The following is a 55,470-nucleotide window of genomic DNA, read 5'->3' on the forward strand; positions in this document are numbered from 1 at the left end:
TGAGATTTTTGGTCAGCGTCTCCAGCTACCTCCGATACGCAGGGTTGTGAAGAACGGTGCAATGGAACTGTTCAGCTGGGAAGACGGGCAGGGAGTCGTTCGAATACATCACCGGCCCGGTATTTCAGTTTTTAGTCATTATATAACAGACAATAGCTGACTTTCTGATTCCACGATCATAGGGGGTGATCAGCTGGGTGGCGGAGGGGGTCGAGCTGGGAACATGCATAGCCGACGAGGCATCGAGTACTAAGCCTTGTTCTTTTCGCATATACACGGGCAGCAAAGCTGCTCGGCAAACCAAATGTTGATTTCGGCATCCCTGCTAGGCGCGCAAAACTCAAGGGTGGGCCAGTAATTATGATCTACTTTATAATCCAGATTTTAGCTGGATGCTGCCACTCCTTGTAAATAATGCTCAAAGCAATGTACATCCGTTATTTCCAATCGAACGTCGACAGCATATGCGTGGGTGAGCACGCAGGAAAATCCAAATTCAGGAGGAGTGCACTGTAGGGCTCGACTACTACCGGAGTAAATTTCGGGTCGTATTCATTTGCCGCGTTAAGCTCATCATATAGCTAGAGTACGCTAATAAAGTGCTTTCCTGTTTAAAAAGAGTTGAGGTGCTGAGTGCCTTTTGTAGATCAAATTACTTTGAAGCTGATTTTTAGGTGGGGCATAGAAGTTCTCTTTTTATTTATGATAATTATGAGGGTGTCAATCACCTCACCTGTCTGACCTATGTTTGTTCTACATCAGCGGATGCGGTAGGCGTGTGTTGTCTTGCATTTGATTGAGGCGTTGCATAGCTTTTGAGTAAAGCCTTTGGGGGAAAACTGGAGTACTCGTTGCGTATCGCCCAATCTACCGATCCTGAGCCGCAGCAATCCAGTGTTGCATTTCGATCCACTCGTCGGAGGAACGAGCGCTCCAGGCGGTGTTTGAGGCAGAAGGAATGGGGCGTAGATATCAGGAGAACGTTAAGATCCACGGGGTGGACGCGACCCCTATCGTTTGCGCCTTGAGCAGCCTGCCTGTCTGCGAGCCTGTAGGAATCGTTGCACGAGCAATGAAATATTCACTTGAGACCGTCCGGTTCTATTCATGCTTTGCGACCCTTGAAGGAGATCGAGTCGAGCGGATCTCAAGCCCATTGAGACAATCGCTTACTCAGACTTGGGCGGAGAATTCGCACTGGAAAGAGCGATGGGATATTTGGTGGAACTTGGATTGTGTGTTGATTGCTCAACAAGAACTCCAGATTTTCTGGCGCTGGCTCGGGACATATCCCTACCTCGTACAATATTCAACCAACGCGACACCCTCACCGTCGACGATGCTCTCACGCCTCACGGTATTCTCCCGCTTTATAGGTTGGTGGTGGCGGTCAATTGCCAAGGCTGTTGGCTTAGTCTTGGGGATGCGCTGGCTCGTCGTTGCGCAATTTTGGTTGGCAATCTGGTCAGGCCTGTTTGTGATTGCTGCGGATGATTGTTTGAGCTGGCGTTGGTCTCGGCGTTCGAAGAAGCACGGGAGGAAAGATGGCTGAGAAATGGATTTATGATCGTTTTTTGGGATTAATCCCACGCGACACATCAATCGTCTTTGGGGCATCAACGCGTCGGATGAGGATCTAGCTATAAATATTTTGCTAAAAAGCGAATTTTCTTTCACTCAAAATAGTATGTTTTTTTGAGTATGGTTACTATCATGAGATGCCCGGTTTAAAAGGGCTGTATGGAAGATAGTATGGGGAGTGCGGTGCTTGCTTGTACTCGGCGTTCTCCGAGCGATCGCCCTGAGCCGCCGCCTCGCTGACCGATTGCGTCACTTGCGGGCGGCGCACATGCCACAACTCATGGAATTCGGCACGCATCCGCGCTTCACCTTCGGGGGTGATCAGCGCGGTGCCGGCAGTGCGGGGAGGGCGATAACGGCTCATGGCAACTTCTTGTGATTAAGACCGCTTGAGTCTATCAACCCTCACGCAACACTGTCAGTGGACTTGCATTGAGTGCCCGGCGCGTTCCGAACACGCCGGCTCCCCCAATCAACGCCGCGCCAATCAACGGCAGCACCAGCAACCATGGATGCGGGTGCCACGGTAGATCGAACGCGTAGCGATACAAAACCAGACTCACCACTTCCGAACCGATCGCTGCGAGCAAACCGCTGACCGCACCGAGCAAACCGAACTCGATACGCCGCGCCTTGATCAGCAACTGCCGCTCCGCACCCAACGCACGCAACAGCGCACCTTGGCGAATACGTTCATCGAGCGTCGCCTGCAAGCCGGAAAACAGCACGGCCATTCCCGCTGCCAAAACAAACAACAATACATATTCCACGGCCAGGGTGACTTGGGCGAGGATGCTGCGCAGTTGTTCCAGCAGCGCTTCGACCTGAAGAATGGTCACAGCGGGAAAGGTTCGCGACAGTTCGACGATCTGCTGATCATGACCGGGGGCCAGATAGAAGCTGGTCAGGTAAGTCGCCGGCAAGTCCTTCAATGTGCCGGGCTGGAAGATCATGAAGAAGTTCGGCTGGAAGTTGTCCCAGTTGATTTCGCGCAGGCTGGTGACCTTCGCCTCGCGATTGACCCCGCCGACACTGAACACCATGTGGTCGCCGAGTTTGAGCTGGAGGCTTTCGGCGACTTTGCCTTCCACCGATACGCCGGGAACATCGTCGGTCGGCTGATCTTTCCACCACTCACCGGCAGTGAGCTTGTTGCCCGCCGGTAAATCAGCGGCCCAGGTCAGACTCAAATCTCTTTGAACCGCGCGGTCGCCCGCCGAATCCTTGCTGACGATTTGCTGCACGGCTTCGCCGTTGATGCTGATCAATCGTCCCGGTACCACCGGATACAGTGGCGCCGCTTGCGCGGACACCTTGATCAGGTGATCGGTGAAGGCCTGTTTGTCTGCCGGCAGAATGTTCAGGGCAAAGTAGTTCGGCGCGTTTTTCGGCAACTGGTTTTGCCAGGTGTCGAGCAGTTCGCCACGTAATAGAGCGATCAAGGCCATCGACAGCAGAATCAGACCGAATGCCAGCGATTGACCGGCCGCTGCCAAGGGATGGCGCAGCAACTGGCCCAGGCCCAAGCGCCATGGCAGCGAAGCTCGGGCGAGCATCCGCCGCAGGCTTTGCAGCAACAACAGCAGCAAACCACCCAAGACCAACGCGGCGACCACGCCACCGCCGAGCAGGGCGAATGTCAGCAGCAGATCGAGGCTCAGGCGCCACATGATCAAACCGAGCGCACCCAACGCGGCGCCATAAACCATCCACGTGCTCGACGGGATCGGCAGCATGTCGCGGCGCAGCACCCGCAGCGGCGGCACGCGACCCAATGCGGCCAGCGGCGGCAAGGCGAAACCGGCCAACGCCACCAGCCCGGTGCCGATCCCGGCGATGGCTGGAAACAGCCCGCCCGGGGGTACATCGCTTGGCAACAAATCATGCAGCAGCGCGAACAAACCCAGTTGCGCCAACCAGCCGAGCAATGCACCACTCAGTGCGGCGAGCAGCCCGAGCACGGTCAACTGCAAACTGAACAGCACCATGGTTTCCCGGCGCGAAAGACCAAGGCAACGCAACAACGCACTGGCATCGAAACGGCGACTGGCAAAACGGTTGGCCGATAACGCCACCGCGACACCGGCCAACAGCACGGCGACCAGACTGGCCATGTTCAGATAACGTTCGGCCTTGCCCAGTGCACCGCCAATCTGCCGGTTGCCATCGCGGGCATCCTGAATCCGCTGATTCGCAGCGAGCCCGGGTTTGATCAGTTGCCGATAGGTTTCCAGCGCCTGCGGTTCGCCGCGCCACAGTTCGCGGTAACTCACGCGGCTGCCGGGTTGCACGACACCGGTGGCGGCGAGGTCATCGAGGTTGATCATCACTCGCGGCGTGAGGCTGTAGAAGTTGCCGGCGCGATCCGGTTCGTAGGTCAGCACACGGGTCATTTTCAATGTCTTCATGCCGACATCGATGCTGTCGCCGATCTTCAGATCCAGTGCGGTCAGCAGGCGTGCTTCCACCCAGGCTTCGCCGGGTTGCGGTTCACCGCCGGGTTCTTCGGTGGCGAAGGGCGCTGGCGCACTCTTCAGTTCGCCGCGCAACGGATAGGCGCGGTCGACGGCTTTGATGCTCGACAGCTGAATGCCGTTGTCGGTGGCGATGACGCTGGAGAATTCCACCACTTGCGCATGCTTCAGACGCAGCTCGGTGCCGCTTCTGATCTGTTCTTCGCGTGCTGGCGAACTTCCCTCAAGCACCAGGTCGGCGCCGAGGAACTCGGTCGCGCGCAGCATCATCGCGCCATTCAGTCGGGCACCGAAATAGCCGATGGCGGTACTCGCCGCTACTGCAACGACCAACGCGAAGAACAACACGCGCAATTCGCCGGCGCGGGCATCGCGCAGGAGTTGGCGTATAGCGAGACTGAACAGACGCAACAGCGGCAAACGTGCCATCAAGGCTCCAGAGGGGCGACCAACAGCCCGGCTTCAAGACGGATCAGGCGCCGGCAGCGATGGGCCAGGCGTTCGTCGTGGGTCACCAGCACCAGGGTGGTGCCGCGTTCCTTGTTCAATTCGAAAAGCAGATCGCTGATGCGCTCACCGGTGTGGCTGTCGAGGTTGCCGGTCGGTTCGTCGGCAAACAGCACATCGGGCTCGGCGGCAAACGCACGGGCGATCGCAACACGTTGTTGCTCACCACCGGAGAGCTGGCGCGGCGAGTGCGTGAGGCGCTGGCCGAGTCCGACGCGCTGGAGCAATTCGATCGCGCGTTCACGGGCGTCTTTGCGGCCATCGAGTTCCAGCGGCAGCATGACGTTTTCCAGTGCGTTGAGGCTGTCGAGCAGTTGAAACGATTGAAAGACGAAACCCACGTGCTCGGCACGAATACGTGCGCGCTGGTCTTCATCGAGATTGCTCAGGCCCTGGCCGGCGAGAATGACTTCGCCACTGCTTGGCAGGTCGAGGCCGGCGAGCAGGCCGAGGAGGGTGGATTTGCCTGAACCGGATGCGCCGACGATGGCGAGGCTGTCGCCCTTGTTCAGTTCCAGGCTGAGTTCGTGCAGGATAGTCAGTTCACCTTCCGCGCTGGGAACCACTTTGCTGAGGTTCTTCGCGGTGAGAATGCTTGCGCCCATGGAGAATCCGATGCGTGTGTGGTTTTTGAGTGCTGGCCTGGCCTTGATGTGCATGGCCCAGAACGCAGCGGCGGGTACTGTCCTGATCGTTGGCGATAGTATCAGCGCCGGTTTCGGACTGGATACCCGCTTGGGGTGGGTGTCGTTGCTCGAACAACGGCTCAAACAGGAGGGTTTCGACGACAAAGTGGTCAATGCCTCGATCAGTGGCGACACCAGTGCCGGAGGCCAGGCACGGCTGCCGGCGCTGCTTGCAGAGCATAAGCCGGAACTGGTGATCCTCGAACTGGGTGGCAACGATGGCTTGCGCGGAATGCCGCCAAATCAATTGCAACAAAATCTTGCCTCGATGATCGACAGCTCGCGTCAGAGCGGGGCCAAGGTGCTGTTGCTCGGCATGCAACTGCCGCCCAATTACGGCAAGCGCTACACCGATGCTTTTGCCGAGGTCTACGGCAAACTCGCCGACGATAAAAAGATCCCTCTGGTGCCGTTTTTCCTCGACGGCGTGGGCGGTCATCCAGACCTGATGCAGGCCGATGGTCTGCACCCGGCGGCCGGGGCTCAGGGCAAGTTGCTGGAAAATGTCTGGCCGACGCTAAAACCGCTGTTATGAGGCTTTTCTAAGGGCAGGCTTTCGGCTAATGTGGCGCCCCCTTATTTGGAGCCCCCGATGTCGCGTTCTGCCTGGTCCCTGTTTGCCTACCAACTGATCGAGCCTGACGAGCAGCTGGATCTGTTCGCCTGCCAGGAAGTGCGGGTGCATCTGGTGACCCGGCAACTCGAACTCGGTGGTTCGGCCGATCGCACCCTGTGCGGCAGTCTGCTGCCGGCGCAGCCGCGCTGGTCGAGCGTGGATCGCCGGGTGTTTCAGGATCAGCGCCTGTGCTCGCTGTGCCGGGCGATTCTGGAGTCGCAGAAGCGCGGCACTTCACCAATCTGGCCGGAATTGCGGTTCGAGCTCTAAAGTCAAAAGATCGCAGCCTGCGGCAGCTCCTACATGGGTTCGCGTAATCCTGTAGGAGCTGCCGCAGGCTGCGATCTTTTCGCATTCAGCACGGTCCATCGGCGTGGCTCCCCGAATATTCAAAGTGCGGTGTACAATCGCGCTCTTATACCCTTGTTGATCATGCGAAGGATTTTCCGGATGTTGCCGCGCTTTCCTGCCGTCACCCGCTGCCTGTCACTTGCCGCCCTGTGTGTGGCCGGTCCCGTTGCTGCATTGGAGTTTCCCCTGCCACCACCCGGTGAAGACATCATCGGTCAGGTGCAGGTGATCAAAGCCAAGTACGAAGACACCTTCGCCGATCTGGGCACGAAGTACGATCTGGGTTACTCGGAAATGGTCGCGGCCAACCCGGGCGTCGATGCCTGGTTGCCGGGCGCCGGCACCGAAATCGTTCTGCCGACCCGTTTCATTCTGCCGCCGGGCCCGCGCGAAGGCATCGTCATCAACCTCGCCGAATACCGCCTCTACTACTTCCCGAAAGGCAAGAACGTGGTGTACACGTTCCCGCTGGGTATTGGTCGTGAGGGCTGGGGTTCGCCGATCGCGCACACCTCGATCACCGCCAAGACGCCCAACCCGACCTGGACGCCTCCAGCGTCGATCAAGGCTGAACACGCCGCTGACGGCGACCCGCTGCCGAACGTAGTGCCGGCCGGCCCGGACAATCCGCTGGGTCCGTTCAAGTTCACCCTGGGCACGCCGGGCTACCTGATCCACGGTTCGAACAAGAAATTCGGTATCGGCATGCGCACCAGCCACGGCTGCTTCCGCATGTTCAACAACAACGTGCTGGAAATGGCCAGCATGGTCCCGGTCGGTACCTCGGTGCGCATCCTCAACGATGCCTACAAGTTCGGCAGCAGTGGCGGCAAGGTCTATCTGGAAGCGCATACACCAATCGACGACAAGGGCAACCCGTCGGTGGTCGACAAGCACACTGCCGTGATCAATGCGATGCTCAAGCGCGAAGATGTCACCAGTAACCTGCGCGTGAACTGGGATGTGGTGCGTGATGTGGTCGCGGCTGAAGATGGTCTGCCAACTGAAATCGGCACGCCGAATACCTCGGCGCCGATAGTCTCGAACACACCGATCGACTTGCAGCAGTAAGTCGAGATCAAAAACCCGCCGATGCGTGTAGCGTCGGCGGGTTTTTTATTGCCCGGGGAAAAGCATCGGGCACAAAAAAGCCGACCCGAAAAATCGGGTCGGCTTGATAACAATCCCGAGGGATTATTACTTGCGGCTAGCTTTGTCCAGCATGCGCAGAGCACGCTCGTTAGCTTCGTCAGCAGTCTGTTGTGCTTTTTGAGCAGCAGCCAGAGCTTCATCAGCTTTACGGTAAGCTTCGTCTGCACGAGCCTGGGAGCGAGCAGCTGCGTCTTCAGTAGCGGTCAGACGTGCTTCGGTTTCTTTCGATGCGCTGCTGCAACCGGTAGCCAGAACTGCGGCCAGAGCCAGAGCAGAGAATTTCAGAACGTTGTTCATCGTGTTCCCCTTCAAGGACTTTCAAATTAAGTGGCTGTCTCCTCACGATTGAGGAAATAGCCGGCGTACATACTACCCATTACTTGTAGTAAGTAAACTGACGTAAGGCAAGAAGCAAAAAAAATTGTAGGCGTTGATTCTTTTTCGAGCAACTTTTAACTGCACTGCTTAAAAAATACCCAGCTGCAAGCCCCGAGCTGAGCGAGTTAATGAGAAAAAGTTCCCGTTGCCACGTGCTGTTTTTGCAGTCTTGGCTAAAGTCTGTCTAGATGAATTCGTCCACACTTTTGTTCCGATTTTGCGCGCTGCTTCGCTTATCTTTGTCCATGTTGAGGTGACTTTAAAAAAGGCTGCACGTCTTAAGTCTCAACATCCGGCAATGTTCAGGTGAGTGGCCCGGGAAGATCTTCTCCCCAATCACCTCTGCGTCCATCGGAGCAACCCCCGTCAACCCGCTTGATGACGAGCGTACCTTGAGCATTTTTGCCAATGGTGCCTACTATTTATCAGGTGCCAGGTTGCGCGAGATCGGTGTGGCTCTTCTCGGTGTCCATCAGGCACGGGGTGGCGTAGATGTTCCTTCGCCGGAAAAACATCGGTAAGGTAGGGGTCAGAATTCAAGACCCGCGAGGAGTAGTGATGAGCGAGGCGTTGTCCATCCACCATGACCAGGCTGGTCATCAGTTCGAGACCAATGTGGACGGTCATCGTGCCTACCTGACCTATATGGATCTGGGGAAACAGACCCTGGATATCTATCGCACCTTCGTGCCCAACGCCCTGCGTGGCCGTGGCATTGCCGCAGCGCTGACCGAAAGCGCGCTGCAGTACGCCGAAGAAATGGGCTACACGGTGATCCCGTCATGTTCCTACGTCGAGCGCTACATGGAACGTCATCAGCGCCGCGCCGCCAAAATCTGAATCGCACACACAAAAACGCCGGGCATTGCCCGGCGTTTTTTTATGCCTGTAAAACGCGTATCAGCTGCGCTGGCGTTTCGGCAGAACATCCTTGAGCTTGGCGTGCATGCTGCGCAGGGTGTTCTCGGTGGCGGACCAGTCGATGCACGCATCGGTGATCGACACGCCGTATTGCAGGTCGGCGAGGTCTTTTGGAATTGCCTGGCAACCCCAGTTCAGGTGACTCTCGACCATCAGGCCGATGATCGATTGATTGCCTTCGAGGATCTGGTTGGCGACGTTTTCCATCACCAGCGGTTGCAGAGCCGGGTCCTTGTTGGAGTTAGCGTGGCTGCAATCGACCATGATGTTCGGCTTGATCTTCGCCTTGTTCAGCGCCTGCTCGCACAGGGCCACGCTGACCGAATCATAGTTCGGCTTGCCGTTGCCGCCGCGCAGCACCACGTGACCGTAGGCGTTGCCTTTGGTGGTGACGATCGACACGCCACCTTCCTGGTTGATGCCAAGGAAACGGTGCGGGCTGGACACCGACTGCAAGGCGTTGATCGCCACAGTCAGACCGCCGTCAGTGCCGTTCTTGAAGCCGACTGCCGAGGACAGGCCGGAAGCCATTTCGCGGTGAGTCTGCGATTCGGTGGTACGCGCGCCGATGGCCGACCAGCTGATCAGGTCCTGCAGATACTGCGGGGAGATCGGGTCGAGGGCTTCGGTCGCGGTTGGCAGGCCTTTTTCGGCCAGATCCAGCAGCAACTGACGACCGATGTGCAGACCGTCCTGAATCTTGAACGAGTCATCCAGGTACGGATCGTTGATCAGGCCTTTCCAGCCGACGGTGGTGCGTGGCTTCTCGAAATACACGCGCATGACCAGATACAGGGTGTCGGAAACTTCCGCAGCCAGCACCTTGAGGCGATCGGCGTATTCGTGGGCAGCCTTGATATCGTGGATCGAGCACGGGCCGATCACTACGAACAGACGGTGGTCGGTGCCATCAAGAATGTTGCGAATGACTTCGCGACCCTTGGTGACGGTGCGCAGGGCAGCATCGCTCAGAGGGATATCACGCTTGAGCTGATCGGGAGTGATCAGGGTCTCGTTAGAGGCGACGTTTAGGTCGTTGATCGGTAAATCAGCCATCGTTTACTCGTCAGGTCACGGGTGCCGGCCGCCAGCGATCCCCGCGCGGCGGAGCACAGCAGATTTAAGCGCGTCGGGGAGCGGAACCTTAGCGCGTAAAGCGCCTGCTAGACAATGGGCAAAAGGTGCTTTAGTCCAGCGCTGGCTGCGCAAAAGCCTTGCGCACGCTGTCGTGGGAGAACTCGTCGGCGTGTTGCTCGACCCATTGCAGGGCCACTGCCTGAATTTCTTGCAGGTCATCGTGGGTGTCGTGCATGCGGCAATAGCGCTCGATCTGACACACTTGCTCACCCATTCGCGCACTGAACAGTGTCTGCTCATCGGTGAACGCGATGCCCACCAGATAGCCTTTTTTGCGTCGCAGGCACCACGCCACATAGCCCGGATAACAGATGTCGGCATTGAGTGTCGGCATGCGTACTTGCAGGGCGGTGCCATGGCGCCAGGCACGGTGGTAATTGCAAGCGATGCCGCCGAGGCTGATAGTGTGCAGCTGTTGCCTGGAAATACACTCAGGCTTGAGCAAGGTTAATTCAACCGGCACCTCGTCCGGATGAGGAATGAAACGTCCCATGAGCACAGACTCCCTGTGTCGGCCATTTGACATTGTTTCCCCCAGTATAGTGGTCGAATCCGAACTGACCGATTTCGACGCCGACCAACGGCTATTGGCGATGAGCGGCGTTTCGCTGGTGATTTTCACCAGCGTCGGCTGCGCCAGTTGCCGTTATGCCCGCGAGGTGTTACCGGATCTGGCGTTGGGGATTGATCGCCTGTGCTGGATCGATGCCGGCGACAACGGCGGGTTGGTGGAGCGCTATCAGGTCTTTCATTTGCCGGCGCTGTTTGTGGTGCGCGCCGGCGAGTTCTTTGGGGCATTGCACACGCGCCTGACGGCCGATGCGCTGAACGCGGCGCTGGCGCAGGCACTGGGTCGAATTGCAGAGGAGTTGCCATGATGGGGGCAGTGAATAACCCGGTCATAGGGATTATCGGTACCGGTGCAATCGGGGGGTTTTACGGTGTGATGCTGGCGCGCGCCGGTTTCGATGTGCACTTCCTGTTGCGCAGTGAGTTTTCAACGGTGGCCGAGCGCGGCTTGCACATCAACAGCGCGGTGCATGGCCCGCTGACGTTGCATCCGGCGCAGGCCTATTCGTCGGCCGAAGACATGCCCAAATGCGACTGGCTGTTGGTGGGAGCGAAAACCACCAGCAACGCCGGCCTCGCGCCTTCAATCATTCAAGCGGCCAAACCCGATGCGAAAGTGCTGGTCCTGCAAAACGGTCTCGACGTCGAGGACAGCCTGCGTGAACTGCTTCCCGATTCTCTCCACCTGCTGGGCGGTTTGTGCCTGATCTGCGTGCATCGTGAGGGACCTGGACAAGTCACCCATCAAGCCTTGGGCGCGGTGAACGTCGGTTATCACAGCGGTCCGGCCAGTGATGACGTCGCACCTATGGCGATCGTCGAGGAGGGGGCCGGGTTGTTCCGCGCTGCCGGAATCGATTCCCAGGCGATGCCCAATCTGCAACAGGCGCGCTGGCAGAAACTGGTGTGGAATATTCCTTATAACGGACTTTCGGTTCTGCTCGGCGCCAGCACCACACCGCTGATGGCCGATGCCGACAGTCGCGCGTTGATTCAGGCGTTGATGGCCGAAGTGGTGCAGGGCGCCAAGGCCTGCGGCCATGACGTGCCGCCGGGATACGCCGACTATCTGTTCATGATGACCGAGAAAATGCCCGACTACTGGCCGAGCATGTACCACGACTTTTCACACAAACGCCCGCTGGAGCTGCAAGCGATCTACGCTCGGCCATTGGCAGCGGCGAAAGCGGCGGGCTGTGAGCTGCCGCGCATCGAAGCGTTGTATCGCAATTTAAGTTTTATCGACCGGCGCAACGTTTAAGCCGGTCGCTCTGGGGGAAGGCATGGCCAAGAACATCGATGACAAACTGGTGCTGGCGATTTCGTCGCGCGCCTTGTTCGACCTGAGCGAGAGCCACAAGGTCTATCTGTCGAGCGGGGTCGAAGCCTATCGGCAATATCAGATCGAGCACGAAGACGAAATTCTTGCGCCCGGCGACGCCTTCCCGCTGGTGGAAAAACTCCTGAGCCTGAACAGTCGCCTCGGCCGAGCACGGGTCGAGGTGATTCTGGTCTCGCGCAACAGCGCCGACACCGGACTGCGCGTGTTCAACTCGATTCACCATTACGGTCTGGCGATTTCCCGCGCGGCGTTCGTCGGCGGGCGCAGTCCGTATCCGTATTTGAAAGCGTTCGGTTGCGACCTGTTTCTGTCGACTCATGCCGAAGATGTGCGCGCCGCGCTGGATGCCGGATTCGCTGCTGCAACCATTCTGTCCGGTGGCGCCAGCCGCGCGGCCAGCGACGAATTGCGCATCGCCTTCGACGGCGACGCGGTGATCTTTTCCGATGAGTCGGAGCGCGTCTATCAATCCGGCGGATTGGAAGCGTTTCAGGCCAAGGAGCGTGAAGCCGCCCGCGAGCCTTTGCGCGGCGGGCCGTTCAAAGGCTTTCTGGCAGCGCTCAATCTGTTGCAGCGCGAGTTTCCCGATGACGATTGCCCGATCCGCACGGCGCTGGTCACCGCGCGTTCGGCGCCGGCCCATGAGCGGGTGATCCGCACCTTGCGCGAGTGGGACATCCGCCTCGACGAATCCCTGTTCCTCGGCGGCCTGACCAAGTCGGCGTTCCTTGAAGCGTTTGCTGCCGACGTGTTTTTCGACGATCAGGCCGGCCACTGCGAACTCGCCCGCGAAGTCGTTGCCACCGGCCACGTACCGCACGGCATCAGTAACGAACCGTCGGTCTAAAGCCTACGTGCTTCAAGACGTTGCGTCGCACGTCGTACTCGCCAAGGCACTGCTAAGCTGAATCAAATCTCCGCCATGTTGGCACGCGAGGAGGTCATATGATTCGTTCGATGCTGTATGCCACTGACCTCGGTCTGTACGCACCGTTAGTGATGCAGCATGCCTTGGCGCTGGCGCGAACATTCAATGCCGATTTGTACGTGGTGCACGCGGTGGAGCCGATGGGGCTGTTTGCCGAATCGGTGTTGCAGAGCTATCTCGACGAGCAGGCATTGAACGAATTTCACAGCCAGGGTCTGAAAACTGTCATCGCCAATATCGAGCAGCGGGTGCTGGAAAGTTTTCGCGAAGAACTGGGAGATGAAGGCGAGCAGGATCTGCAGCGCATTCGCGCGGTGCGCGTGCTGCAGGGCGATCCGTCGCAAGTGATTCTCGACCAGGTGCAGAAACTCTCTGTCGATCTGCTGATCGTCGGCAGTCACAGCCACGGGGTGGGCGCGGAAACGCCGTTGGGGCGCACGGCGGCGCGGGTCCTGCAATTGGCCAAGGTGCCGGTTTATCTGGTGCCGTTGGTGGAGCGTCGGCGGCGGGAGGATCGCTGAGGCAGGAATAATGGCGCTTTGATAAAAAAGTTCTAGATTTATTATTCAAACCATTAATATAGTTATATACCGTCGCTGATGCCCGTGGCGTCTACCTGCTTTGAGGGATTCATATGAAGCTTCAACAATTGCGCTACATCTGGGAAGTGGCGCACCACGACCTCAACGTTTCCGCTACAGCCCAAAGCCTTTACACCTCGCAACCGGGCATCAGTAAACAAATCCGCCTGCTGGAAGACGAACTTGGCGTCGAAGTGTTTGCCCGCAGCGGCAAGCACCTGACCCGCGTGACCCCGGCCGGCGAGCGCATCATCACCACCGCCGGTGAGATTCTGCGCAAGGTCGAAAGCATCAAGCAGATCGCTCAGGAATTCTCCAACGAGAAAAAAGGCACCCTGTCGATCGCCACCACCCACACCCAGGCACGTTACGCACTGCCGCCGGTGATCAGTAATTTCATCAAGCAATACCCCGACGTGGCGCTGCACATGCACCAGGGGTCGCCGATGCAGATCGCCGAAATGGCCGCTGACGGCACTGTGGATTTTGCCATCGCCACCGAAGCGCTGGAGCTGTTCGGCGACCTGGTGATGATGCCTTGCTACCGCTGGAACCGCTGCGTGGTCGTGCCGCAGGGCCACCCGCTGACCAAGCTGCCGAAGCTGACCCTCGAAGCCTTGGCCGAATACCCGATCGTGACTTACGTGTTCGGTTTCACCGGCCGGTCGAAACTCGACGAAGCTTTCAGCCATCGTGGCCTGACGCCGAAAGTGGTGTTCACGGCTGCCGACGCCGACGTGATCAAAACTTACGTGCGCCTGGGCCTGGGCGTGGGCATCGTGGCGAAAATGGCCGTCGACACCAAGCTCGATAATGATCTGGTGGTGCTGGATGCCAGCGAACTGTTCGAATCCAGCATCACCAAGATCGGTTTCCGTCGCGGCACCTTCCTGCGTGGTTTCATGTGCGACTTCATCGAGAAGTTTGCCCCGCACCTGACCCGCGAAGTGATGGCCAAAGCCATTCAGTGCCACAACAAGCAGGAACTGGAAGAACTGTTCGACGGCGTCGAACTGCCGGTTCACTGATCCGTTGAATCAGAGCACCTCGGTGACAGCAAACTGTTGCCGGGTGCCCGCCACCAGTATCTCCACCTCATCACCTTCTAGCTTGCCCAGCAGACTTTTGCCCAGCGGCGAGCGCGGGGTGATGACGGTAATCGGCTGACCGACCACGTCGACTTTCAGACCTGCCGCATCCGGTGCCAGAAACAGCCATTGCTCGCGACCCTTTTCGTCTTCCAGACCGAGCAGGGCGCCGACCTCGATGCCACGATTTTCATCGTAGGCACGCAGAGTCAGGTTCTGGCACAGCGCCAATGAATGGCGAATTTCTTCGACACGTTTCGCCTGTCCGGCCGCCAGATACGACGCCTCGAGACCCAGCGTGTCGTACTTGTTTTCGGCGATGTTTTCTTCGTGGGTTGCGGTTTCGTAAGCGGTTTGTGCGGCGCGTTCGGCGATGTCGAGGTCAACGCGCAGCTTGTCGAGAATCAGTTGGTGGACGCTGTGTTTGTTCATGATCAATCGCAGAATTGCAAAACGTTGGCGCGGCTTTTCTCGCTTGGAGCCGTCTGATCCTGCTGCAGCCAGAACTGGCATTTCGGGTTCGACTGATTTCGCGAGCTGCTGCGCGCTTGATCGAGTCGAGCCTGCTGTTCATTCTTGCGCAGGTTTTCTTCGTACTGGTCGAACAGCGGGCTCTGCGGCGGAATGTCCGGCTGCACCTGCACGGCGGGCGGATTGGCCAGTTGCTGCACCGCTTGAGCCACCGGTACCAATTGCTCTTTGAAGACAAAATGCGACAGCAGCCAACAGGTCAGCGCAATGGCGAGAAAGCCCAGCCACATGCCCAAGGCAATGCTGCCGGTCAAATGCAGCGTACTTAGCTGAACAGGCAACGGGCGACGCGGATTGGGGCGATAGGGCATGGCAGCCTCCTGGCGGATGATGACGGGCAAGTGGCGATTGTCGCACGAAGATTAATCGCCGTCGGCTCTTCTGCGCGAGGTCATTTATGCGGACAATCGCTGCTTTTGCCAACGGGAGTCTTGAATGCCGGAATTAAAACCCCGCTGGGATATTTTCTGCACCGTGGTCGACAACTTTGGCGACATCGGCGTGACCTGGCGTCTGGCCAGGCAATTGGTGGCTGAGCATGGTTTGCCGGTGCGTTTATGGGTCGATGATCTGCGTGCGTTTGAACGTATCTGCCCCGAGATCGATATCGACCAGGCACAGCAATGGCAGCATGGCGTCGAAGTGCGACACTGGCCGGCCGAGTGGTCGCACGCTGACGCCGCCGATGTCGTTATCGCCGCATTTGCCTGTCAGTTGCCCACTGACTACATGGACGCGATGGCTGCGCGCGAGCAGCCGCCACTGTGGATGAACCTCGATTATCTCAGCGCCGAAGACTGGGTGATCGGTTGCCATGGATTGCCGTCGGTCAAATACAAAACGGTGCAGAAATTCTTCTTCTTTCCGGGATTCCAGCCGGGCACTGGCGGATTGTTGCGAGAGCGAGGATTGCTCAATCAGCGTCGGCAATTTCAGCAGGATGCCGAGGCTCAGCGCCAATTCCTGCAAAGTCTTGGCATCGATCCTGCGCCTGGCGTTCAGCTGATTTCGCTGTTTGCCTACGAGAATGCCGGGTTGGCCAGCTGGCTGGACGTTTTGGCGGCGGACGCTGCACCGACTCATCTGCTGGTGCCGGAAGGGCGGATTCTTGGCGATGTGGCGCGCTGGCTCGAGGTGGAAAACCTTGCGGTTGGTGCGATTCATGTGCGTCAGTCGCTCACCGTGCAGGTGCTGCCGTTCGTCCGACAGGATCAATATGATCACTTGCTCTGGTGCTGCGATTTCAACGCGGTGCGTGGTGAGGACTCGTTCGTGCGGGCGCAATGGGCGGCGCGGCCGATGCTCTGGCATATCTATCAGCAGGACGAAGACATCCATCTGGACAAGCTCGATGCCTTCCTTGCGCTCTACACAAAAGGCTTGTCGCCGGGCGCCGCTGAGGCGATGAACGGTCTGTGGCGGGCGTGGAGTGCCAGTCAACCGATCGGTGAACATTGGCTTGCGACCCGCAAACACTGGCCGGAACTGCAGGAAAATGCTGAAAAATGGTGTCTGGAACAAGGCTTGCAGGCCGATCTTGCCGCAGCGCTGGTACAGTTTTACCTAAATTGGATATGATACGCGGCCTAGATTTTTGTAAATCCCATCCAAATTCGGATATTCGCAATGAAAACTGGTAAAGAACTGAAACCCGGTACCGTGATCCGTCTCGAGAACGATCCTTGGCTGGTTCAGAAAGCTGAATTCACCAAATCGGGCCGTAACAGCGCGATCATGAAAACCAAGCTGAAAAACCTGCTGACCGGTTACAAGACCGAGATCGTTTACAGCGCTGACGACAAACTGGACGACGTAATCCTCGACCGCAAAGAAGCGACCCTGTCCTTCATCAGCGGCGACACCTACACGTTCATGGACACCACTGACTACACCATGTACGAGCTGAACGCTGAAGACATCGAAGCTGTTCTGCCTTTCGTTGAAGAAGGCATGACCGATGTTTGCGAAGCGATCTTCTTCGAAGAGCGTCTGGTTTCCGTAGAGCTGCCGACCACTATCGTGCGCGTAGTTGACTACACCGAAGGTTCGGCTCGTGGCGACACTTCCGGCAAAGTCATGAAGCCAGCCAAGCTGGCCAACGGTACTGAGCTGCAAGTTGCTGACTTCATCGAAATCGGTGACAAGATCGAAATCGACACCCGCGAAGGCGGTTCCTACAAAGGCCGTGCTAAATAAGCATCGGTTTTTGCGGAAAGAAAAAGCCCGACCATTGAGTCGGGCTTTTTTGTGCCTGCGATATGTGTCACGCCGCAGGATCCCCTGTAGGAGTGAGCCTGCTCGCGATAGCGTCATTCCAGTCGACATCTACATTGATTGACTCAACCGCTATCGCGAGCAGGCTCACTCCTACATTGGAATTTGCGTATGGCTTCAAACGGTGACGTGCAGACGCACATCGACGTTGCCACGGGTGGCGTTGGAGTACGGGCAGACCTGGTGAGCAGCGTCGACCAGCGCTTGTGCGTCGGCTTGTTCCAGGCCCGGCAGGCTTATGTGCAGGTCGATGTCCAGACCGAAGCCGCCAGGAATCTGGCCGATACCGACGTGGGCGGTGATCGAGGCGTCGTCAGGGATTTTGCGTTTGGTCTGACTGGCAACGAATTTCAGCGCACCGATAAAGCAGGCCGAATAGCCGGCTGCGAACAGTTGCTCTGGGTTGGTCGCTGCGCCACCGGCACCGCCGAGTTCTTTCGGGGTAGCGAGTTTGACGTCGAGAATGTTGTCGCTGGAGATCGCACGACCATCACGGCCGCCAGTGGAGGTTGCGATTGCGGTGTAGAGAGTTTGCATGGTGTGAGCCTCGTTGAGTGCGATGTGTTGCGCTAATTGTTTGCGCGCTAAGTAAGTGCGAAGTGAATGTATCGCGCGAATATTTAGTGCGCAAGATAAATTTTTGAGAAATCTGCGTTTCGACGAAGAAATGGTTTTTGGAGGCGGGCTGTAAGGCTTGATTTAGAGCGGATTGCGCGGGAGGCGGGTATTGGAAAATATTTTGCTGGCTAGGAAATCAATGTGGGAGCGAGCCTGCTCGCGAATAGGATCTCTCATGCAACAAATCAGTCGGCTGATAGACCGCATTCGCGAGCAGGCTCGCTCCCACAGGGGGACAGTATTGGCTTTAGTTCAGGCTGTTCTGTAGATGGCTACGCAGCGCCTGCAACTCCGCTTGCAGGTTTTGCAGGCGTTCCAGGGTGAAGCCGCTGGCGCCGAGAATGCATTGTGGAACGGTCTGGGCTTTTTCTTGCAACGCTCGGCCTTGCTCGGTCAGTTCGACGATCACTACGCGCTCATCTTCTCGACTGCGCGTGCGGCTGAGCAAACCTTCGCCTTCCAGGCGCTTGAGCAGTGGCGTCAGCGAGCCCGGATCGGTCAGCAACCGAGTGCTGATTTCTCCGACGGTCAAACCATCCTTCTCCCACAACACCATCATCGCCAGGTACTGCGGATAGGTCAGGCCAAGCGCTTGCAGCAGCGGCTTGTAGACCTTGGTCATCGTCAACGAGGTGGAATGCAGGGCGAAGCAGGCCTGGTTATCCAGCAGCAGGTCATCACAGGTGTCGCGTTCGGAAGTCATGTCAAAGCCTTGATCGGTGATGGACATGAATCTAGCGCTCGAATCTTTAATGCGCCAGATAATTCTCCAGTGCTAGTGTCGACCCAGATCCCGCTGTAACGCCAGATCCCATGGAGGCACCGGACTGAAACGGGTCTTGAGATATTCCAGAAGCAGGCGGCTGCGCGAGTTGGTTTGTTGTTCCATGCGCAGCGCGTAGATGCCGGTGGACTCCGGCATCGGCAGACCGTTTTCGCAGAACAACGGCAGCAGTTCGCCGCGCAACAGGTATTCGCTGGCCAGCCACGTCGGCAGATGGGCGATGCCCAAGCCAGCCAAAGCGCCGCAGACCAGGGCTTCGGCATTGTTGGCGCTCATGCGGATACGGCCCGGGCGATGCAATTGCATTTGCCCGTCGTGTTCGAAGCGCCAGGCGAAGGGCGGAGCGAGCCCCTCCCAGTCGAGACCATCGTGTTCATGCAACTGCGCAGGAACGCTTGGCACCCCACGACGCTGGAGATACTCGGCGCTGGCGCAGGCAATGCGCACCATGCTCGCCAGTGGCGTGGCCACCAGTCGCGTATCGGCCATTTGCCCGGCGCGCAGCACCAGATCGACTTTGCCCAGGTTCGAGCCGCCCATGTCGACGAAACTGTCGATCAGGTGCAATTGCACATCCAGTCCGGGGTAGAGCACGAGAAAGTCAGCGATCACTGGCGCCAGATGCCGGCGTCCAAACGCGGCGGGGGCGTCAATGCGGATCAGACCTTCCGGCGCGCTGCTCAGGGACACGGCTTCGGCCCGGGCCAGTTGCAACTCGGCGACAATTCGCCGGGCGCGTTCGGCAAACGCCAGGCCGGCGGGTGTTGCTCGTACGGCGTGGGTGCTTCGAATAAACAACTGGCTGCCGACGGCGCTTTCCAGGCTGTCGATCCGTCGCGCGACGGCCGACGGTGTCAGCGGATGACGACGTGAAGCGGCGGAAAAACTGCCACTTTCCAGCACGTCGAGAAACAGCCCGAGTTGATCGGTCAATTGATTAGGGTTCATATCGGCTAAACGCTTGTGCGAAATCGGCATAGCCATTGTGCGTTGCTATGCGTTTCCCCGCCAGCCGCGACTGCGTAGGATGAGTCACCTGACGTAAGAGGAATTGGCTGTGATGGAGTTTGTGTTGTACCTGTTGTTCGGCGCCGCCCTTGGCACACTTGGCGGTATCTTCGGCATCGGCGGCGGCTTGATCGCTATCCCGTTGCTCGGCGTCTGGTTTGGTCTCGATCAGCAGATCGCCCAAGGCACGGCGCTGGTCATGGTAGTGCCGAACGTGATGCTGGCGCTGTGGCGTTATCACCAGCGCAATCGCATCGAACTGCGACATGCGCTGCCTTTGGCGGTGATGGGCTTTTGCTTTGCCTGGATCGGTTCGATCTGGGCAGTGGGCATTGATGCGCAAACCATGCGCATCGGCTTTGTCGCGTTCCTGGTGGTGCTCTCGATCTACAACTTGTTGAAGATGTTCGGCAAGCCACCTGCTGCGACGTCCGAAATGCGCTATTCCTGGCCGTGGCTTGGCGTGCTTGGCGCGGCGTCCGGGACCATGGGCGGTTTATTCGGTGTCGGCGGTGCGGTGGTGGCAACGCCGGTGCTGACCAGCCTGTTCGGCACCACGCAAGTGGTTGCTCAAGGCTTGTCGCTGGCGCTGGCCTTGCCAAGCACCGGCGTGACCCTGGTGACTTACGCGGTCCACCACGAAGTTGACTGGATGATCGGCCTGCCGCTGGCCATCGGTGGTCTGGCCAGCATCAGTTGGGGCGTGAAAGTCGCCCACGCCATGCCGGAAAAACTCCTGCGCGGGCTGTTCTGCGGTTTCCTGGTGCTGTGTGCGGTGATGCTCGCGTTTAAAGTTTGAAGCCTTCGACGATGTGCTCGGCCAGGCACTCGGTGATCGGCGACGGATTGTTCAGGTTGCGGATCAGCATGATGCTGGCCTCGGGCAGCAGTGGCAGATCCTCGGCGGCGCCAAGAATGCGCATGTCCGGGGTAATCAGGCTTTCCAGTTGCGCGGTGATCGCCAGACCCGCGCTGACCACGGCCATCAGCGCCGACAGACTGGTGCTGTTGTAAGCGATGCGGTATTCGCGGCCCATCGCATCCAGTGCATTACACGCCCACAAACGGCAGAAACAATCGCTGTTGAACATCGCCAAGGGCAGCGGCGTCTGTTCGTGGGCGCTGAAATTCTGCGCCTCGGCCCAGACGAAACGCTCCTTGCGCAGCAACTGGCCGATCTCGTTGCCCGGTTCGCGGGTGACGATCGACAGGTCCAGATCAGTGCGTTGCAGCAGCTGCTTGGTCGATTCGCAGTGCACTTCGATCTGAATCAGCGGATAGAACTGCGCGAACCGCGAGAGAATCCCCGGCAGAAATCGCATCACATAATCGTCCGGCGTACCGATGCGCACCGTGCCGACCATATGTGGCTCACGCAATGTGTTGAACACCTCACTGTGCAACTTGAGGATGCGCCGCGCGTAACCGAGCAGCACCTGGCCCTCGGCGGTCAGGCGCACCTGGCGTCCATCGCGCTCGAACAACTGTCGCTGCAATACGTCTTCTTCCAGACGCTTCATCTGCATGCTCACCGCCGACTGTGTGCGGTTGACCATTTCGCCGGCGCGGGTGAAACCGCCCTGATCAGCGATGGCGACAAAGGTGCGCAGGACATCGGTATCGATACTGGGGTAGGCCGACAATTGATGAATCTCCGTGATGCATGCCATCAGAAACATTCGTTGGATTGATCTTAGCGCTGGCGCGAGACTTGAGCCATCCACATGGAGGGCAACACGATGAAAGGTCAAAGAGAGTATGTAGACGAATCAAAATTTTCCGGCCACGGCCATATCGTTTCCGACCTGCTGCACAAGTTTAGCCGCTGGTACGAACTGCACCGTGAACGCGAGTTGCTCGCCAGTCTGAGTGACGAAGCGTTGAAGGACATCGGGGTGAGTCGTGCCGACGTTGAACACGAAGCCGTGCGGCCGTTCTGGGATGATCCGATGCATAAATGACCCGCTGCATAAATGATGAGCAGAGCGCTACACAAACCAGCTTCAAGTGGGGTAGGTTGCGAGCAGACAAGGAGATGCTCATGCCCGCAACAGTATCCTTTTCCCTCAAACAGGCGCGACGACTGGCGCTGGCTGCCCAAGGATTCAACGGGCGCCAGCCGCCGACTGTCAAAGCCGCTCACGTTCACCGGCTGATCGAACGGCTGGGCGTGCTGCAAATCGACTCCGTCAATGCTGTGGTGCGCTCGCACTACCTGCCGCTGTTCTCCCGTCTCGGTCCCTATTCTTCCGATTTGCTCGACCAGGCTGCCTGGAGTTTCGGGCGTCGTCGTTCGTTGTTCGAATACTGGGGGCACGAAGCCTCATTGTTGCCGCTGTCGATGTATCCGTTGCTGGGCTGGCGCATGCAGCGGGCCAGGCGTGGCGAGGATATCTATCAGCAACTGGCCAGATTCGGTCGCGAGCAGCAGGACGTTGTTCGTCGGGTGTTGAGTTCCGTTGAAGAGCAGGGCGCCTTAGGCGCCGGCAGCCTTTCAACCCGGGAAGACAAGGCCGGGCCGTGGTGGGACTGGAGCGCAGAAAAACATGCGCTGGAATGGTTGTTTGCTGCCGGTGAAGTGACAGTGGCGGGCCGCCGCGGTTTTGAGCGTTTGTATGATTTACCGGAGCGCGTCATTCCTTCTTCGATCCTCCAGCAAGCCTTACCTGGCGAGGCGGAGGCGCAACGGGGATTGCTGCTGCACGCGGCACAGGCCTTGGGCGTCGGCAGCGAAAAAGACTTGCGCGATTACTTTCGGCTGAACCCGGCGGATGCCCGTCCACGTCTGGCGGAACTGGTCGAGGCCGGGCAACTGCAGATGTGCGAAGTCGCCGGTTGGCGGCAGGTCGCCTATTGCCTGCCGGAGCCGAAAGTCCCGCGCAAGGTTGTGGCCAGCGCGCTATTGTCGCCTTTTGATTCGTTGATCTGGGAGCGCAGCCGCACTGAGCGCTTGTTCGATTTCCGTTATCGACTGGAGATTTATACGCCGCAGGACAAGCGGGTTTACGGATATTACGTGTTGCCGTTTTTGCACAACGAGAGGATTGCTGCGCGGGTGGATTTACGCGCCGAGCGGGCGGCGGGGCAGTTGGCGGTGCATGCGGTGCACGAGGAAGAGCCGGGGCTGGATGAGGAGGGGATGCTGGCGCTGGCGGTGAACTTGCGGCAGATGGCGGATTGGTTGGGGCTGGAACGGGTGCAGCTCAATTGTCAGCGTGAGAGTGCGGCGCGGTTGCGGGTGGCATTGGCACAGATTGGGTGCGACTGACCTTACGCCATCGCTGGCAAGCCAGACTCCCACAGTGTCCGCGTCGTACATATATTTTGTGAACGACGCGATCACTGTGGGAGCCTGGCTTGCCAGCGATGAGGCCAGTTAAAGCGATAAAGATGTCGAATCTTAGCGGCGAACCTGCTTCAGCGTCTCGGCAATCAAAAACGCCAACTCCAGCGACTGATCAGCATTCATCCGCGGATCACAATGGGTGTGATAGCGGTCCGACAATCCGTCTTCAGTGATCGGCCGCGCGCCACCAATGCACTCAGTGACATTCTGCCCGGTCATCTCGATGTGAATGCCGCCGGCATAACTGCCTTCCGCTTCGTGCACCTGGAAGAACTGTTTGACTTCACCGAGGATCTGCGCAAAGTCGCGGGTCTTGTAGCCGCTGCTGGCCTTGATGGTGTTGCCGTGCATCGGATCGGAACTCCACAGCACCTGCTTGCCTTCACGCTGCACCGCGCGGATCAGCGCCGGCAGGTGATCGCCAACCTTGTTCGCACCCATCCGTGCGATCAGGTTCAGACGACCTGGATCGTTATCCGGGTTGAGCACGTCGATCAGACGGATCAGATCATCCGGGTTCATGCTCGGGCCGACCTTCACGCCGATCGGGTTGTTCACGCCACGGAGGAATTCGACGTGAGCGCCGTCGAGTTGGCGGGTGCGGTCGCCGATCCACAGCATGTGCGCCGAGCAATCGTAGTAATCGTTGGTCAGGCTGTCGCGACGCACGAAGGCTTCTTCGTAGTTCAGCAGCAGCGCTTCGTGGGCGGTGAAGAAACTGGTTTCGCGCAGTTGCGGCGAGCTGTCCATGCCGCAGGCGCGCATGAATGCCAGGGTTTCATCGATGCGGTCGGCCAAATGGCTGTACTTCTCGGCCAGCGCCGAGTTGGCGATGAAATCGAGATTCCACTTGTGCACCTGATGCAGGTCGGCAAAACCGCCCTGCGCGAACGCGCGCAGCAGGTTCAGCGTCGCGGTGGACTGGTGATAAGACTGCAGCAGACGTTCCGGATCCGGTACGCGGCTTTTCTCGTCGAAACCGATGCCGTTGACGATGTCGCCGCGATAAGCCGGCAGGGTCACACCGTCGATGGTCTCGTCGTTGGCCGAGCGCGGCTTGGCGAACTGACCGGCCATGCGCCCGACCTTGACCACTGGGCAACCGGCGGCGAAGGTCATGACGATCGCCATTTGCAGCAACACTTTAAAGGTGTCGCGAATCTTCGCCGCGGAGAACTCGGCAAAGCTTTCCGCACAATCGCCGCCCTGCAACAGGAAGGCCCGGCCCTGGGTGACTTCGGCAAACTGCCGGCGCAGTTCGCGCGCTTCACCGGCAAACACCAGCGGCGGATAACTGGCCAGGGTTTGCTCGACCTGGCGCAAGTGCGCGGCGTCGGGGTATTGCGGTTGTTGCTGGATCGGCAGGGCGCGCCAGCTGTCAGGGCTCCACGGTTGGCTCATCACGGTCTCTAATTGGTTCTACGCACGGGAAGCCCATGGTAGCAGCAATTAGTGCGTGACCTGCTCCCGCCCCATCGCCGACAATCGCCGCTTTGCCACGGCCCCACAGCGGTGCCATCGCGTCACCGCGCCCGGTGACCATCAGGAGACGAAATGACTGAGGAGCGCGTCGAGCATCTGCTCGCCGAAGTACAGGATGAGTTCGGCGTGATTCGCGTGCTGGAAGTGGCCGATTACCGCTTTCTCGAGTTCGGCGATGCGATCGAGCAGAGCTGCGTGTTCACCGCAGACCCGAGCTGGCTGGAATACGATTACACCCGCGCGATGCTGATCGGCGCGTTGTGCCATGAGCAGCCGGAGAGTGCGCTGTTTCTCGGGCTCGGTGCCGGGACGCTGACCCAGGCCTGCCTCAAGTTTCTGCCGCTGGAAGATGTCGAAGCCATCGAGTTGCGCCCGGATGTGCCGCGTCTGGCGATCGAATACCTTGGGCTGGATGATGATCCACGTTTGTATATCCGCGTTGGCGATGCGCTGGAACTGCTGCCGACCGCCGAGCCTGCGGATCTGGTTTTCGTCGACCTGTACACCGATGTCGGGCCGGGCGTCGGGCATCTGGCCTGGAGTTTTCTTGGCGACTGTCAGAAGCGTTTGAATCCGGGCGGCTGGCTGGTGATCAATCAGTGGGCCACCGATGACGGCAAGCCGCTGGGCGCGGCGTTGTTGCGTGGGCTCTATCACCGGCATTACTGGGAGCTGCCGGTGAAGGAAGGCAATGTGATTCTGATTGTGCCGGCGGATCTCGATCAGGAGCTGGACCTGCAGGCGCTGACTGCGCGGGCTGCAGCCCTGGCGCCGAAGTTGGGGTATTCGTTGCAGTCGTTGATCAACAGTATTCGCCCGGCCACCTGAGGCGTCAGTGCTGGCCCCATCGCTGGCAAGTCAGCTCCCACAGGGTTCTCGCCGTACGCAAAATGTGTGAACGACTCGGTCACTGTGGGAGCTGGCTTGCCAGCGATGGCGCCCTGACAGGCGACATAATTCTCAGATCCCCTTGAACATGCCAGGTCGCCGCTCCACCAATGAGCGCACCCCCTCCCTGGCATCCTCACTGGCCAGCAACTTCTTCACCAGCGCCGGCAACCCTTGCGCTGCCGCCGTCTCACCCTCATACCGCGCCTGGCGCGCCGACAGCAACGTCGCCTGCACCCCCAACGGCGCCTGTCGGGCAATCCGCTCAGCCAACTCAATCGCCCGCGGCAACAGGTCTTCACTGGCCATCACTTCCTGCACCAACCCCAAATGCAACGCATCGTGCGCATCGAACTCATCCCCGGTCAGCAACCAGCGCATCGCATTCCCCCAGCCGGCCATCTGGGGAAAACGTAAAGTCGCGCCACCAAAAGGAAAAATCCCACGCTGCACTTCCATTTGCGCGAAACGGGTATTGCTCGCGCACAGGTTAATGTCGGCGGCCAGCATCAACTCGATTCCAATGGTCAGGCAATAGCCTTGCGCGGCGACAATCACCGGTTTGCTCACCCGAGGCCCGACGAAAACACCCCACGGATCGCAACCGCCGGTCGGAACCTGCCAACCTTCGGCCAAAGCCGAGCTGGCATTCACCAGATCCAGACCAGCGGTAAAGTGTTCGCCATGTCCAAACACCACCGCTACCCGCGCCTCGCTGTCGGCCTCGAACTCGCCATAGGCCAGGCTCAGGTCATTGAGCAGGTCGAGGTCGAAAGCATTGCGCTTGGCCGCTCGATCAAGGCCGATCAGGTGGACGTGACCACGGCGTTCACGGCTGACGCGGCCGGGGCAGGGCTGATTCATGGCGAAATCCTCGGGCGGGAAGGGGGGTTGCAGCGACGGTATGCCGCACATCGATGAATCGTTTAAGCGTCATCGCCAGCAGGGCCGGGCCTTTGAAAAATAGACCTTGGTGCGATTATCCGCAAAACCCCGTTACACAGCGGTGACACAGGTATTTTGACGATAAAAAAAGCTCCCTTTTTGGGCAAAATCCGGTATAGTGCGCGCCGGCCTTTAACCGGGCCGCGTTTAGGTAGCGCAATTTCCCGAAGTCAGCTTCGGCTGCACGTCCGCATTGCGGGCTCTTCCCGGACGATTCTTTTTTTCATTCATTCGTTTTCGCAAATCCCCGCCGACAAAGCTGCCAGGGCGACTCTTGAGTCTCAACACGGCATGCGCAGCTTTGGAGCATGGGTCTTTGCGGATGCACTTAGAGGCAGACCCATGACCCAGGAAACCGGCGGATTCGCCGCTTTTAATCTTAACCCGAATATTCTTGCAGCCGTCGCAGCGACTGGCTACGAAGAGCCTTCGGCGATTCAGCAGCAATCGATCCCGATCATCATGGCCGGCCAGGACATGATTGGCCAGGCGCAAACCGGTACCGGTAAAACCGCCGCGTTCGCACTGCCTATCCTGCACCGCATCGATCCTGCCAAGCGCGAACCGCAAGCCCTGATCCTGGCGCCAACTCGTGAGTTGGCGCTGCAAGTAGCAACCGCTTTCGAAACTTACGCCAAGCAAATGCCGGGCGTTACTGTTGTGGCCGTTTACGGCGGCGCGCCGATGGGCCCGCAACTGAAAGCAATCCGTAATGGTGCACAGATCGTTGTCGCCACTCCGGGCCGTCTGTGCGACCACCTGCGTCGCGACGAAAAAGTGCTGTCGACCGTGAACCACCTGGTTCTCGACGAAGCTGACGAAATGTTGAAACTGGGCTTCATGGATGACCTGGAAGTCATCTTCAAGGCTCTGCCACCTACCCGTCAGACCGTATTGTTCTCGGCTACCCTGCCGCAGTCGATCCGCGCCATTGCCGAACGCCATCTGCGCGATCCGCAACACGTGAAGATCCAGACCAAGACCCAGACCGTTACCGCGATCGAACAGGCTCACCTGTTGGTTCACGCTGACCAGAAGACTTCGGCCGTTCTCAGCTTGCTGGAAGTGGAAGACTTCGACGCACTGATCATGTTCGTGCGCACCAAGCAAGCGACCCTGGATCTGGCCAGCGCCCTCGACGCCAAAGGCTACAAAGCCGCGGCGCTGAACGGTGACATCGCCCAGAACCAGCGTGAGCGCGTCATCGACTCGCTGAAAGATGGCCGTCTGGACATCGTTGTTGCGACCGACGTTGCTGCTCGTGGTCTGGACGTTCCGCGCATCACTCACGTGTTCAACGTTGACATGCCGTACGACCCAGAGTCCTACGTTCACCGTATCGGCCGTACCGGCCGTGCCGGTCGCGAAGGTCGTGCACTGCTGCTGGTGACTCCACGTGAGCGCCGCATGCTGCAAGTGATCGAGCGTGTAACCGGTCAGAAAGTTGCCGAAGTTCGCCTGCCGGACGCTCAAGCTGTTCTCGATGCACGCATCAAGAAACTGACCAACAGCCTGTCGCCGCTGGTCGCTGATGCCGAATCGACTCACGGTGATCTGCTCGATCGTCTGACTGCAGACATCGGCTGCACTCCGCGTGCTCTGGCTGCTGCGCTGCTGCGCAAAGCCACCAACGGTCAAGCGCTGAACCTGGCTGCGATCGAGAAGGAACGTCCACTGGTGCCGAACAACGCACCGCGTGGCGACCGTCCTGAGCGCACCGGTGATCGTCCTGATCGTGGTGACCGCGAGCGTCGCGCGCCAATGCCTTTGGGCGAAGGCCGTGCTCGTTGCCGTACCGCGCTGGGTGCGCGTGATGGTATCGCTGCGAAAAACCTGCTGGGCGCCATCCTCAACGAAGGCGGTCTGGCCCGTGAAGCGATCGGTCGCATCCAGGTGCGTGACAGCTTCAGCCTCGTCGAGTTGCCGGAAGATGGTCTGGACAAACTCCTGACCAAACTGAAGGACACTCGCGTTGCCGGTAAGCAGCTGAAACTGCGTCGCTACCGCGAAGATTGATCCGCCCTTGGGCTGATTGATCGAACATAAAAAATCCCCGACTGGTTCGGGGATTTTTTTGTCTGCCTGAAAGATCAAAAGATCGCAGCCTTCGGCAGCTCCTACAGAGGGAACGCATTCCAAATGCAGGAGCTGCCGAAGGCTGCGATCTTTTGCTTTTAACCAAAGCGATAGATGTCCATCCCTAACGCACCCATCGTGAAGCCCTTGTGCGCCACACTGAACTCACCGCCCGCACCCCGGGCAAAATACAGCGGCAACAAATGCTCATCACTCGGATGGCTACGCACTGCATTCGGCGCCTGCTGGCGGTAATCATGCAGCGCCGCCTCATCGTCCGCCGCCAACTTCTCGATCACCCAGTCACGGAAATCCCGCGCCCACGGCTCGACACTTTCCGGGCCAGCGTGCCAGTCCAGTTCGCGCAGGTTGTGGGTGATGCTGCCGGAGCCGATCAGCAGAATGCCCTGATCACGCAGACTCGCCAGCGCTCGGCCGACCCGGGTTTGCAGCGCCGGGCCCGCGCGACTCGGCAGCGAAACCTGCACCACTGGAATATCCGCCTGCGGGTACATCAGCGACAACGGCACCCAAACACCATGATCGAATGGACGTTGTGGGTCGAGGCGGGCAGTCAGGTTGTTGGCTGTCAGCAAATCAGCCACTTCGGCAGCCAGTTGCGGATTGCCCGGCGCCGGGTACTGCACTTCAAACAATGCACGCGGAAAGCCGCCGAAGTCGTGCCAGGTTTCCGGTTGCGCGTTACTGCTGACCAGCAACTCGTGGCTTTCCCAATGCGCAGAAACAATCACGATGGCTTTGGGTTTCGGTAATTCGGCTGCGAGACGCGCCAGCGCCGGGCCACTGGCGCCGGGTTCCAGCGCGAGCATGGGTGAACCGTGGGAAATAAACAGGCTGGGAAACATGATGGGTTCCTGAGCGTTAAGATGGCCACATCTTCAGTCAGATCATTGATCTAAATCTAATATAAGTTTTGATGCTTTTTAATCGAATTATTGGGAGTGACGCATGCAGCCTGAGTTTTGGCACAAGAAGTGGGCTTCGGGCCAGATCGGTTTCCATCTGCCCGAGGTGAACCCGTATCTGCAGCGGCACTGGGCGGCACCTGAAACGGCGCGAGTGCTCGTGCCTTTGTGTGGGAAAAGTCTGGATCTGGCGTGGCTGGCAGGGCGCGGTCATCAGGTGCTCGGGATCGAATTGTCGGAAAAGGCTATCGAGGACTTTTTCAGTGAACATCAGGTGCAGCCGCAGATCAGCGAGAAGGGCGCGTTCAAGGTCTATCGGGGTGACGCCATCGAGTTGTGGTGCGGGGACTTTTTTGCGCTGACAGCGAGTGATGTGGCCGATTGCGCGGCGATATACGACCGTGCCGCGCTGATTGCCTTGCCCGCGCCGATGCGTGAGCGTTATGCGGCGCATCTTCAGCGGATTCTCCCGCAAGGTGTACAAGGGTTGCTGATCACGCTGGATTACGATCAGGCGCAGATGCCGGGGCCGCCGTTTGCGGTGGGGGATGATGAGGTGCAGCGGTTGCTGGGGGATGCCTGGCAGGTGCAAGTGCTCGAGGAGCAGGATGTGCTGGGCGAGAGCTGGAAGTTCCTGCAGGCGGGCGTGACGCGACTTGAGGAGCGGGTTTACCGCGTTTCTGGCCTATAGCTCTTTAGGGGTAGTACTGGCCTCATCGCTGGCAAGCCAGCTCCCACAGGGTTCAATCGTGTTCTCTCTATCTTCAAAACGCCACAGCCCACTGTGGGAGCTGGCTTGCCAGCGATAGGGCCATCAGCAACCGCGAACTAATCATGGCAACAAAAAAGGCCCGCATCACTGCGGGCCTTTTCATTGTTACCGGTCAGATCAACCGCGACGACGCAGCGCGTCAATACGCTCTTCCAGCGGCGGGTGGCTCATGAACATGCGGGCAAAGCCCTGTTTGATGCCACCGTTGATGCCAAAGGCGTTCAGGGTGTCCGGCATGTGCACCGGCAGGCCCTGTTCGGCGCGCAGGCGTTGCAGTGCGCCGATCATTGCGCTGGTGCCGGCCAGACGTGCGCCGGCCTCGTCGGCACGGAATTCGCGCTTGCGCGAGAACCACATGACGATCGCACTGGCGAGAATGCCCAGTACCAGTTCGGCGAAGATGGTCGCCACGTAGTAGGCGATGCCCTGGCCTTCTTCGTTCTTGAAGATCACCTTGTCGACGAAATTGCCGATGATCCGCGCAAAGAACATCACGAAGGTGTTCACCACGCCCTGGATCAGCGCCAGCGTGACCATGTCGCCGTTTGCCACGTGACCGATTTCGTGGGCCAGTACGGCTTTCACTTCATCGGGTGAGAAGCGCTCGAGCAAGCCCTGGCTGACCGCGACCAGCGCGTCGTTCTTGTTCCAGCCAGTGGCGAAGGCGTTTGCTTCGTAGGCCGGGAAAATACCGACTTCGGGCATCTTGATCCCGGCTTCGCGGGACAGTTGCTCAACGGTTTGCAGCAGCCATTGCTCATGCCGGGTACGTGGCTGGCTGATGATCTGGGTACCGGTGCTCATCTTCGCCATCCACTTGGAGATGAACAGCGAGAACAGCGAGCCGGCGAAACCAAAGACTGCACAGAAAACCAGCAGCTGACTAAGGTCGAGATCAACCCCGTTGGCCGCCATGAACCCGTTGAAGCCGAACAGGCTCAGGGTGATGCTGGCTATCAGCACGACCGCCAGGTTAGTGGCCAAAAACAGCAGGATGCGCATCATGGTTGTAGAAATCTCCTCAAGCTAAAGATGTAGCGTACTGCGGGGTATATAAGGTGCTGCACCGGGCTATTCAACTGAGTGACTATTTCAAACTGTGTCCTACAGCAGATTCTTCGGTGCTCGGCACATTTCCCACGACAGAAACTGATAGGGATGACGGCCAGCCGCGACCCGTCGCCATTACGCCGGACGCAGGTAAACGGTATGAATCGCAAGTGTAGAAGGCGTGCGCGGAGGTGGAACGCAGAAGTGTTGCTGAATCAGACAGTGCGCAACGTTTGGCCGTTGCGCACTGCTGGCCAGTTACTGGCGGTAAGACTTGAGGAAGTTGCCGATGCGGCCGATGGCCATTTCCAGATCATCGACGCGAGGCAGCGTGACGACGCGGAAGTGATCCGGCCACGGCCAGTTGAACGCCGTGCCCTGTACCACCAGCAGCTTCTCGGAGAGCAGCAGGTCGAGGACGAATTTTTCGTCGTTGTGGATCGGGCAGACCTTCGGATCGATTTTCGGGAACGCGTACAGCGCACCCATCGGCTTGACGCAGCTCACGCCGGGAATGTCGTTGAGCAATTCCCAGGTGCGGTTGCGCTGCTCCAGCAGACGACCCTGCGGCAGCACCAGATCATTGATGCTCTGATAGCCGCCCAGTGCGGTCTGGATCGCATGCTGGCTCGGCACGTTGGCGCACAGGCGCATGTTGGCCAGCATATCGATGCCTTCGATGTAGCTCTGCGCGTTGTGCTTCGGCCCGGAGATCGCGATCCAGCCGGAACGGAAACCCGCCACACGGTACGACTTCGACAGACCGTTGAAGGTCAGGCAGAGCAGGTCCGGGGCCAGCGACGCGGTGCAGATGTGCACGGCATCGTCGTACAGAATCTTGTCGTAGATCTCGTCGGAGAACACCACCAGGTTGTGCGCACGGGCGATTTCCAGCATGCCCAGCAACACTTCCTTCGAATACACCGCGCCGGTCGGGTTGTTCGGGTTGATGATCACCATGGCTTTGGTGTTCGGGGTGATCTTGGCCTTGATGTCGGCCAGATCCGGGAACCAGTCGGCGCCCTCGTCACACAGATAATGCACGGCATTGCCACCGGCGAGGCTGACGGCGGCGGTCCACAGCGGATAGTCCGGGGCCGGCACCAGCACTTCGTCGCCATTGTTGAGCAGCGCCTGCAGCGACATGACGATCAGCTCGGACACGCCGTTGCCCAGGTAGATGTCTTCGATGCCGACACCTTCGACATTTTTCTGCTGGTAGTACTGCATCACCGCTTTACGCGCGCTGAACAAGCCTTTGGAGTCGCTGTAGCCTTGCGCGGTCGGCAGGTTGCGGATCACATCCTGAAGGATTTCGTCCGGCGCTTCGAAACCAAACGGCGCCGGGTTGCCGATGTTCAGCTTGAGGATGCGCTGGCCTTCCTCTTCCAGTCGTTTGGCGTGCTTGAGCACCGGGCCGCGAATGTCGTAGCAGACGTTGGCGAGCTTGTTCGATTTGCTGAACTGCATGGCGATGTGATCCCGAAAATGAACGATCCAGGCGGTGGATGGACAACCGTGCTGGGATTCCTGTGTTTTCACACAGGCGGACGTCTTGAGCCGTGGCTCCCATAATCCGTTTGAATGCGCCCGGTCTGGCTGCCAGACTGGTGCGTGACGAGGCGCAATCATACGTGCCGCCCGATCCGTGGAAAAGGTACAGATCGGGCTTTTTCAGCCGCTGAGGTGTGATGATGGAAAAGTTGGAAAAAACCCTGGAAGAATGGAAAGCCATGCTCGACCCGCAGCAGTACGAGGTTTGCCGCCTCAGTGCCACTGAGCGACCGTTCTCCGGCAAATACAACGCGACCAAAACCGACGGCGTTTATCACTGCGTTTGCTGCAACGAGCCGTTGTTCGACTCCAAGACCAAATTCGATTCCGGCTGCGGCTGGCCGAGCTTCTACGCGCCGATTGGCGAAAGCGCGATGACCGAAATCCGTGATACCACGCACGGCATGATCCGCACGGAAGTGAAGTGCGCGCGCTGCGATGCGCATCTGGGTCATGTGTTTCCCGACGGCCCGCCGCCGACCGGCCTGCGGTATTGCATCAACTCGGTGTGTCTGAACCTCGAACCGCGCGCTTAAACGATTGAAGGCGACCTTCGGGTCGCCTTGTTATTCGATAATTAAATTGCACACAATTTAATTGCTCGCTATGTTTGGCCTTTCCTGACTGTCTGCGGAGCCCAGTGCCATGAGCGACAACCTGCTGAACATCCCGTGCACCACCATCAAGGGTGAGCAAAAGACCTTGGCCGATTTCGCCGGCAAAGCGGTTTTAGTGGTCAACACTGCGAGCAAATGCGGTTTCACCCCACAGTACAAAGGCCTCGAAGAGCTGTGGCAGACCTACAAGGATCAGGGGCTGGTGGTTTTGGGCTTCCCGTGCAATCAGTTCGGCAAGCAGGAGCCAGGCAACGAAGGGGCGATCAGTGAATTCTGTGAGCTGAACTTCGGTGTCAGCTTCCCTCTGTTCAAGAAAATCGACGTTAACGGTGCCGACGCGCATCCGCTATTCGTGCAACTGAAAAAACGCGCGCCGGGTCTGCTTGGCTCCCAGGGCATCAAGTGGAACTTCACCAAGTTCCTGATTGGCAAGGACGGAAAACTGGTCAAGCGTTTTGCCCCGACCACCAAGCCGCAGGAGCTGAGCGGCGAGATCGAAGCCCTGCTCAAATGAACAGCCTGCCGGTCGATTCGCTGAAGCTCGACAGCCAGTTGTGCTTCAAGTTGTACGCCGCCTCCCGAGCGGTAATTCGTGCCTACAAGCCGATGCTCGATCAGCTCGGTCTGACCTACCCGCAATATCTGGCGATGCTGGTGTTGTGGGAATGGCAGGACGCCGCGCCGGAGCAACCGACCGTCAAGGCCTTGGGCGAGCGCCTGGCACTGGACTCGGGCACGCTGACGCCGTTGCTCAAGCGTCTGGAGCAGTTGCAGTGGGTGCAGCGCCAGCGTTCCACGCGTGATGAACGGGAAGTCCACCTGAGCCTGACACCGGCCGGCCAAGCGTTGCGCGAACAGGTCGGGCCGCTCAAGGCCCGGTTGCTGTGCGACAGCGGGGTCGATCTGGACCGCCTCAACGACCTGCGTGACGGCCTCGATCACTTGTTGGGGCAGATCAAAGCGCTGTCGTAGTCGGGATCCACTGATCGAGCAGGGCCGCGAGTTCTTCACGGCGGAACGGCTTGGCCAGATAGTCGCTCATACCGGCCGCACGGCAGCGCTCGCGTTCCTCGGACATGGCGTTGGCAGTCAGGGCGACGATAGGCAGGTGCGGCCAGCGCCCGCTTTGACGGATCTGCCGGCTGGCTTCGTAGCCGTCCATCACCGGCATGTTGCAGTCCATCAGCACCAGATCGAATTCGTGATACTCCAACTGATCGAGCGCTTCGGCACCATGGGCAGCGACGATGACCTCGCAGCCCAGTTTGCCGAGCATGCCTTTGGCCACCAACTGATTGACCGGGTTGTCTTCGACCAGCAACACCCGCCCGCGCCGCACCGAGGGAGCGGTTTCGAGCTGCGCATCGTTAATGGCAACGACGTCCGGTTGCAGGGTGCGGCGCAGGTTCTGGTAAAGCGCGTTGCGCGCCAACGGTCGTGCCTGTTGTTGCAGAGGCGCGAGCGCAGCCGCTTCTTCGCTCGGCAGAAAGCTGCCGTAGGCGGTCACCAGCAAAATCGGCGCAACGAGCGTCGGGCGCAAGCCGAAAAGGCACTCAGGGCAATCGGTAATCACCACGTCCGGGGTCAGGCCCAACAGTGAGTCATCAATGGTGCGCTGCTCATACGCAAGCCCCCAGACCGGCAGCAGGCTCTGCAACAGTTCCGCCAGACCGCTGCTGGCCGCAGTGATGGCGAGCACTTTTCCATGCAGAGGTGCCGGGACCAACGCTCGGGTATGACACGGCAGAGGCAACTCGGCACAGAACTGACTGCCAAAACCGGTCTCGGAGCTGATGGTCAGGCGCCCCTGCATCGCTTCGCAGAGGTTGTAGGTCAGCGCCAGTCCCAGCCCGGTGCCGCCGTACTGTCGAGTGATGCCGGCGCCTGCCTGCGTGAACGGCTGGAAGATTTTCAGCTGCGCGTCCTGGGCGATACCGATGCCGGTGTCGCAGACCTCGATGCGCACGCCATCCTGGTAGGTCGACAAGCGCACGTCTACCCTGCCGAAACGGGTGAATTTCAGGGCGTTGGACAGCAGGTTGCTGACGATCTGCCGCACGCGGGTCGGATCGCCCAGCACCAGCGCCGGGAAGTGCGGATCGATCAGGCAGGTCAGCTCGACGCTTGGCGCCGCGTTCTGCGATAGCAGGTTGGCGGTATCTTCGATCAACGAGCCAAGATCGAACGGGATGTGCTCAAGCTCCAGTTGCCCGGCATCGAATTTCGACAGGTCGAGGATATCGTTGAGCAACTCGACCAGCACCTTGCCCGAATCGTGGGCGATCGACAGCTGTTGCTGTTGCTCGGCATTCAACGGGCCGTCGAGTGACAGCGCAATCATCCCCAGCAGGCCGTTGAGTGGCGTGCGGATCTCGTGGCTCATGTTGGCGAGGAATGCCGAGCGGGCTTCGGCCATTTCCAGGGCGGTGCTGCGGGCGACTTCGAGTTCCTGATTGGACTGGCTGAGCCGCGCGTTGATCGCCTTGAGTTCGGCGGTGCGCGCCGAGACGATGTTTTCCAGTTGCCCGAGGTAGTCGGTCAGGCGGTTTTCGGCGTTGCGCCGCTGTTGAATCTCGGTGGCAATGTTCTCGAATTGCTGATTGGCGACTTTGACCAGCACGCCGATTTCATCGTTACCGTGGCCGGACGGACATTCCAGCGTAGTCGGCTCGGCGCTGCGCGGGTCGCGCCCACTGAGTTCGCGGATCACCCGCACCAGCGGTTTGGTCAGCATCACGTAGAACAGCGCCAGCAGGATACCGGTGAGAATCAGGCTGCGCGCGAACCCATTGAGCAGGGTCACCTCGGCCCGGCGCAGAAAACGGCTGCCGAAGGCATAGGTGTCGACCTCGAGGCTCAAGACCCCCAGCGATTCGTTGGGCAGGTGATCCAGATACAGACGATCCTCGAACTGGCGCTTGGCGCCAAACAGGAAGTCGCTGATCACCCGGTAGCCGCTTTGCAGTTCCGGGCGTTTGACGCTGGCCAGCACGGTATTGTTGTTGTCGATCAGTTGTGCAGAAATGATCGCCGGTGAGCGCAACAGGCCCAGGGTCAGTTCCTGCGCCAGTTCGGCGTCGATGTTGTAGGCAATCCGTGAGGCCGGGTTATGGCTGATTTCCAGCAAAGACAGGATTTCACGGTTGATGGAGGCGTCTTCACTGGCATAATCGATGCCGATTTGCAGCAGGCTGAGCAGCGTGCCCAGAATGAACCCGACCAGCACAGTAAGCCTGGCTTGCTTGTATGACAGCCGGTGGGTGAATTTGATATCCATGGGGTGTTGAACCACTTCCGTTTCCCTTCGCTGCTCAAGCATAGTCGATCATGTATGGATACCGAGGTTCCCGAATCGCCTTGTAACAAGGCTTGGTAGGGTGATTTTTATCTGTGTGTCGTCGCTGGATCGTCATCATCACTGTGAATGTGCCCGAGGAGAAGACGTGGATTCCCGATTGAATGCTTTTCTTGAACGCGCCGAGTCGGTTCTGGCGCGGATCGAACCGTTGTTGCCGGCACCACGGCCGGTGATCGACTGGGGCACTTGTCTGGCGGCGCGCTGGCAGCGCGATGGGCGCAGCGGCTACTTGTTGCCGCTGGAAGTCAGCCTCGACATGCGCCTGTCCGACCTGATCGGTGTTGACCGTCAGCTCGAACAACTGGGGCGCAACACCCAGCAATTTCTCGATGGCATGCCGGCCAACCATGCGCTGCTGTGGGGCTCGCGCGGCACTGGCAAGTCGTCGCTGGTGCGGGCCTTGCTGGCGGAACACGCCGCCGCGGGTCTGCGCTTGATCGAGATCGAGCGCGATCATCTGGCGGATCTGCCACGGGTGGTCGAGCAGATCGGCAAACTGCCGCAACGTTTCGTGTTGTTTTGCGATGACTTGTCGTTCGAATCCGGTGAAGGCGATTATCGCGTGCTCAAAAGCGTGCTCGATGGTTCGCTTGAGCAGGCCCCGGACAACGTCTTGCTGTACGCCACTTCCAACCGTCGCCATCTGGTGCCGGAGAAGGAAAGCGACAACGAAAACTGGAAACGCGTCGACGGCGAACTGCACCCCAGCGAAGCCGTGGAAGACAAGATCGCGCTGTCGGACCGTTTCGGTCTGTGGCTGTCGTTCTACCCGTTTACTCAAGAACACTTCCTCAACGTCGTCGAGCACTGGATCGGCCAGTTGGCGGCCAAGGCCGGCCTGAGCTGGCAGCGCGACGAAGAACTGGACATCCTTGCCGTGCGTTGGGCCACCGGCCGCGGAAATCGCAATGGACGTTGCGCTTACCAATTCGCCCGTTACTGGGTGGGACTGAAATTGTTGGAGCACAAGGCATGATTGATTTGCAACAAAGCGGCCAAGGCCTCGAAGGCTATGGCATGTTGGCCGCACAACTGGAATCGCTGCTGGCGGACGAGCGCGATTTCATCGCCAACGCCGCGCAGTTTTCGGCGTTCCTGTTCAACCAGCTCGATGATCTGAACTGGGCGGGTTTTTACCTCAACCGTAACGAAGAGCTGGTGCTCGGCCCGTTTCAGGGGCAGATCGCTTGCGTACGCATTCCGTTCGGTCGTGGCGTGTGTGGCGCGGCGGCAGCGACTCGGCAAACCCAGCGCGTTGAAGATGTGCACGCGTTCCCGGGGCATATCGCCTGCGACAGCGCGTCGAACAGTGAACTGGTCGTGCCGCTGGTCAAGGACGGTCGCCTGATCGGTGTACTTGACCTCGACAGCCCGAAACTGGCGCGTTTCGGTGCGCAGGATCAGGCCGGTATCGAGCAACTGGCGGCGATTTTCCTGCGTCTGACCGACTGCTGATCACGCGGTCAGGCCAGCCTTGTGCAGCAGGCTGGCCGGATCCACGTTGTCGATCTGCGCGGGATCGAGAAAACGCACGGCGTACTGCATGTACACGCCATCGTTGATGAACAAACCAAACAGCTGGGCATCGATGTGTGCTTCGCGGCACATGGTGGCCATGATCGCCAACGCCTCACTCAAGGTTTTCGCTTTCTTGTACGGGCGATCGGCTGCGGTCAGCGCCTCGAAGATATCGGCAATCGCCATCATCCGCGCCGGCAGGCTCATGTCCTCACGCTTCAGGCGTTTCGGGTAACCGGTGCCGTCCATTTTTTCATGATGACCGCCGGCGATCTCGGCAATGCTGTCGAGGTGGCCGGGGAAGGGCAGGTGGCTGAGCATCATGATCGTCTGCACCATGTGGTGATTGATCACGTAACGCTCTTCGCGGGTCAAGGTGCCGCGGCTGATGCTCAGGTTATACAGCTCGCCGCGATTGTATTTGTAGCGCGGCACATCCAGCTTGAAGCCCCATGGATTGTCTTCGGGAATCAACTCGTTCGGGTCGCGTTCGAGCAAGTGCTCGGGCTTGTCTGCCAGAAGCTTTTCACTAACCGGCAAGCTCGGTGCCGGCGTTCGCGACTGACGCCGATTCTCCTCCCAGGACACACCCAGCCGGTCATCAAGGGTACGCATCCAGGTGCGTCGGCCGAGATGATCAAGGCGCTGCAGATCTGCTTCGGCCATCGCTTCACTGCCTAGATTGCAGCGCGCGACAAAGGCAAAATCGTCGTCGAGCGCCGTCAGCGTGGCGTCGCGCAGTTCGGCCAATGCGGTCTCATCGCCGTCCAGGGCGCGCGCCTGCCAATAGCTGATCCAGGCATCACGCTTGAGCACTTCGAAACGTGTGCGGATCTCGTGGATGCGGTCGTTGATGGTTTCCAGTTTGGTGGCCTTGTCGACCACGTATTCCGGCGTCGTGACCTTGCCGCAGTCGTGCAGCCACGCGGCAATGTGCAGGGCTTCCCATTCATCTTCGCTCGGTTGGTAGGCGCTGAAGGCCGGCGCCTGACTGGCTGCTGCGGCCTGGGCAAGCATCAGTGTCAGCTCCGGCACGCGCTGACAATGCCCGCCGGTATACGGACTCTTGGCGTCGATGGCACCGGCGAGTAATTGAATAAAGGCGTCGAGAAGTTGTTTCTGACGGGCTTGCAGACGCTGGCTCTCGATGCTCACCGCCGCCGCGCCGGACACAGCCTGCAAAAAAGCGATGCGATCAGGGCGCAGTTTTTCCAGATCGGCTGCGGTGCCGCTGTCGCTCACCAGCAGAATCAGCAGGCCGATGGTTTCGTCGTGGCGGTTGTGCAGGCGGATGCCGATCAGATGGATGCGCGGCGATTGCATTGCCAGCAGGACCTTCTGCAAGTCGCCGGCCTGATCAAAGCCGAAGTTGCTCACCACGTTGTTGGCGCTGACCAATTGTCTAAACCACGCCGGGCCGTTGCTCTGCTGCAGGTCGTGGCCCTGGATGTCGAACGCCTCCAGGGTCTGTGGCGTGCCATCTATCACCAGGCCGTAAGGCTCCATGCGGCTGCTGTCGCTTTCACGCAGATAGATCAGCCCTGCCTGCGCCTGAGCAATCTGCACCGTTTCAAACAGCACACGGTGCAGCAGGGGGGCAAAGCGGGTTTCGGCGCCCAGGGTGTCGGTGATCTGGAAGAAACTCGCCAGGGTGTCTTTCATTCGTGCCATCGACACACTCAACTGGTCGACTTCAAGCACCGGCGAGCGGCGTGCCAACGGAAAATTGAAATCGAAACTGCGGATGGCGTCTGCTTCCTTGACCAGCGCGTGCAACGGCTTGACCAGAATCCGCGAAATCACCCAGCCCAGCGGCAGGCATAGCAGCAGGGTCGCCAGGGTGATCAGCGCGCCTTGCCAGCGCAAACGGTAGGCATCGACCAGTAACTCGTCTTCCGGCACCAGCAACGCCAATTGCAAACCTTTCGGGCCACCCTCTTGAATGCTGCTGCGGGCGACGATCCAGTGGCGCCCCTCCGCTTCCACGCGATTGCCCTTGGCTGCGCCGGACAACAGCGTATGCAAGCCCGGACTCAGGTCCGCCGCTTTGGCCAGAGAGGCCGTGCTGCCGTCGACAATCAGGCGCTCGCTGTCGGGGTAGGCCACGGCGTTGCCCTCGGCGTCGAACAGGGCAATCTCGGTGGAGGGGGTGACGACATGTTTACTCAGCGCGGCGGACAGGGCGACCAGCGTCAGGTCCGCGCCAATCACGGCGTTCTCGCCGCTGCGCCGGGCCAAGGTCGTGCCGACATTGTGTGTGGAGAAAAACACGTAGGGCTCGGTGGTGATCTGTTCCTCTTGTTGACGGGCATCGTTGAACCAGGCACGGCTGCGCGGATCGTAGCGGTCGCCTGGGTTGTCCTGACGGCTTATCGGGGTCAGTGCCTGATCGAAAAACAGCGATTGCGAGTGCATCGCGCCCTGCGGGTCATGCTCGATGCTCCAGACCTGATACGCCGCCGCTTCAGGGGCTTTGAGCAGCGCTTTCAGTGCTGCGCTGCGCAGTGGACGGACCATGAAGAAGTCGCCATTGGCATAACCCAGGTACAGCGACGCCAGGTTGGGATTGTCGCTGAGCGACTGGCTGAAGGGGCGGAGCAGGGGCATGCGTTGTTCAAGGCGCGCAGCCTGAGTGGCGGGGTTGTCCGCCAGCAAACTCAGCAAATGGCGGATCGGCTGATAGGTGGCCGCCATGTCCAGGCGCACGTCCTGTTCGATCCGTTCGAACAGTTTTTCGCTGCTCGAGAGGATGATCTGCGTGGTCTGGTGGTAATTGAACAGGCCCAGCACGATTCCCGTAAGCAGCAACAGGAAGGTGAACATGACGCTGATGTGCACATGCAGCGGAAACCGGCGTTGCTCCGGGCGCAGTGGGCTGGGCATTTCGGGCTCTCCATGATGGTTAACTCACTGCTCAGCGCCAAGCATAGTTAAGGCAGGCTCATTGTGCTTTGATCCGACACCGTCAATTGCTGCTGCAAGGCGTGCTCGAGATCGAGCATCGCCCGGTTGCTCGCTTCGCAACGGCGAGCGATCTCGTCTGTCGACAAGGCCTCGGCGCAGGCTTGCTCAAGGGCGTCGCAGCACTCGATCACGCGTGATGCCTGAGCGATACGCGCGGCCCCCTTGATCTTGTGAGCGACCACCGCCAGCGCCGCGCGATCATGTTCAGGCGACAGCGCGAGCAGTTCCTGACGATCGAGACGGCTGCTTTTGAGCAACTCGGCCAGCAAACGGCGGGCTTGAGCAGGGTTGCCACCGGTCAGCATGTTCATGTTTTGCAGGTTGAAGGCCGGTGGTGCACACGTCGGCGTGATGCCATCGACCCACTGGCTGAGCAGGCTCAGGCTCAAGGGCTTGAACAGGCAATCGTTCATGCCGGCCTGTTTGCAACGCTGGATTTCCTCCGGCTGTGCATTGGCCGTAAAGCCCAGCACAGTGCAGGGCGGGCAGCGTGCCTGGAGTTCATGCTGGCGAATGGCGCGAGTCAATTCGTAGCCATTCATCAACGGCATGTTGCAGTCGACGATCACCAGGTCGAAATGGCCCGCCCGCCACAGTGCCAGGCCACTGCAGCCGTTCTCGGCAATGCTGAAGTGATGTCCGAGAAACTCCAGTTGCTGACACATCAACAATCGATTCGCCGGATGGTCATCTACCACGAGCACACGCAGGGGCGTTTGCGATGTCTTGATCGCCGCTTCACTTTTCACTGTGCTCAACTGTATCGGCAAGGTTTCCAGCGCCAGGGAGATACATACCTGAGTGCCGATGCCCGGCTGACTGTTCAATTGCAGTTGCCCGCCCATCATTTCGCAGAGGTTGCGACTGATCACCAGTCCCAGGCCTGCCCCGCTTCTACCTTGTTGACTGCTGTTTTCCGCCTGGGCAAATGGTTCGAACAAGCGCTGCTGGTCCTCGGCACTGATACCGACGCCAGTGTCCTGTACGGTCAGTTGCATCAAGGCACGGGCCGGCACCTCGGTGTTCATGAGGTCCAGGGTAATCCGCACATGCCCCTGCTCGGTGAATTTGATGGCATTGCTCACCAGATTCGACAGCACCTGTTTGAAACGCAGGGGGTCCAGATGCACATCGATTGCCAGGTCCGGTGGATTGAAGATGACTTGCAGGGTGAGGTTTTTCTGCCGGGCGAGGCCTTCGAAGATTCTTGCCACAGACGCCACGGTATCGACCAGATTGACCCGTTCCGGGCAAAGACTCAGACGCCCGGATTCGATCCGTGCGATGTCGAGAATATCGCCGATCAAACCCAGCAGATCGTTGGCCGAATGATAAGCCGTGTCGATTGATGAGCGATCCGGATGCTGTTGATCCATACGTTTGAGTGTCAGTTCAAGCATGCCGATCACGGCATTCATTGGCGTGCGGATTTCGTGACTCATGGTCGCCAGAAACGTGCTTTTTGCCCGGTTGGCCTCATCTGCCTGTTCTTTGGCCGTACGCAACTCTTCGAACAACTGACGGCGTTCGCTGATGTCGATCCAACCGCCGATGATGCCTTTCACGTCGCCGCTGGAGTCACGGTACGGCAGTATCCAGTGATAGATCGTCAGGCGTCGGTTGCCGATGTGCAAAGGCCGGTCGACCACCATCGGTGTGCCTTCGGCGACGACGCGTTGGTAATCGGCCTGAAAAGCCTGAGCCTCGAAGGCGTTGCTCAAGGTGCCCTCAATGACGCTTTTGCCGATGACGTCTTCGCGTTTGGCATTGAACGCTTCGAGGTAGCTTTCATTGCAGCTTTGCAGCAGGCCTTGGCGGTCGCGGACATAAATCGGATGCGGTGTGCCATCGACCAGTGAACGCATGAATTCAAACTGGTCGTTCAGCGCGCGCTCGGCGGCCTGACGTTGTTTGATCTGGTGACGCATATAGGCGTTCCAGGCCAGAAGCAGCAGCAGTAACAGGCAAGCGCCGACGATCACTTGGTAGAACAGGCGCTGGTAGTTATGCCAGATGTTCTGCGATGCCGTGGAGTAACCGCGCCAGCGGCCATTGATCACGCCCAGCTCATCGGGGGCGATGCTCAACAACGCCTTATTGATGATCGACGTCAGTTCCGTGTTGTCCCGGGCGGTTGCCAGCGAAAACGCAGCCTGGCCGGTGCCGATGGTGGTGGTGATTTGTAATGCCTGATTGAAGATCCGCGAAGAAATGAAGTAGTTGGCAATCACCAGTGAGTTCACCGCGCCGTCGACATGTCCTTCAGCGAGCAGCGATACCGCGCTGAAGGTATCCGCGGTTTCGATCAACTGGATGCGCGGATACTCTCGGCGCAGGTATTCGACCATCGGATTGCCTTGGGCAATCGCCAGTTGTTTGCCTTTGAGCTGGCCCAGGTTGGTCGGGCCGTCGGCACTCTTGCGGGTCAGCAGAACGTAGGAATTTTCCAGATAGGGACGACTGAAGTTGAGGGTTTTTTCGCGCTCCGCTGTCGGCAACAATGCTGCAATCAGATCGGCTTGATGGTGGTCTATCTGCTGGATCATTTCCGCGTCGTTGCGGCTGCGCCGGATCTCGAAACGCAGGCCGGTGCGCAGGCGGATCAGTTCGAGCAGGTCGGCACTGATGCCGCGAAAATTGCCGTCGTTGTCAAAGAATGTCAGGGGCGCGAACGCTTCATTGACGACCACGCTGACCACCGGATGCTGTTTGAGCCACACTTCTTCGCGCTGGGTCAGTTGCATTTTCCGGTCGGTGAGCAACAGATCGCTGCCGGCGCTCCAGCGCTTGGCAATATTGTCGCGTTCGCTGGCAGGCACTGCCTTGAGCACGGTGTCGACGATGTCGAGCAATTGTGGGTTGTTGCGGCGCACGGCGAAGCTGAACCCCTGGGCTTCCTGCTTGCCGAAATTGGCCATGCGCACATTGTTCAGGTAACCCTTGTTGATCATGTAATGCGTCGACAGGGTATCGCCGAGAAACACATCGGCCTGGTCAAACGCGACGGCGTTGATCGCGTTCTGGTAGGAGGGGTAGCAGGTAATGAGCGCCTTGGGATACAACGCCTTGACTTCGGGTAACGGCAAATAGTGATAGACCATGCTCAGGCGCAGCCCGGCCAGGCCTTCGGTGAGTGAGCGGGTTTCGTCTTCGCGGGTGACCAGCACCGGCAGGTCAATGGCATAGGGGGTCGACAGCGCCAGGTTGGCATTGCTCGCTTCGAACCCGTTCGCGGTACCCAGCAGGTCGACCTGGCCATCGACCAGTGCCCGAATCGCCGCATCCCGGGATGGAAAGCGCTGCACCCGGACAGGCAGACCGGTGGCCTGGCCAAGGAGTCCGGCGTAGTCAGCTGTCAGCCCTTCGTAATCCTTGCCACTGACCGTCATGTCAAACGGCGGGTAGTCAGGCGCCGAAGTGCCCAGAACCAGTTCGCTACGCGCAAGCATCCATTGCCGCTGGGACTTATCGAACGTGATCGATACCGGCTCGTTTGCCGACCTGCTTAGCAAGGCATAGTCCGGTGAACCGCCGGGCATGGCGAACACGTTGGCGCTCAGGTAAAGACCTGCACTCAACGCAATTAAATAGTCCTTCAAACGGCTGGGCATGCGGGCTCTCACACGAGTGCGTTTCGTTTGGCCATCTCGATAAGTTCTACAAGGGATTTGGCCTTGAGTTTCTGCATCAGGCGTTTTTTGTAAGTGCTGACGGTTTTATTACTTAGAAACATGCCCTTGGCGATCTCCTTGTTAGTGCGGCCTTGGGCGAACAATTGCAAAACCATCAACTCGCGATCATTGACGGATTTGAACAGTTCCAGTTCGGCAAAACGGATATCGTCACTACGAACCGGATTCAATGCCTGGCTGGGGAAATAGTTGTAACCGGAAAGTACTGCTTTGATTGCACTGACCAGTTCGCTCAGGTCTTCCTGTTTGCAGACATAACCCGATGCGCCGGATTGCATGCAGCGAATGCCGAACAGTGTCGGACACTGCGCCGTCAGAATCAGGATTTTCAACGGCGAGCCCATGGCATTGAAGCGGGCCAGCACCTCCAGGCCGTCCAGCTTGGGAATGCTCACATCGAGAATGACCAGATCGGGCATGCACTCGCGCACCATTTGCATGGCATCGACTCCGTTATCGGTTTCACCGACGACCTTGTAACCTTCATGCTCCAGCAGCATTCGAACGGCGAGACGGATGACCGGGTGATCGTCGACAATAAAAACGGAGTTCATAATCAAATCCCATGCAAGCACGAATAAAGCGCGCACCTTAGCTCAGTTGAATGAGCACTCGCATGAAGTGACATGGCTCCAGTCACGTTATCGGATTAATCCTACAACTAATAAGGAAACGGACTACGTTCAAACTAGGTTTGACGTAAGGAGGAGCAGAATTTGAAGAGGCTTATAGTTTGACTTGAATGATTTGCAAGTACTGGCTGTAAATGGCTTTTTATAGATGTTTAAACTTGCTGAATCGCCGCGTGGTCATTGTGGATCTTCAGCCCTGTCAGTGACGCGTTAAAAGTTCTCGGGTTGACCTGGGGGGCTGCATGCGGGTAGCCAAAACCATGGGCGCCCGCATGCGATGGAGTCAATGGCTGGAACGGCCGGTCATTTCCAGCGCCATGTCGCTGGCGTAGCTGTCGGTCATGCCGGCAATGAAATCGATCATGCGCAGAAACGACGTGTGTAACGAACCTTGAGGATCCGGTGCGTTACTGCCCAGCAGATCAAGAATGCGCCGGCTTTTGAATGACGGCGTACGACCGTTGTGTTGTTCCAGCGCGGCGCCGCAGAACGAATTGAGCAGGATCTCCAGCGTCGTATACGCGCCGATTTCATGCAGGGTTTTGCGCTTGTCCTGAAAGATTTTCTTGCGGGCGATGTCCTTGGCGTTCAAGACGCAACGCTTGGCCGGGCCGTGCATGTGCTCGACCAGATCGCCGTGCAGCGTGCCGGCGAGGAGTGCGTCCTGTTGCTCGACAAAGGCCCGCGCCGCGGCGTTGGTCAAATGCTCGATGGCCTTGCCGCGCAGGATCGCCAGTTTGCGTCGTCGCGAATCCTGCGGGCCGAGCTGACGATAGGTTTCCGGCAGATCGTCGCCCACCAGCCCGAGCAGCAGGGATTCGACTTCGGCGTATTCCAGCAGCTCCATTTCGAGGCCGTCTTCGAGATCGATCAGCGCGTAGCAGATGTCGTCGGCGGCCTCCATCAGATACACCAACGGGTGACGCGCCCAACGCTGGTTTTCGATTTGCGGCAGGCCCAGTTTGTGGGCGATCTGCTCAAGCAGCGGCAGCTCACTTTGATAGCAGCCGAATTTGTGTTTCTTGTAGCCCAGGGAGTCGGCGTGGCGCGCGGTCCACGGGTATTTCAGGTAAGTGCCGAGGGTGGCGTAGGTCAGCCGTGTACCGCCGTCGAACTGGTGGTACTCCAGCTGAGTCAGTACGCGAAAGCCTTGGGCGTTACCTTCGAAGTTGAGAAAGTCAGCGCGTTCGGCTTCGCTCATGCCGTCGAGCCAGCCACGTCCGGCGGCCTGCTGGAACCAGTGACGAATAGCATCTTCACCGGAATGGCCGAACGGCGGATTGCCGATGTCGTGGGCCAGACACGCCGACTGCACGACCATGCCGAGGTCGGCCGGGTCGCACCATTCGGGCAAGGCACTGCGCAGGGTTTCGCCCACTCGCATGCCCAGTGAACGGCCGACGCAACTGACTTCCAGCGAATGGGTCAGGCGCGTGTGAATGTGATCGTTGCTGGTGACCGGGTGCACCTGGGTCTTGCGTCCGAGGCGGCGGAAGGCACCGGAGAAAATGATGCGGTCATGGTCTTTGTGGAAAGGGCTGCGGCCAAGTTCTTGCGGGCTGTGCAGCGGCTTGCCGAGGCGCTCGCGGTTGAGCAGGGTTTGCCAATCCAAGGCTGATTCTCTCCGTCAGGTGACTGGGGGCGTTGGCCCCTAGCTTCCCGGTTCGCGCACGCCCCTGCAAGCGTAACTACAACCCAGCCGCGTCGATGTCGATCAACAGCAAACGCTCACCGTTGTCAAAAAACTGCCCGGCCGTCAGGCAATACTGATTGCTGGTGGCATCGCGGTAGGTATTGGAGAGCGTCAAACGCCGCTCCTCCCAGCCTTCGGCGAGCAAATGATAGAAATACGGGCGCCACGACCAGTTGTGCCCCAGATAACGATTGTCGGCGAACCAGCCATGCTGCCGCCATTCGAGGTTGGGCGTCAGCTGCGTGCCGTGGCGATCGCATTGATAAAACCGCAGCAGCCAAGGAAAGGCGTCCAGTTGTGGCAACGCGCTCAAGGGGGCATGCGCCTGAGCCCAGGCTTGCAGGATCGACATCAGTTCAGCGAGTTGCTGGCGCATTTGCATCAGCCGCCCGCGCTCTGCGAGTTTCTGCCGGACATAGCGCTGGCGCAGTTCGGCGAAGTGCTGCACAAACGCGTCGGCGGGAAAGAACGCCTCCTGCGCCCGCGCGAACAGGAATCCCTGTACATAGCGCGATCCGCATTCCAGGGCGAAATTCAACTGCGCTTCGGTCTCGACGCCTTCGGCGATGATCCAGCAGCCGGTCTTCTCGGCCATCTGCGCGAGAGCCTTGACCACATCACTGCTCGGACCACCCAGTGCGGCGGCCTGGAACAGACGCATATCGAGTTTGAGAATGTCCGGTTGCAGCGCCAGCACCCGATCAAGTTGCGAGTAGCCGGCGCCAAAGTCGTCGATGGCGATTCTCGCGCCCGCCTCGCGATAACGCGTGACGACTTCGGCCAGGCGTTGACCGTTGCCGCCCAGTTCGGTGATCTCGAAGACGATGCGTTGCGGATCGATACCGTAGCGCGCCAATTGTTTGAGGCTGGGCAGAGCCTGATCGGCGCGCAGACGACTGATCCAGCGCGGCGACATGTTCAGGCTGAGAAACCAGTCTGCCGGCGCTTCATGCAAGCGGCTCAAGGCGTTGTCGCGGATCTGCCGGTCGAGGCGACGCAGGGCAATCGCGGGTGTGCGCGGGTCCGCAAACAGTGGCCCGACCGAAGCCAGTTGACCGTCGGCCTGGCGCAGGCGGCCCAATGCTTCGACGCCTGCAATGCGTCCCGTGGCGGTATCGATGAAAGGTTGAAAGCAGGCGAGCGGTTGCCCGTCGATCACGGGGCCTCCTTAGTCGTTCTTGTTCTGGTTGAACCCCGTCGACCGGATAGGCGCACGGGATTGAACCTCCGGATAAAGAGGTTCATCCCGCAGGTATTGCAAGAATGTAGCCAGATGTATCTGTTCAGCGTTTGGCCGAACTCTGCATGACCAGTTTGATCAGCGGCCCGAGGCTGGTGCCGAGCCGGATCAGCCGGCTCAAGCCACCGGCGCCGCCGCTTTTCGCGCCTTTGCCAGTGATAAAGCCCAATAGCGTAACGGCAGCCACGCCCCACAATGGCGCGTGTTTGATGCCGAAACCACCTTGCAGGTTTTGCGTCATGCCGCGCATGCGATGCAGCGGTTGCAGGACTTGCCCGGCTTCATGACGAATTTCCTGGCGATGCATTTCCATGCGCAGGCGGATCAACGCCTTGCGCATTTCCCGACGCGAGCTGTTGTGTGGCAGTTCAGGCAGGCTCATGGCAGCAGGCGCTCCCGGTCGTTGGCCAGCTCTTCGAGCGTGCCGTGGAAAGGCGAGGATTCATCGAAAATCGCCGCCTTGAGACGCAGTGCGCAGAAGATCGAGGCCAGGGTATAGAAAACGCACAGGCCAATGATCGCGGCCAGACGATAAGTGTCCCAGAACACGATCATCACCAGTGTCGATAAGCCCACCAGCAACAACAGGGCAAAGACCAAAGCCAGACCTGCGAACAGCAACAGGCTGACGGTTCGTGATTTCTGCTCCTGCAATTCGATGCCGAATAATTCGACATGGCTGTGCAGCAGACCCAGAACGGCGGCGCCCAGGCGTCGCGTGGAAGAGGCGGTGCCCGCAGTCGGGCCGGATTCACCGATCGACATAATCAGCGCCGGGTAGCCAGCAGGCCGATCAGAAAGCCGACACCGGCAGCGATGCCAACGGACTGCCAAGGGTTGGCCGACACGTAATCTTCAGTGGCGGTCACTGCAGCCTGACCCCGATCGCGCAGGGTTTCTTCGGTCAGTTTCAGCGTTTCGCGGGCGCGCAGCAGGCTGTCGTGAATCTGCTCGCGCAGCTCATCGGCCTGATCGCCGGCCAGGGTGGCGGTGTGCTCGAGCAAGCGTTCGGTGTCGGCGACCAAAGTCTGGAAGTCGTTCATGAGGATTTCTTGAGCAGTCTTTGCCTTGATGCTGGCCATGGTGGATCTCCGTAAGTGACGTCTGAAGCGTTCGAGTATGAGCCTTGCGCGAAGGTTCAGTACAAATGACTGGTACAACTTTTGCTGTGTCGTGGTGCGTTGCCCGGCGGTCGTGCGCGGTTGCCGGGCATGCGCCATGAGAAACCTTATCCCAAACAAGCCCGGTTCGTGTCAGGACATCGACCTCGTGCGCCAAAGCAGTTCGCCGGACCGTCGGCTCCGTGCCTGCGCGGTCGCAACTTGGTGCATGAAATGTGCGCATGAACCGCTTTGGTGCCTTTTTCGCCTTTAGGTCTGCCTGCTTATGGAAAATCTGCAAAGCGCTGTGGACACCCTGGTTCACAGCTCCAATACCTTGTTCATTCTGATCGGTGCGGTAATGGTGCTGGCAATGCATGCCGGTTTCGCCTTTCTCGAAGTTGGTACGGTGCGCCAGAAAAACCAGGTGAATGCGCTGTCGAAGATTCTCAGTGATTTCGCTGTCTCGACCCTGGCCTATTTCTTTATAGGCTATTGGATCTCCTACGGCGTGACGTTTATGCAACCGGCGGCGGTGCTGAGTGCCGATCACGGTTACGGACTGGTGAAGTTTTTCTTCCTGCTGACTTTTGCTGCCGCGATCCCGGCGATTATTTCCGGTGGCATCGCAGAACGCGCGCGTTTCGTGCCGCAGTTGTGCGCCACGGCGTTGATCGTCGCGTTCATCTATCCGTTTTTCGAAGGCATGATCTGGAACGGCAACTACGGTCTGCAAGCTTGGCTGACGGCGCAGTTCGGTGCCGCTTTTCATGACTTCGCCGGTTCCGTCGTGGTGCACGCCATGGGCGGTTGGCTGGCGCTGGCGGCGGTGCTGTTGCTGGGGCCGCGTAATGGCCGTTACCGCGACGGGCGTCTGGTGGCGTTCGCACCGTCGAGCATTCCTTTCCTGGCCCTGGGTTCGTGGATTCTGATTGTCGGCTGGTTCGGCTTCAACGTGATGAGTGCGCAAACACTGCAAGGCGTCAGCGGTCTGGTGGCGGTCAATTCGTTGATGGCGATGGTCGGCGGCACGATGGCAGCGCTGCTCGTCGGCCGCAATGACCCGGGCTTCCTGCACAACGGCCCATTGGCCGGGCTGGTGGCGATCTGTGCCGGGTCCGACTTGATGCATCCGGTCGGTGCGCTGGTGACCGGCGCGATTGCCGGTGCGCTGTTTGTCTGGTGCTTTACCGCTGCGCAGGTTAAATGGCGCATCGATGACGTATTGGGTGTTTGGCCACTGCACGGCCTGTGCGGTGTTTGGGGCGGGATTGCCTGCGGGATTTTCGGCCAGGCCGCGCTCGGTGGTATCGGCGGCGTCAGTCTGATCAGCCAGTTGATCGGCACCGCACTCGGTGTCGCGGTGGCGTTGATCGGTGGCTTTGTCGTATACGGCGTGATCAAGGCGCTGCACGGGCTGCGCCTGAGTCAGGAACAAGAGTATTACGGCGCCGACCTGTCGCTGCACAAGATCGGCGCGGTGAGTCAGGACTAAGTTTCAGCATCATCGCTACCGGGATAAAAACCGTGAAGCAGGCGATAGCGGTCGATGCGCACCTGATCGACTTTTTCCTGCACCTGATGCGCCGGCAGACCGAGCATGATCAAGGCGTGAGAGGCGAGCATCAGGCTGGACTCCAACAGCTCCGGCACCACTTCGGTGGCGCCGGCGGCTTTCAATTCGGCCCATTGGCTGTCGTCGCGGGTGCGTACCAGGATCGGCACGTGGGCGTTGAGTCGGCGCGCTTCCTTGAGGATGCGCAGGGCAATATCACTCTGATCCACGGCGACCACCAGCAGTTTTGCGCGCAGCAGGCCAACGGCGGTCAGCAGATCGCCGCGTGATGAGTCGCCATAATGCACGTCACTTTCTCCGCTGGCGGCTTCCTGTACGCGAACCGGATCACTGTCCAGTGCGATGTAAGGCTGTTTGGCATTGCGCAGGAAACGCCCGATGGATTGACCGACGCGGCCGTAGCCACAAATCACCACGTGCTGATTGAGGTCGGCGTTGAGTGCGCTGATTTCCTCGATCTGTGCTTCCTGATTGGGCTTGCGGTGGAGTGCTGTAGCGATGCGGGGCGCCGCGCGCAATAGCAGTGGCGTCAGCAGCATCGAACAGAACGTCGCGGCGAGCAGAAGATTGCCCAGCGCCTCGGGCATCATGCTGTGTTGCTGCATTTGCGCCATCAGTGCAAAGCAGAACTCGCCCCCCTGCGCCAATGCCAGGCCGCTACGCCACGCCGTTTCGCTGTCGCTGCCGCGCCACTTCACCAACAAGGCGACGACGATGCCCTTGATCACCATCAAGCCGACGGTGAGCCCGAGGATCAGCAGGCTGTGACTGACGAACAGTTGCAGGTCGATGAGCATGCCGATGCTGACGAAAAACACCCCGAGCAGGATGTCGCGAAACGGTCGGATGTCGGCCTCGATCTGATGCCGATAGTGGCTTTCACCGAGCAACATGCCGGCCAGAAATGCACCGAGGGCAGGGGACAGGCCCAGCAGGTGAGTCAGCCACGCGGTCAGCAGCACAATCACCAGCGCCAACAGCACGAACAACTCAGCCGAGCGTGACGCGGCCACTTCATGAAACAGCCTCGGCAGTAACCAGCGACTGGCCAGCAGCAGACCGACAAACAGCACCACGGTTTTCGCCAGTGTCAGCGGCAGCGCCCAGTACCAGGCTTGGGCGCTGCTCCCGGCAAACACTGGCACCAACGTCAGCAGCAATACTGCGACAACGTCCTGAAACAGCAAAACGCCAACGGCATTCTGCCCGTGACTGCTGAACACCTCGCCGAGGCTGCCCAGTTCTTTGGTCACAATTGCCGTCGATGACAGCGAAAGCCCGGCGCCGAGCAGCAGCGCCGGCGTCGTCGGCATGCCCAGTAGCATCAGCAACAAACCGAGCAGTGCGGTGCTGATCAGTACCTGCTGACTGCCGAGGCGGAATACCACCTGGCGCAAAGCGATCATCTTCGACAGGGAAAATTCCAGGCCGAGTGAAAACAGCAGAAACACCACCCCCAGTTCGGCTACGTCAGGCAGGTGTTCGCTTTCGTTGACCCAGTCGAAGGCACTCGGCCCGACCAGCAATCCCACGCACAGATAACCCAGAACCGGCGGCAACCGCAGGCGCCGAAACAGCGCAATCACCACGAGGGACGAGGCGAGGATGATCAACAAATTGGCAAACACTGGACACTCCGATGTCAGATTCAGGCTTTTCAAGCGTAGAGGCAAAAAGACCGGGAGGATCGCGCAAATGGTTTTTCTGTGGACTGATTTGCGTCAGGGTTTTGCCTGTGAACCTTTGTCGGAGGACTGGAGCCTTTGGGCGGCGGTGGCTCGACGGGTTTTCAGCTGCGGCCTAGAATAGGCCCACTCATTTCCTGGTTGAGCGCTCATGCTTCCTGAATGTCAGCTGTTCGGCACCCTTGGATGCCATTTGTGTGAAGTTGCCGAGGCCGAGTTGATGCCTTTCGTTGAGCACGGCCTGCTGGTTGAACTGGTCGATATCGCTGAAGACGAATCTTGGTTTGAGGCTTATAGCCTGCGGATTCCGGTGTTGCGTCGTGTCGACACCGGGGCAGAACTGGGCTGGCCCTTCAGCGCTGATCAAGTTGTGGCGTTTCTGCGTTAATTCGTATTTTCTCATTCATCCCGCCGGTCGCCGCTGCCATCCATTCCTTGGCATTTTACGGATTGTTCGGTTACTGTATGTTCATACAGTAAATGCTTCAGAGGGATGAACCGTGGTCAATGTCGAACAGTTGAAAAACAGCGTGAACCGGATGTCGGTTGACGTGGTGCGCGAGGCCGTTCTCGAATTGCGCCTGGACGGGCTGGTCACGGAAGGCAAGACGCCCTTCAACAAGCTGCATTTCAACACTTGCTTTGCCGAAATCGAGGCCTTGTTTCAGCGTGCCGGTTATCACAAACAACTGGATGTGGTCGGTTATCAAGGGTTGCTTTACGCCTTGTATGACCCGGGCCGCTGGGAGGCTGTCGATGTCCTGCGCTGGCTCAAGGAGTTCACAGACGCCGCAGCGCTCAAGTCGATCCCGGCCTGAGCAATCTGCGCTAGGCTCGTTTCCCTCCGTGCTGGATAATGCCGCCCTGTATTGAGGGTTTGATTTCCGTATGTCCACATCTACATTCTCTGCTGCGCAGAATCAGGCGAGCACGCTTTATCTGCCGCCGGGTCCCTGGCTGACCGTACTCGATTGTCTGTGTGAGCATTTTCGTGCGATTGATCGCGAGCAATGGCTGGACCGCATCGCTCGGGGGCGAGTTCTGGATGGTGATGGTCAGCCGATCTCGGTGGATTTGCCTTACAAGGAAGGCTTGCGAATTCATTATTTTCGCGAAGTGCCGGACGAAAAGCCGATCCCGGTGGTCGAGTCGATCCTGTATGCCGACGAACATCTGGTGGTGGCTGACAAACCGCATTTCCTGCCAGTCACACCCGCCGGCGAGTACGTTGAGCAGACATTGTTGCGCAGGCTGATTCGTCGCCTGGACAATCCCCATCTGGTGCCTTTGCACCGCATCGACCGGCATACGGCGGGACTGGTTATTTTCTCGGCCAACCCGCAAACCCGTTCGGCTTATCAGTCGCTCTTCCCGACGCGGCAGATCGACAAACGCTATGAAGCCATCGCCCCGGCGCTGCCAGATCTGAGGTTCCCTTTGGTGCACAAGAGCCGTCTGGTCGATGGCGAGCCGTTTTTCCGCATGCAGGAAGGCGCAGGGGCCAGCAACACCGAAACGGCGGTGGAGGTTCGGGAAAAGCATGGCGATCTGTGGCGCTATGGATTGTTTCCGGTGACCGGCAAGAAACATCAACTGCGTGTGCACATGACTGCGCTGGGGGCGAGCATCTGCAACGATCCGTTTTATCCGCAGGTGTTGAAAGACGTCGAGGATGACTACGCCAATCCGCTGAAGCTGCTGGCGCAGGGTCTGCGGTTTATCGACCCGGTGAACGGTGAAGAGCGCGAATTCGAGAGCCGGATTACGCTGCAATGGTGAGGCCCAAGCCACCTTTCGAACGCCCATGAAAAAGCCCGCATTAATGCGGGCTTTTCTGTATCCGGTGTCGACCAGAGCTTACAGCTCTTTAACGGTGCGAACCTGATCCTTGTTGATGCGGGTTTCTTTGCCGTCCAGCTGTTTGAACTCGTAGAAGCCCGAATCGTCATCGTATTTCGGGGTGTCGACGGCCTGGATTTCGCGACCGTCATTCAAGGTGATCACTGTAGGCGACGAGCAACCGGCGAGGGTGGCAAGGCCCAGTGCGAGCATGAAAGTGGCGAGGGTCCGTTGAGTCATGGGTGTGTCTCCGAATGGGAATTCTTTTGGTTACTGAGCTTGAGACGTATACAAGGCGTGAGAGTTCCTTGAATGGTGTCAGTCTGACACAGTGTTGTGGGAATTTAACAGTTCGGGGGTGTTCAGGTTGGCCAGTCGCGGGTCGTTGTCCGGGCATTGCAGGGCAGTAGCGCCGAGCATGCGCATAACCCGGCCGGGGCTGCGCTCACCGGCGTTCCAGGCCTCTTCGAAGGCGGGTCGAAGGGCTGCCGGAATCACACACAGCAAGGGTTCCCAGTGCTCGTCATGGCGCAACATTAAAGGTTTTTCAGGATTCTGATTGGCCGTCTCGCGCATGCTTTGCAGTAACGCTGCGTCAATGCGCGGGACGTCACAGGGCAAGACCAGCAGGTGCGAATGGCGCGCAGCTTTCAGACCCGCACGAATGCCGGCCAATGGCCCCGGATAGTCGCCTTCGTCATCGACCACCAATTGATCAGCGAATGGCGCGTAACGCTCGCGATTACGGTTGCAGGAGATGATCAGGTCATCAGTCAGCCCACGGACCTTGCGCTGCAAATGTGCAATCAACGGCTCGCCCTGCCATTCGACCAAACCTTTGTCCTGGCCGCCCATGCGTTGGCCGCGTCCACCTGCCAGGAGCAGAATGGAGCAGGGGGGCAGTTGCGTGTCGAGGATCATGGCAGCTCTCCAGAGGGGCGGCGAAAAAATGAGGCGCTGTGATATAACACCGGGCTGTTTCTCCTACAA

55 protein-coding genes and 1 pseudogene (1 of these 56 cut by a window edge) are annotated in these 55,470 nt (G+C 59.0%); 27 read left to right on the forward strand and 29 right to left on the reverse strand.

Annotated elements, in window-relative coordinates; all coding sequences use genetic code 11:
* A protein-coding gene (locus CKW38_RS13700; protein ID WP_141232663.1) for a hypothetical protein crosses the window boundary here: on the forward strand, window positions 1–160 show its final stretch. The gene continues 1,370 nt to the left of window position 1, outside the view; only the last 160 of its 1,530 coding nucleotides appear in the window; its start codon lies beyond the left edge, outside the window; the stop codon is at window positions 158–160.
* Between the two features lie 1,614 nt (window positions 161–1,774).
* Here the strand turns inward: CKW38_RS13700 and CKW38_RS13710 are convergent.
* The 3 genes and pseudogenes from CKW38_RS13710 to CKW38_RS13720 form a co-directional block, all read right to left on the reverse strand.
* A pseudogene (locus CKW38_RS13710) lies at window positions 1,775–1,945 on the reverse strand (transcription elongation factor GreB); the annotation flags it as partial.
* Window positions 1,946–1,979: 34 nt separating this feature from the next.
* Window positions 1,980–4,484, reverse strand: a complete 2,505-nt coding sequence (locus CKW38_RS13715) for an ABC transporter permease (RefSeq protein WP_007908571.1) — start codon at window positions 4,482–4,484, stop codon at window positions 1,980–1,982.
* Window positions 4,484–5,167 (reverse strand): ABC transporter ATP-binding protein, encoded by a 684-nt coding sequence (locus CKW38_RS13720; protein WP_095113023.1) that lies wholly within the window; start codon window positions 5,165–5,167, stop codon window positions 4,484–4,486. Before CKW38_RS13720 ends, CKW38_RS13715 begins: the two co-directional genes overlap by 1 nt.
* 10 nt (window positions 5,168–5,177) lie before the next feature.
* Here CKW38_RS13720 and CKW38_RS13725 point away from each other — a divergent pair, with 10 nt between their 5' ends.
* The 3 genes from CKW38_RS13725 (at window position 5,178) to CKW38_RS13735 (ending at window position 7,286) form a co-directional block, all read left to right on the forward strand.
* A complete protein-coding gene (locus CKW38_RS13725) occupies window positions 5,178–5,783 on the forward strand; it encodes an arylesterase (RefSeq protein WP_007908573.1) in 606 nt (201 codons plus the stop codon).
* Window positions 5,784–5,840: 57 nt separating this feature from the next.
* A complete protein-coding gene (locus CKW38_RS13730; protein ID WP_007908575.1) occupies window positions 5,841–6,134 on the forward strand; it encodes a hypothetical protein in 294 nt (97 codons plus the stop codon).
* A gap of 180 nt (window positions 6,135–6,314) precedes the next feature.
* Window positions 6,315–7,286, forward strand: a complete 972-nt coding sequence (locus tag CKW38_RS13735) for a L,D-transpeptidase family protein (protein WP_007950157.1) — start codon at window positions 6,315–6,317, stop codon at window positions 7,284–7,286.
* 126 nt (window positions 7,287–7,412) lie between these two features.
* Here the strand turns inward: CKW38_RS13735 and oprI are convergent, their stop codons facing one another.
* The gene (gene oprI / locus CKW38_RS13740; RefSeq protein ID WP_003199355.1) at window positions 7,413–7,664 is read right to left on the reverse strand and encodes an outer membrane lipoprotei OprI; all 252 of its coding nucleotides are present in this window, start codon (window positions 7,662–7,664) and stop codon (window positions 7,413–7,415) included.
* 639 nt (window positions 7,665–8,303) lie between these two features.
* Here oprI and CKW38_RS13745 point away from each other — a divergent pair.
* Entirely contained in the window at window positions 8,304–8,585 is a 282-nt protein-coding gene (locus CKW38_RS13745) for a GNAT family N-acetyltransferase (RefSeq protein WP_003226804.1), read from the forward strand.
* A 60-nt stretch (window positions 8,586–8,645) separates the two neighbouring features.
* Here the strand turns inward: CKW38_RS13745 and CKW38_RS13750 are convergent, their stop codons facing one another.
* Entirely contained in the window at window positions 8,646–9,722 is a 1,077-nt protein-coding gene (locus tag CKW38_RS13750; protein WP_007908583.1) for a 3-deoxy-7-phosphoheptulonate synthase, read from the reverse strand.
* 130 nt (window positions 9,723–9,852) lie between these two features.
* Window positions 9,853–10,296, reverse strand: a complete 444-nt coding sequence (locus CKW38_RS13755; protein ID WP_007908584.1) for a PilZ domain-containing protein — start codon at window positions 10,294–10,296, stop codon at window positions 9,853–9,855.
* Between CKW38_RS13755 and CKW38_RS13760 the strand changes: the two genes are divergently transcribed.
* The 5 genes from CKW38_RS13760 to cysB all read left to right on the forward strand — a co-directional run bounded on the left by CKW38_RS13760 (window position 10,295) and on the right by cysB (window position 14,252).
* Entirely contained in the window at window positions 10,295–10,681 is a 387-nt protein-coding gene (locus CKW38_RS13760) for a co-chaperone YbbN (protein ID WP_095113024.1), read from the forward strand. The genes CKW38_RS13755 and CKW38_RS13760 overlap by 2 nt on opposite strands.
* On the forward strand, window positions 10,678–11,634 hold the full coding sequence (locus CKW38_RS13765; RefSeq protein ID WP_176472327.1) for a putative 2-dehydropantoate 2-reductase: 957 nt from the start codon (window positions 10,678–10,680) through the stop codon (window positions 11,632–11,634). Before CKW38_RS13760 ends, CKW38_RS13765 begins: the two co-directional genes overlap by 4 nt.
* 22 nt (window positions 11,635–11,656) lie before the next feature.
* Window positions 11,657–12,562 carry a 5'-nucleotidase gene (locus CKW38_RS13770; protein WP_007908587.1) on the forward strand — a complete coding sequence of 302 codons (906 nt, stop codon included), beginning with the start codon at window positions 11,657–11,659 and terminating at the stop codon, window positions 12,560–12,562.
* Window positions 12,563–12,660: 98 nt separating this feature from the next.
* Window positions 12,661–13,164 carry a universal stress protein gene (locus CKW38_RS13775; RefSeq protein ID WP_007908589.1) on the forward strand — a complete coding sequence of 168 codons (504 nt, stop codon included), beginning with the start codon at window positions 12,661–12,663 and terminating at the stop codon, window positions 13,162–13,164.
* 113 nt (window positions 13,165–13,277) lie between these two features.
* Window positions 13,278–14,252, forward strand: a complete 975-nt coding sequence (cysB, locus tag CKW38_RS13780; protein ID WP_007908591.1) for an HTH-type transcriptional regulator CysB — start codon at window positions 13,278–13,280, stop codon at window positions 14,250–14,252.
* A gap of 9 nt (window positions 14,253–14,261) precedes the next feature.
* Here cysB and CKW38_RS13785 read toward each other — a convergent pair whose 3' ends face one another.
* The gene (locus CKW38_RS13785) at window positions 14,262–14,744 is read right to left on the reverse strand and encodes a GreA/GreB family elongation factor (protein WP_007908593.1); all 483 of its coding nucleotides are present in this window, start codon (window positions 14,742–14,744) and stop codon (window positions 14,262–14,264) included.
* A gap of 2 nt (window positions 14,745–14,746) precedes the next feature.
* Window positions 14,747–15,154, reverse strand: coding sequence for a hypothetical protein (locus CKW38_RS13790; protein WP_095113026.1), 408 nt, complete (start codon window positions 15,152–15,154; stop codon window positions 14,747–14,749).
* Window positions 15,155–15,278: 124 nt separating this feature from the next.
* On the opposite strand from CKW38_RS13790, the gene earP reads away from it, so the two are divergent.
* Window positions 15,279–16,421, forward strand: a complete 1,143-nt coding sequence (gene earP / locus CKW38_RS13795; protein WP_095113027.1) for an elongation factor P maturation arginine rhamnosyltransferase EarP — start codon at window positions 15,279–15,281, stop codon at window positions 16,419–16,421.
* Between the two features lie 48 nt (window positions 16,422–16,469).
* The gene (locus CKW38_RS13800; protein ID WP_007908599.1) at window positions 16,470–17,039 is read left to right on the forward strand and encodes an elongation factor P; all 570 of its coding nucleotides are present in this window, start codon (window positions 16,470–16,472) and stop codon (window positions 17,037–17,039) included.
* Window positions 17,040–17,234: 195 nt separating this feature from the next.
* On the opposite strand, the gene CKW38_RS13805 is transcribed toward CKW38_RS13800, so the two are convergent.
* From CKW38_RS13805 to CKW38_RS13815, 3 genes are all read right to left on the reverse strand, one after another.
* Window positions 17,235–17,654: an organic hydroperoxide resistance protein gene (locus CKW38_RS13805; RefSeq protein WP_007908600.1), complete on the reverse strand. Its 420-nt coding sequence runs from the start codon at window positions 17,652–17,654 to the stop codon at window positions 17,235–17,237.
* A gap of 328 nt (window positions 17,655–17,982) precedes the next feature.
* The gene (locus CKW38_RS13810; protein WP_176472328.1) at window positions 17,983–18,438 is read right to left on the reverse strand and encodes a MarR family winged helix-turn-helix transcriptional regulator; all 456 of its coding nucleotides are present in this window, start codon (window positions 18,436–18,438) and stop codon (window positions 17,983–17,985) included.
* Between the two features lie 72 nt (window positions 18,439–18,510).
* Entirely contained in the window at window positions 18,511–19,467 is a 957-nt protein-coding gene (locus tag CKW38_RS13815) for a LysR family transcriptional regulator (protein WP_042705017.1), read from the reverse strand.
* Between the two features lie 112 nt (window positions 19,468–19,579).
* Here CKW38_RS13815 and CKW38_RS13820 point away from each other — a divergent pair, with 112 nt between their 5' ends.
* On the forward strand, window positions 19,580–20,326 hold the full coding sequence (locus CKW38_RS13820; RefSeq protein ID WP_007908605.1) for a sulfite exporter TauE/SafE family protein: 747 nt from the start codon (window positions 19,580–19,582) through the stop codon (window positions 20,324–20,326).
* Here CKW38_RS13820 and CKW38_RS13825 read toward each other — a convergent pair.
* Window positions 20,316–21,170 carry a LysR substrate-binding domain-containing protein gene (locus CKW38_RS13825; RefSeq protein WP_007908606.1) on the reverse strand — a complete coding sequence of 285 codons (855 nt, stop codon included), beginning with the start codon at window positions 21,168–21,170 and terminating at the stop codon, window positions 20,316–20,318. The two genes, CKW38_RS13820 and CKW38_RS13825, sit on opposite strands and share 11 nt — an antisense overlap.
* A 96-nt stretch (window positions 21,171–21,266) precedes the next feature.
* On the opposite strand from CKW38_RS13825, the gene CKW38_RS13830 reads away from it, so the two are divergent.
* Together CKW38_RS13830 and CKW38_RS13835 are read left to right on the forward strand one after the other, a co-directional pair.
* Window positions 21,267–21,488 (forward strand): DUF1127 domain-containing protein, encoded by a 222-nt coding sequence (locus tag CKW38_RS13830; protein ID WP_007908607.1) that lies wholly within the window; start codon window positions 21,267–21,269, stop codon window positions 21,486–21,488.
* 80 nt (window positions 21,489–21,568) lie between these two features.
* Window positions 21,569–22,795: a winged helix-turn-helix domain-containing protein gene (locus tag CKW38_RS13835; RefSeq protein ID WP_095113029.1), complete on the forward strand. Its 1,227-nt coding sequence runs from the start codon at window positions 21,569–21,571 to the stop codon at window positions 22,793–22,795.
* A 132-nt stretch (window positions 22,796–22,927) separates the two neighbouring features.
* On the opposite strand, the gene CKW38_RS13840 is transcribed toward CKW38_RS13835, so the two are convergent.
* The gene (locus CKW38_RS13840; RefSeq protein WP_003226774.1) at window positions 22,928–24,274 is read right to left on the reverse strand and encodes a class II 3-deoxy-7-phosphoheptulonate synthase; all 1,347 of its coding nucleotides are present in this window, start codon (window positions 24,272–24,274) and stop codon (window positions 22,928–22,930) included.
* A 153-nt stretch (window positions 24,275–24,427) separates the two neighbouring features.
* Here CKW38_RS13840 and CKW38_RS13845 point away from each other — a divergent pair, with 153 nt between their 5' ends.
* Entirely contained in the window at window positions 24,428–25,183 is a 756-nt protein-coding gene (locus CKW38_RS13845) for a spermidine synthase (RefSeq protein ID WP_095113030.1), read from the forward strand.
* A 132-nt stretch (window positions 25,184–25,315) separates the two neighbouring features.
* Here CKW38_RS13845 and CKW38_RS13850 read toward each other — a convergent pair whose 3' ends face one another.
* A complete protein-coding gene (locus tag CKW38_RS13850) occupies window positions 25,316–26,107 on the reverse strand; it encodes a crotonase/enoyl-CoA hydratase family protein (protein ID WP_095113031.1) in 792 nt (263 codons plus the stop codon).
* Window positions 26,108–26,530: 423 nt separating this feature from the next.
* Between CKW38_RS13850 and CKW38_RS13855 the strand changes: the two genes are divergently transcribed.
* Complete coding sequence (locus CKW38_RS13855; RefSeq protein WP_007908612.1) at window positions 26,531–28,204, forward strand: DEAD/DEAH box helicase; 1,674 nt, start codon at window positions 26,531–26,533, stop codon at window positions 28,202–28,204.
* 158 nt (window positions 28,205–28,362) lie between these two features.
* On the opposite strand, the gene CKW38_RS13860 is transcribed toward CKW38_RS13855, so the two are convergent.
* On the reverse strand, window positions 28,363–29,130 hold the full coding sequence (locus tag CKW38_RS13860; RefSeq protein WP_095113032.1) for a class III extradiol ring-cleavage dioxygenase: 768 nt from the start codon (window positions 29,128–29,130) through the stop codon (window positions 28,363–28,365).
* A 103-nt stretch (window positions 29,131–29,233) separates the two neighbouring features.
* On the opposite strand from CKW38_RS13860, the gene CKW38_RS13865 reads away from it, so the two are divergent.
* Window positions 29,234–29,881 carry a thiopurine S-methyltransferase gene (locus CKW38_RS13865; protein ID WP_095113033.1) on the forward strand — a complete coding sequence of 216 codons (648 nt, stop codon included), beginning with the start codon at window positions 29,234–29,236 and terminating at the stop codon, window positions 29,879–29,881.
* A 198-nt stretch (window positions 29,882–30,079) separates the two neighbouring features.
* Here CKW38_RS13865 and htpX read toward each other — a convergent pair whose 3' ends face one another.
* Window positions 30,080–30,967, reverse strand: a complete 888-nt coding sequence (gene htpX / locus CKW38_RS13870) for a protease HtpX (RefSeq protein WP_007908619.1) — start codon at window positions 30,965–30,967, stop codon at window positions 30,080–30,082.
* A 303-nt stretch (window positions 30,968–31,270) separates the two neighbouring features.
* Window positions 31,271–32,482, reverse strand: a complete 1,212-nt coding sequence (locus tag CKW38_RS13875) for a pyridoxal phosphate-dependent aminotransferase (RefSeq protein WP_007908620.1) — start codon at window positions 32,480–32,482, stop codon at window positions 31,271–31,273.
* A gap of 224 nt (window positions 32,483–32,706) precedes the next feature.
* On the opposite strand from CKW38_RS13875, the gene msrB reads away from it, so the two are divergent.
* The 3 genes from msrB to CKW38_RS13890 all read left to right on the forward strand — a co-directional run bounded on the left by msrB (window position 32,707) and on the right by CKW38_RS13890 (window position 34,155).
* Window positions 32,707–33,102 (forward strand): peptide-methionine (R)-S-oxide reductase MsrB, encoded by a 396-nt coding sequence (gene msrB, locus CKW38_RS13880; protein WP_007908622.1) that lies wholly within the window; start codon window positions 32,707–32,709, stop codon window positions 33,100–33,102.
* A 109-nt stretch (window positions 33,103–33,211) separates the two neighbouring features.
* Window positions 33,212–33,697: a glutathione peroxidase gene (locus CKW38_RS13885; protein WP_007908624.1), complete on the forward strand. Its 486-nt coding sequence runs from the start codon at window positions 33,212–33,214 to the stop codon at window positions 33,695–33,697.
* Window positions 33,694–34,155: a MarR family winged helix-turn-helix transcriptional regulator gene (locus tag CKW38_RS13890; RefSeq protein ID WP_007908626.1), complete on the forward strand. Its 462-nt coding sequence runs from the start codon at window positions 33,694–33,696 to the stop codon at window positions 34,153–34,155. The genes CKW38_RS13885 and CKW38_RS13890 overlap by 4 nt, the downstream gene beginning before the upstream one ends.
* Here the strand turns inward: CKW38_RS13890 and CKW38_RS13895 are convergent.
* Complete coding sequence (locus CKW38_RS13895; protein ID WP_007908628.1) at window positions 34,139–36,460, reverse strand: response regulator; 2,322 nt, start codon at window positions 36,458–36,460, stop codon at window positions 34,139–34,141. The two genes, CKW38_RS13890 and CKW38_RS13895, sit on opposite strands and share 17 nt — an antisense overlap.
* A 166-nt stretch (window positions 36,461–36,626) precedes the next feature.
* On the opposite strand from CKW38_RS13895, the gene CKW38_RS13900 reads away from it, so the two are divergent.
* Together CKW38_RS13900 and CKW38_RS13905 are read left to right on the forward strand one after the other, a co-directional pair.
* Window positions 36,627–37,517, forward strand: a complete 891-nt coding sequence (locus tag CKW38_RS13900; RefSeq protein WP_007908631.1) for an ATP-binding protein — start codon at window positions 36,627–36,629, stop codon at window positions 37,515–37,517.
* Window positions 37,514–37,996 (forward strand): GAF domain-containing protein, encoded by a 483-nt coding sequence (locus CKW38_RS13905; RefSeq protein WP_007908634.1) that lies wholly within the window; start codon window positions 37,514–37,516, stop codon window positions 37,994–37,996. Before CKW38_RS13900 ends, CKW38_RS13905 begins: the two co-directional genes overlap by 4 nt.
* Here CKW38_RS13905 and CKW38_RS13910 read toward each other — a convergent pair whose 3' ends face one another.
* The 8 genes from CKW38_RS13910 to CKW38_RS13945 form a co-directional block, all read right to left on the reverse strand.
* Window positions 37,997–40,942: an HD domain-containing phosphohydrolase gene (locus CKW38_RS13910; protein ID WP_095113034.1), complete on the reverse strand. Its 2,946-nt coding sequence runs from the start codon at window positions 40,940–40,942 to the stop codon at window positions 37,997–37,999.
* 47 nt (window positions 40,943–40,989) lie between these two features.
* A complete protein-coding gene (locus tag CKW38_RS13915) occupies window positions 40,990–44,634 on the reverse strand; it encodes a transporter substrate-binding domain-containing protein (RefSeq protein WP_095113035.1) in 3,645 nt (1,214 codons plus the stop codon).
* An 8-nt stretch (window positions 44,635–44,642) separates the two neighbouring features.
* Complete coding sequence (locus CKW38_RS13920; protein WP_007908640.1) at window positions 44,643–45,269, reverse strand: response regulator transcription factor; 627 nt, start codon at window positions 45,267–45,269, stop codon at window positions 44,643–44,645.
* A gap of 361 nt (window positions 45,270–45,630) precedes the next feature.
* A complete protein-coding gene (locus CKW38_RS13925; RefSeq protein WP_095113036.1) occupies window positions 45,631–46,959 on the reverse strand; it encodes a deoxyguanosinetriphosphate triphosphohydrolase in 1,329 nt (442 codons plus the stop codon).
* A 76-nt stretch (window positions 46,960–47,035) separates the two neighbouring features.
* Window positions 47,036–48,199, reverse strand: coding sequence for an EAL domain-containing protein (locus tag CKW38_RS13930; RefSeq protein ID WP_095113037.1), 1,164 nt, complete (start codon window positions 48,197–48,199; stop codon window positions 47,036–47,038).
* Between the two features lie 124 nt (window positions 48,200–48,323).
* Window positions 48,324–48,662: a hypothetical protein gene (locus CKW38_RS13935; protein ID WP_007908651.1), complete on the reverse strand. Its 339-nt coding sequence runs from the start codon at window positions 48,660–48,662 to the stop codon at window positions 48,324–48,326.
* Window positions 48,659–49,045 (reverse strand): phage holin family protein, encoded by a 387-nt coding sequence (locus CKW38_RS13940; protein WP_007908652.1) that lies wholly within the window; start codon window positions 49,043–49,045, stop codon window positions 48,659–48,661. Before CKW38_RS13940 ends, CKW38_RS13935 begins: the two co-directional genes overlap by 4 nt.
* Before the next feature lie 2 nt (window positions 49,046–49,047).
* Entirely contained in the window at window positions 49,048–49,362 is a 315-nt protein-coding gene (locus CKW38_RS13945) for a YqjD family protein (protein ID WP_007908653.1), read from the reverse strand.
* A gap of 304 nt (window positions 49,363–49,666) precedes the next feature.
* Between CKW38_RS13945 and CKW38_RS13950 the strand changes: the two genes are divergently transcribed.
* Entirely contained in the window at window positions 49,667–50,875 is a 1,209-nt protein-coding gene (locus tag CKW38_RS13950; protein WP_007908654.1) for an ammonium transporter, read from the forward strand.
* Here CKW38_RS13950 and CKW38_RS13955 read toward each other — a convergent pair.
* Window positions 50,872–52,584: a monovalent cation:proton antiporter-2 (CPA2) family protein gene (locus CKW38_RS13955; protein WP_095113038.1), complete on the reverse strand. Its 1,713-nt coding sequence runs from the start codon at window positions 52,582–52,584 to the stop codon at window positions 50,872–50,874. The two genes, CKW38_RS13950 and CKW38_RS13955, sit on opposite strands and share 4 nt — an antisense overlap.
* Before the next feature lie 208 nt (window positions 52,585–52,792).
* Between CKW38_RS13955 and CKW38_RS13960 the strand changes: the two genes are divergently transcribed.
* The 3 genes from CKW38_RS13960 (at window position 52,793) to CKW38_RS13970 (ending at window position 54,420) form a co-directional block, all read left to right on the forward strand.
* The gene (locus tag CKW38_RS13960) at window positions 52,793–53,029 is read left to right on the forward strand and encodes a glutaredoxin family protein (protein ID WP_007908657.1); all 237 of its coding nucleotides are present in this window, start codon (window positions 52,793–52,795) and stop codon (window positions 53,027–53,029) included.
* A 112-nt stretch (window positions 53,030–53,141) separates the two neighbouring features.
* On the forward strand, window positions 53,142–53,459 hold the full coding sequence (locus tag CKW38_RS13965; RefSeq protein WP_007908658.1) for a transcriptional regulator: 318 nt from the start codon (window positions 53,142–53,144) through the stop codon (window positions 53,457–53,459).
* A gap of 70 nt (window positions 53,460–53,529) precedes the next feature.
* Window positions 53,530–54,420 (forward strand): pseudouridine synthase, encoded by an 891-nt coding sequence (locus CKW38_RS13970; RefSeq protein WP_007908659.1) that lies wholly within the window; start codon window positions 53,530–53,532, stop codon window positions 54,418–54,420.
* Window positions 54,421–54,498: 78 nt separating this feature from the next.
* Here CKW38_RS13970 and CKW38_RS13975 read toward each other — a convergent pair whose 3' ends face one another.
* A complete protein-coding gene (locus CKW38_RS13975) occupies window positions 54,499–54,720 on the reverse strand; it encodes a YgdI/YgdR family lipoprotein (protein ID WP_007908660.1) in 222 nt (73 codons plus the stop codon).
* A gap of 78 nt (window positions 54,721–54,798) precedes the next feature.
* On the reverse strand, window positions 54,799–55,401 hold the full coding sequence (gene mobA / locus CKW38_RS13980) for a molybdenum cofactor guanylyltransferase MobA (protein ID WP_095113039.1): 603 nt from the start codon (window positions 55,399–55,401) through the stop codon (window positions 54,799–54,801).
* Between the last annotated feature and the right edge of the window lie 69 nt (window positions 55,402–55,470).

Origin of the sequence: Pseudomonas sp. Irchel 3H7 (assembly GCF_900187605.1) — a bacterium.
Lineage (GTDB): Bacteria > Pseudomonadota > Gammaproteobacteria > Pseudomonadales > Pseudomonadaceae > Aquipseudomonas.

What these genes read in the sequence shown, in the direction of transcription:
- CKW38_RS13715 (WP_007908571.1), bottom strand. Translation starts at nt 4,484, where the DNA reads ATGGCACGTTTGCCGCTGTTGCGTCTGTTCAGTCTCGCTATACGCCAA.
- CKW38_RS13720 (WP_095113023.1), bottom strand. Translation starts at nt 5,167, where the DNA reads ATGGGCGCAAGCATTCTCACCGCGAAGAACCTCAGCAAAGTGGTTCCC.
- CKW38_RS13725 (WP_007908573.1), top strand. Translation starts at nt 5,178, where the DNA reads ATGCGTGTGTGGTTTTTGAGTGCTGGCCTGGCCTTGATGTGCATGGCC.
- CKW38_RS13730 (WP_007908575.1), top strand. Translation starts at nt 5,841, where the DNA reads ATGTCGCGTTCTGCCTGGTCCCTGTTTGCCTACCAACTGATCGAGCCT.
- CKW38_RS13735 (WP_007950157.1), top strand. Translation starts at nt 6,315, where the DNA reads ATGTTGCCGCGCTTTCCTGCCGTCACCCGCTGCCTGTCACTTGCCGCC.
- oprI (WP_003199355.1), bottom strand. Translation starts at nt 7,664, where the DNA reads ATGAACAACGTTCTGAAATTCTCTGCTCTGGCTCTGGCCGCAGTTCTG.
- CKW38_RS13745 (WP_003226804.1), top strand. Translation starts at nt 8,304, where the DNA reads ATGAGCGAGGCGTTGTCCATCCACCATGACCAGGCTGGTCATCAGTTC.
- CKW38_RS13750 (WP_007908583.1), bottom strand. Translation starts at nt 9,722, where the DNA reads ATGGCTGATTTACCGATCAACGACCTAAACGTCGCCTCTAACGAGACC.
- CKW38_RS13760 (WP_095113024.1), top strand. Translation starts at nt 10,295, where the DNA reads ATGAGCACAGACTCCCTGTGTCGGCCATTTGACATTGTTTCCCCCAGT.
- CKW38_RS13755 (WP_007908584.1), bottom strand. Translation starts at nt 10,296, where the DNA reads ATGGGACGTTTCATTCCTCATCCGGACGAGGTGCCGGTTGAATTAACC.
- CKW38_RS13765 (WP_176472327.1), top strand. Translation starts at nt 10,678, where the DNA reads ATGATGGGGGCAGTGAATAACCCGGTCATAGGGATTATCGGTACCGGT.
- CKW38_RS13770 (WP_007908587.1), top strand. Translation starts at nt 11,657, where the DNA reads ATGGCCAAGAACATCGATGACAAACTGGTGCTGGCGATTTCGTCGCGC.
- CKW38_RS13775 (WP_007908589.1), top strand. Translation starts at nt 12,661, where the DNA reads ATGATTCGTTCGATGCTGTATGCCACTGACCTCGGTCTGTACGCACCG.
- cysB (WP_007908591.1), top strand. Translation starts at nt 13,278, where the DNA reads ATGAAGCTTCAACAATTGCGCTACATCTGGGAAGTGGCGCACCACGAC.
- CKW38_RS13785 (WP_007908593.1), bottom strand. Translation starts at nt 14,744, where the DNA reads ATGAACAAACACAGCGTCCACCAACTGATTCTCGACAAGCTGCGCGTT.
- CKW38_RS13790 (WP_095113026.1), bottom strand. Translation starts at nt 15,154, where the DNA reads ATGCCCTATCGCCCCAATCCGCGTCGCCCGTTGCCTGTTCAGCTAAGT.
- earP (WP_095113027.1), top strand. Translation starts at nt 15,279, where the DNA reads ATGCCGGAATTAAAACCCCGCTGGGATATTTTCTGCACCGTGGTCGAC.
- CKW38_RS13800 (WP_007908599.1), top strand. Translation starts at nt 16,470, where the DNA reads ATGAAAACTGGTAAAGAACTGAAACCCGGTACCGTGATCCGTCTCGAG.
- CKW38_RS13805 (WP_007908600.1), bottom strand. Translation starts at nt 17,654, where the DNA reads ATGCAAACTCTCTACACCGCAATCGCAACCTCCACTGGCGGCCGTGAT.
- CKW38_RS13810 (WP_176472328.1), bottom strand. Translation starts at nt 18,438, where the DNA reads ATGACTTCCGAACGCGACACCTGTGATGACCTGCTGCTGGATAACCAG.
- CKW38_RS13815 (WP_042705017.1), bottom strand. Translation starts at nt 19,467, where the DNA reads ATGAACCCTAATCAATTGACCGATCAACTCGGGCTGTTTCTCGACGTG.
- CKW38_RS13820 (WP_007908605.1), top strand. Translation starts at nt 19,580, where the DNA reads ATGGAGTTTGTGTTGTACCTGTTGTTCGGCGCCGCCCTTGGCACACTT.
- CKW38_RS13830 (WP_007908607.1), top strand. Translation starts at nt 21,267, where the DNA reads ATGAAAGGTCAAAGAGAGTATGTAGACGAATCAAAATTTTCCGGCCAC.
- CKW38_RS13835 (WP_095113029.1), top strand. Translation starts at nt 21,569, where the DNA reads ATGCCCGCAACAGTATCCTTTTCCCTCAAACAGGCGCGACGACTGGCG.
- CKW38_RS13840 (WP_003226774.1), bottom strand. Translation starts at nt 24,274, where the DNA reads ATGAGCCAACCGTGGAGCCCTGACAGCTGGCGCGCCCTGCCGATCCAG.
- CKW38_RS13845 (WP_095113030.1), top strand. Translation starts at nt 24,428, where the DNA reads ATGACTGAGGAGCGCGTCGAGCATCTGCTCGCCGAAGTACAGGATGAG.
- CKW38_RS13850 (WP_095113031.1), bottom strand. Translation starts at nt 26,107, where the DNA reads ATGAATCAGCCCTGCCCCGGCCGCGTCAGCCGTGAACGCCGTGGTCAC.
- CKW38_RS13855 (WP_007908612.1), top strand. Translation starts at nt 26,531, where the DNA reads ATGACCCAGGAAACCGGCGGATTCGCCGCTTTTAATCTTAACCCGAAT.
- CKW38_RS13860 (WP_095113032.1), bottom strand. Translation starts at nt 29,130, where the DNA reads ATGTTTCCCAGCCTGTTTATTTCCCACGGTTCACCCATGCTCGCGCTG.
- CKW38_RS13865 (WP_095113033.1), top strand. Translation starts at nt 29,234, where the DNA reads ATGCAGCCTGAGTTTTGGCACAAGAAGTGGGCTTCGGGCCAGATCGGT.
- htpX (WP_007908619.1), bottom strand. Translation starts at nt 30,967, where the DNA reads ATGATGCGCATCCTGCTGTTTTTGGCCACTAACCTGGCGGTCGTGCTG.
- CKW38_RS13875 (WP_007908620.1), bottom strand. Translation starts at nt 32,482, where the DNA reads ATGCAGTTCAGCAAATCGAACAAGCTCGCCAACGTCTGCTACGACATT.
- msrB (WP_007908622.1), top strand. Translation starts at nt 32,707, where the DNA reads ATGGAAAAGTTGGAAAAAACCCTGGAAGAATGGAAAGCCATGCTCGAC.
- CKW38_RS13885 (WP_007908624.1), top strand. Translation starts at nt 33,212, where the DNA reads ATGAGCGACAACCTGCTGAACATCCCGTGCACCACCATCAAGGGTGAG.
- CKW38_RS13890 (WP_007908626.1), top strand. Translation starts at nt 33,694, where the DNA reads ATGAACAGCCTGCCGGTCGATTCGCTGAAGCTCGACAGCCAGTTGTGC.
- CKW38_RS13895 (WP_007908628.1), bottom strand. Translation starts at nt 36,460, where the DNA reads ATGGATATCAAATTCACCCACCGGCTGTCATACAAGCAAGCCAGGCTT.
- CKW38_RS13905 (WP_007908634.1), top strand. Translation starts at nt 37,514, where the DNA reads ATGATTGATTTGCAACAAAGCGGCCAAGGCCTCGAAGGCTATGGCATG.
- CKW38_RS13910 (WP_095113034.1), bottom strand. Translation starts at nt 40,942, where the DNA reads ATGCCCAGCCCACTGCGCCCGGAGCAACGCCGGTTTCCGCTGCATGTG.
- CKW38_RS13915 (WP_095113035.1), bottom strand. Translation starts at nt 44,634, where the DNA reads ATGCCCAGCCGTTTGAAGGACTATTTAATTGCGTTGAGTGCAGGTCTT.
- CKW38_RS13920 (WP_007908640.1), bottom strand. Translation starts at nt 45,269, where the DNA reads ATGAACTCCGTTTTTATTGTCGACGATCACCCGGTCATCCGTCTCGCC.
- CKW38_RS13935 (WP_007908651.1), bottom strand. Translation starts at nt 48,662, where the DNA reads ATGAGCCTGCCTGAACTGCCACACAACAGCTCGCGTCGGGAAATGCGC.
- CKW38_RS13940 (WP_007908652.1), bottom strand. Translation starts at nt 49,045, where the DNA reads ATGTCGATCGGTGAATCCGGCCCGACTGCGGGCACCGCCTCTTCCACG.
- CKW38_RS13945 (WP_007908653.1), bottom strand. Translation starts at nt 49,362, where the DNA reads ATGGCCAGCATCAAGGCAAAGACTGCTCAAGAAATCCTCATGAACGAC.
- CKW38_RS13950 (WP_007908654.1), top strand. Translation starts at nt 49,667, where the DNA reads ATGGAAAATCTGCAAAGCGCTGTGGACACCCTGGTTCACAGCTCCAAT.
- CKW38_RS13960 (WP_007908657.1), top strand. Translation starts at nt 52,793, where the DNA reads ATGCTTCCTGAATGTCAGCTGTTCGGCACCCTTGGATGCCATTTGTGT.
- CKW38_RS13970 (WP_007908659.1), top strand. Translation starts at nt 53,530, where the DNA reads ATGTCCACATCTACATTCTCTGCTGCGCAGAATCAGGCGAGCACGCTT.
- CKW38_RS13975 (WP_007908660.1), bottom strand. Translation starts at nt 54,720, where the DNA reads ATGACTCAACGGACCCTCGCCACTTTCATGCTCGCACTGGGCCTTGCC.
- mobA (WP_095113039.1), bottom strand. Translation starts at nt 55,401, where the DNA reads ATGATCCTCGACACGCAACTGCCCCCCTGCTCCATTCTGCTCCTGGCA.